Here is a 52,920-nt window from a genome sequence, read left to right as displayed (position 1 = left end):
CGGCTTCGGGCTCGGCCTGTCGATCGCGCGCGCGATCGCGCTCGCCCATGGCGGCGAGCTGTCGCTGCATGACCGCAGCCCCCATGGCCTGATCGTGCGGATGCAATTGCCGCTCTGGCAGCAGCCGCGGCTGGCGGCTTAAACCACCCCTTACGCCGCGAGCGGCGGGTGCTCGACGGCGGCCTTATCGAAGATCGCCACCGCCTCGAAGCGATAGTTGCAGGCGTGGCAGGTCCAGAGATAGGAGACGCGCCCTTCGCCCGGCTCGATCCAGTCGGGCTGCGCGATCGGCGTGCCGCATTGGGCGCAGGGGTTTTGCCTGGGGATGTCGCCGCTATGGGCTTTGACCATGGTTGTTTTTGTCATGGCACCTCTCCCGATTCGCAGGCGCTTCTTACTCGCTTTCGCACCTCCGCGCGAATAGACAGGCGTGCTGTCGCGAGTTGTCGCCTGAGGGAACTCTTGCGCCGGGATTGAGTCGTAACGACGGCTCTGCGCTGCAAAATCGTTAACGGCAGCGTTTGGTCACATCATCGCCGCGTTCGGCAGGCCTAACGGCAACCGGCGCAGGCGGTTCAAGCAGCCATTCAGGGACGTCTGGATATCTCATGAAGATTTTACGCATTGCCGCGCTGCTCGCGGCCGGACTGACATTGCCGCAGGCCGCGTTCGCGGGCGAGGCCGAGTATGCGGAAATGGTGGCGGCCCATGCCCGCGCCAACGGCGTGCCGGAAGCGCTGGTGCATCGCGTGATCATGCGCGAGAGCCGCTATCAGCCGCACCTCGTCGGCCGCGGCGGCACCATCGGGCTGATGCAGATCAAGCTCGCGACCGCGCGCGGCGTCGGCTATACCGGCGATGCCGCGGGCCTGCGCGATCCCAACACCAACCTCACTTATGCCGTGAAATACCTCGCCGGCGCCTATCGCGCCGCCAACGGCGACCACGCCAAAGCCGTGCGTTATTTCGCCGGCGGCTATTACTACGCCGCCAAGCGCCAGCGGCAGGAGATGGTACAGCAGGCCAGCTTTGAGCCGAACGCGCAGGCCTGGCTCGAGCCGAACGGCAATCCGCAGCCGATGTTCGGCAATGCGCCGCATAAAAAGCTGGCCCAGCGCGTCCGCAACGCGCGGGCGCAGGCCTCGCAGTAACCTCGCGTGTCCCGGACGCGCTGCAGCGTGCAACGCTGCTGCGCAGAGCCGGGACCCAGCATTCTACATCAGCATGGGCCCCGGCTCAGCAGCGCACCACTGCGTGATGCGCTGCGTCCGGGGCACGAGCGGTGAGGTTCCCGACCTACCGCGTTGACCACCCCGTCCCGCTGTCCTACATTAGACCCGTTCCGAGGGGTGCTCCGAGGAGGAGCTGAGATACCGCTAAATGGGCAATGCCGATCAACCGGCTTGCCAGGACCGCGGTGACCCTTTGAACCTGATCCGGGTCATGCCGGCGAAGGGACAGGGATGTTGCAAACGACCAAGCGACCGGATTCACCGGTATCCATCATCGGCGCAGGCATTGCGGGCGCCTGGCAGGCCCTGCTGTTCGCGCAGGCCGGCCATGCCGTGACCTTGCACGAGCGCGGTGACGAGGCGATGACGGACGCCACCAGCCATTGGGCCGGCGGCATGCTCGCGCCCTATTGCGAGGCCGAGGTCGCCGAACCCATCATCAGCCGCCTGGGGCTGCGCTCGCTCGAAGTCTGGCGGCGCGAGCTGCCGGATACGCCGTTCAACGGCTCGCTCGTCGTCGCCCATCCGCGCGAGCGCAACGACTTCGAGCGCTTTGCGCGCATGACCGAGGACCACCGCCGGCTCGACGCAGCTAGCCTTGCCGAGCTCGAGCCGTCGCTGGAGGGCCGCTTCCGCGACGCGCTGTTCTTCCCGGCCGAGGGCCATGTCGAGCCGCGCCGCGTGCTGCCCAAGCTGCACGAGCGCATCCGCGCCGCCGGCGGCACCATCAAGTTCTGCAGCGACGTCGCGGCGGGGGATCTCGCAAAGGATCCTGATGCCATCGTGATCGACTGCCGCGGCCTGTCCGCCCGCGACGAGCAGCCGGAGCTGCGGGGCGTCAAGGGCGAGATGATCCTGATCGAGACCGCCGAGGTGCAGCTGGCCCGCCCGGTGCGGCTGATGCATCCGCGCTGGCCGCTCTATGTGATCCCGCGCGAGGACAATCTGTTCATGCTGGGCGCGACCTCGATCGAGGCCGAGGACACCGGCGTCAGCGTCCGCTCCGCGCTGGAGCTGTTGGGTGCGGCCTATACGGTGCATCCGGCGTTCGGCGAAGCCCGCATCGTCGAGTTCGGCTCGGGGCTGCGGCCCGCTTTTCCCGACAACCTGCCCCGCATCGGCATCCGCGGCCGCCGGATCACCGTCAACGGCCTCTACCGCCACGGCTTCCTGATCGCACCCGCGCTCGCCGAGCTGACGCTCGCCTATGTCGAGCGCGGCCAGATCGACAACGAGGTGATGCAATGCGCCTGATCGTCAACGGCGAGCAGCGCGAGGTGAACGCGGCCAGCGTCGATGCGCTGCTCGCCGAGCTCGACTACGAGGGCACCCATTTCGCGATCGCGCTGAACTACGACGTCGTGCCGAAAAGCCGCTGGGCCGAGACGAGCCTGAAGGCCGGCGACGAGATCGAGATCATCACGCCGCGGCAGGGAGGGTGAGGGAGATGAACGACGCGGTCGCCTTCCTTCGCCTCTCCCCGCCTGCGGGGAGAGGCCGGAATTTGCAAAGCAAATTCCGGGTGAGGGGGGCTCTCCACGAGTCCAACTCTCACCTCCTCCGCGGAGAGCCCCCCTCACCCCAACCCTCTCCCCGCAAGCGGGGAGAGGGAGCCAATGCGGAGACACCTTCATCATGGTGACCTTCTACGGCAAGACCTTCGCCTCGCGCCTCCTCATCGGCAGCGCGCTCTATCCTTCGCCTGCGATCATGCAGTCCGCGATCCGCGCCTCCGGTTCCAACATCGTCACGGTGTCGCTGCGCCGCGAATCCGCCGGCGGCAAGACTGGCGATGCATTCTGGAAGCTGATCCGCGAGCTCGACGTCACCGTGCTGCCGAACACCGCCGGCTGCCGCACCGTGCGCGAGGCGGTGACCACCGCCAAGCTCGCCCGCGAATTGTTCGGCACGAGCTGGATCAAGCTCGAGGTCATCGCCGACAACGACACGCTGCAGCCCGACGTCGTCGGCCTGGTCGAAGCCGCCACCATCCTGATCAAGGACGGCTTCGAAGTGTTCCCCTACTGCACCGAGGATCTCTCGGTCGCCAACCGCCTGGTCGATGCCGGCTGCAAGGTGGTGATGCCGTGGGCAGCTCCGATCGGCAGCGCAAAGGGCATCACCAATCGCGATGCGCTGAAGCTGCTGCGCGACCGCCTGCCCGACATCACGCTGGTGGTCGACGCCGGCCTCGGGGCACCCAGCCACGCGGCGCAGGCGCTCGAGCTCGGCTATGACGCCGTGCTGCTCAACACCGCGATCGCAAAAGCCGCCGACCCGGTCGCGATGGCCAAAGCCTTCCGCCTTGGCATCGAGGCCGGACGCACCGCCTTCGAGGCCGGGCTGATGAACGCCCGCGACTTCGCCTCCCCCTCCACCCCTGTCGTTGGGACCCCGTTCTGGCATGCCGTATCCTGATCGCTTCTATCCCGTCGTCGACAGCCTCAAATGGGTCGAGCGGCTCGCCAAGCTCGGCGCCGGCACCATCCAGCTGCGCGCCAAAGAGCTGAACGACGCCGACGCGCTGCAGATCGTCAGCGACGCGCTGGCGATCACCAAGGACACCCAGGCCAAGCTGGTCGTGAACGACTATTGGCGCGCCGCGATCGTCGCAGGGGCAAAATATCTGCATCTCGGCCAGGAGGATCTCGCCGAGGCCGATCTCGGCGCCATCCGCGAAGCCGGCCTCTCGCTCGGCATCTCCACCCATGACGACGCCGAGCTCGAAACTGCGCTCGCCGCAAAGCCCGACTACGTCGCGCTCGGCCCGATCTTCTTCACCACGCTCAAATCGATGCGCTTCGAGCCGCAGGGCATTGCGAAGATCACCGAATGGAAGAAGCGCATCGGCGCCATCCCGCTGGTCGCGATCGGCGGCATCAAGTTCGAGCACGCCGCGGAGATCTTTGCCGCCGGCGCGGATTCGATCGCGGTGGTGTCCGACGTCACCCAGAACGCCGACCCCGATGCGAGGGTGCGGCAATGGCTCGGCCTGAAGGAGGCGGCGTGATGATGCACCTCCCCCTTTCTTCATCCCGTCACCCTGAGGTGGCCGCTTCTTCAGCGGCCCTCGAAGGGCGACGGCCCGGCTCCATCCTTCGAGGCGCGCAAGCGCTCGCACCTCAGGATGACGAACAGCACGCGACGACGCGATAATCATACTCACCGGAGGATTCCCCATGAACATCCGCTCCAATCCCGAAAAAACCGTCCCCGCCGTCACCACCGGCCCGCTGCCCTCCTCGCGAAAGATCTTCGCGACCCCCGACGCCGCGCCCGATCTGCGCGTGCCCTTGCGCGAGATCATCCTGTCCGAAGGCGCGGGCGAGCCGAACCTGCCGGTCTACGATACTTCCGGCCCCTACACCGATCCATCCGTCACCATCGACGTCAACGCCGGCCTTGCCCGCAACCGCAAAACCTGGGTGCTGGAGCGCGGCGGCGTCGAGGAATATGACGGCCGCCAGGTCAAGCCGGAGGACAATGGCAGCGTCTCCACCGACAAGGCCGCGCGCGCCTTCTCGGCCTATCACAGGCCGCTGCGCGGCCTCGATGGCCACAAGATCACCCAGCTCGAATTCGCCCGCGCCGGCATCATCACCAAGGAGATGATCTACGTCGCCGCCCGCGAAAACCTCGGCCGCAAAGAGCAGCTGGAGCGCGCGGAAGCCGCCCTCGCCGATGGCGAAAGCTTCGGCGCCGCGGTGCCCGCCTTCATCACGCCGGAGTTCGTCCGCTCCGAGATCGCGCGCGGCCGCGCCATCATCCCCTGCAACATCAACCATTCCGAGCTCGAGCCGATGATCATCGGCCGCAACTTCCTGACCAAGATCAACGCCAATATCGGCAACTCCGCCGTGACGTCGTCGGTCGAGGAAGAGGTCGAGAAGATGGTGTGGGCGATCCGCTGGGGCGCCGACACCGTGATGGACCTCTCCACGGGCCGCAACATCCACACCACCCGTGAGTGGATCCTGCGCAACTCGCCGGTGCCGATCGGCACCGTTCCCATTTACCAGGCGCTGGAGAAGTGCAACGGCGATCCCGTCAAGCTGACCTGGGAGCTCTACAAGGACACGCTGATCGAGCAGTGCGAGCAGGGCGTCGACTATTTCACCATCCACGCCGGCGTGCGCCTGCAATACATCCACCTCACCGCCAGCCGCGTCACCGGCATCGTCAGCCGCGGCGGCTCGATCATGGCGAAGTGGTGCCTGGCGCATCACAAGGAAAGCTTCCTCTATACGCATTTCGACGAGATCTGCGACCTCATGCGCAAGTATGACGTCTCGTTCTCGCTCGGCGACGGTCTGCGTCCGGGCTCGATCGCCGATGCCAACGACCGTGCGCAGTTCGCCGAACTCGAAACGCTCGGCGAACTCACCAAGATTGCGTGGGACAAGGGCTGCCAGGTCATGATCGAAGGCCCCGGCCACGTGCCGATGCACAAGATCAAGATCAACATGGACAAGCAGCTCAAGGAATGCGGCGAGGCGCCGTTCTACACGCTCGGACCCCTGACCACCGACATCGCACCGGGCTATGACCACATCACCTCGGGCATCGGCGCCGCCATGATCGGCTGGTTCGGCTGCGCCATGCTCTGCTACGTCACGCCGAAGGAGCATCTGGGCCTGCCCGACCGCAACGACGTCAAGACCGGCGTCATCACCTACAAGATCGCCGCCCACGCCGCCGATCTCGCCAAGGGCCACCCCGCCGCGCAACTGCGCGACGACGCCCTCTCCCGCGCCCGTTTCGACTTCCGCTGGAGCGACCAGTTCAACCTCGGCCTCGACCCGGATACGGCGAAAAACTTCCACGACGAGACCCTGCCGAAGGAAGCCCACAAGGTCGCGCATTTCTGCTCGATGTGCGGCCCGAAGTTCTGCTCGATGAAGATCACGCAGGACGTGCGGGATTACGCGGCGACGTTGAACGATCCGGCGGCGGTGGGGATGTCGATGAGCGGCACCGCCGAGGACGGCATGAAGCAGATGAGCGCGAAGTTCAAGGAGATGGGAAGCAGCGTTTATCTGGATGCGGAGAAGGTGAAGGAGAGTAATCGGGTGTTGTGAGGGCAGCATCCACTCCGTTACGGAACGATTGGAAACCGGGCACAGCCCGGTTTCTTTGCAAGCACTTTCGCATTTGCGCTAATATTGCAGCAAATCAATCCATTCGCCCCACCGCGGTGAGCTATCGAGATAATATTCCAATCGCTCGGATTACGTCATGCCCCGCAAAGTTTTAGAATTTCGCATCGTGGTCGCATCCCCTGCTGAGCTATACGACACTCGGCGAGCGGTATTCGACGTTATTCACGAACTCAACAGAACTCTTGAATCTCAAGGGATATCTCTCAGAGGGGTAGGATGGGAAGAATACGCAACGCCAGGAATCGGATCTGAGGTTCAGGAGGTCGTTAGCCAGCAGATCCTGCGCGAATATGACATCTTAATCGCTCTTCTTGCCACACGGCTTGGAACACCGACAGAAAAGCATCGCTCCGGAACTGTCGAAGAGATTGAGCATGCCATCGCGAACACAAATAACCCGATGGGACGATACCGTGTACAGGTCTATTTCAGGGATCGAATCGATAGCGTCTCCAGCATCTCCATAGACGAATTCAGTAAACTTACCGAGTTTAGAAAACAACTGGAGCCAAGGGGAGTCCTATACAGACTTTTCAAGAATGACGATGAGCTTCAGAGGGAGGTTCGCGTAAACATTCAAAGACCAATTCAGGAGTATTTGAAATCCAACGAGATAGATTTTACTCCACATGGGCAGCCTAAGGACTTCGACGTTTCTGTAAAGGACGCACCTGCTGCAACTGAAAGCGCGATCCCTGTTGAAGATTTTGGGATTTTAGATCGAGCTGAAGAGGCAGAGAAAGCGATCGACTCGACTGGAAAATCCCTCACTCGAATTACCGAATTGATGCAAGAAATTGCCTCTGAGACAAATAAACAAGTTGCCACAATTGAAAGTCAGCTAATCTCCAATGCCTCGTCCGCCGAAAAGAGGGCTTTCATAAATCATTTTGCTGACTTTTTGAAATCAAAGGCGATTGCTCTTGATCAAGAAGCCAAGGCCGCGCGCGCGAGTTTCAGTTTATTTGCAAGCTCTATTGTCGCGCTCGCTGGCCTGCAAAAGGAGAGCCAGGAATCGGAAAAATACAGGAGCGAGCTCGCCAACTTTTTAAGTGTTGCAGAATTGATGTTGAATACCGTTATTGAGAATCGAACTTCGATCGCCGGATTCCGAACCGCAGTGGTCAACATTCCGCGAATTACCATCCAGTTTAATCAGGCAAAGAAGCTGCTTCTCGATGCAATAGACGAATGTCAAGTGTTCTTCGATGAAGTCGAACGCGGAATATTTGAAATAACCGCAAAAACGTAGACCCAAGTCTAACCTAATATCCGAGGCAACGTTCTGCGTAGTGGTTGACCTTTAGCCAATCTTCAGAGGGGTTGATTTGCATCAAGCGGACCGCCTCCCCGACCAGCTCCGCCCCAACCTCCGCCTCGTCTTCGTCGGCACCGCCGCCAGCACGCGCTCGGCCGAACTCGGGCACTACTACGCCCATCCCGGCAACCGCTTCTGGCGCGCGATCTATGAGGCCGGGATCACGCCGCGACGCTATCAGCCGAGCGAGTTCGCGGCGCTGATCGAGCTCGGGATCGGCTTCACCGATCTCTCCAAATCGGGCGCGGGGATGGATCACCAGATCGCGGCGGGGACGATCGACGTGCCCGGGTTCAGGGCGAAGATCGAAAAGTATCGGCCGCGGACGATTGCGTTCACGAGCAAGAAGGCGGCGAGCTTGTTCTACGGCCGGCCGTCGGCTGCGATCGCGCTCGGGCGGCAGCCGCGCGATGCGACCTTGCCGGAAATCTTCGTGCTGCCCTCGCCGTCCGGTGCTGCGTCCGGACACTGGACAATCGAGCCGTGGCGGGAGCTGGCGGCGTGGATCGCGGCGTAGGGTGGGTTAGCTGCGCGGCGGCGCGAAGCGCAGTTGCGCGGCTAACCCACCGCTTCTGCCGCCTCGAATGCGAAGGTGGTGGGTTACGCCTTGCAGCGTGCCGTGGTGACGGACTGAGTGCGTAAACGGGTAACCCACCCTGCAAACTGGCGACGCCTCACTCCTCGAACAATTCCTCGAACAGTGTCTTCGCACGTTCGAGCCCCTCTTGCGTGAACACCACCGACTTCACCTTGCCGACGGGATCGTGAATCATCCCTTTGTCATGCAGGCGGCCGAGCACGTCCCAATCAAAACCTTTCCAGGCCCGATACCCGTCGTGCAGGGTGAGATAAAGCAACGCCAGCGCGGCGTCGTCGATCTTGTCTGTGTTGATGGCCATATCGATCTCCTCACGAACGGGTTTGAGGCTATCTTATTTGGCAATCGACAGTCTGCAACGGCGCTGGCGGTTCGCAGGGTGTTTAGCTGCGCGGCAGCGCGAAGCGCGTCGCGCGGCGTAACCCGCCGCCTCTGCCACAGCGGACGCATCAGGCTCGGCGAATATCTTGGGATCGCCGCCTCTGTCGCCCGCGGCGAGGCGCGGCCGGCGTTTCGGCGCGCATTCGAGGCGCAGCTTGCAGTGTTCACCGCGGCATCGCGTGCGTAATTCGTAGGTGGGTTAGCCCTGGGCTGCGCGAAGCGCAGTCCCTTGGCGTCACCCACCAGTTCTGTCAGCCCGGAAAGAGGTGGGTTACGCCCAGCGGATTGCGCTACGCGCATCCGCGGGTCTAACCCACCCTACGGCACCTCCGCTACCGCATCGTGATGGCAAGACCGCTGAGATCCGCGTTGGCCATCAACCCGACCTGCGTGCCCGACAGCTCCAGCACCGCGCCCTTCTGGTTGGTCAGCACGATGGCGCGGGCGCCGGCGCCCACGGCAAGGCCGGCACCGGCGGCACCGTAGACCCCGGCGACGTCGGAGGGACGGTTGATGTTGCTGACGCGGCCGCGCAGCACGGTCTTGGATCCCCCGAAGACGAGGCCGTAGTCGAGCCCACCGGTCGAGAGCGCGTAAGTGCGGCCGCGGAAGTTCAGCACGCCCGAGCCGCCGGAGCCGCCGATGATCCAGCCCGCCTTGTAGATCGTCAGCGTCACGGTGCCGCTGTCGGCCTGCGCCGCGGTCGAGAGTCCGGCCAGCGCGGCGATGGCGACCAGCGCGGCGCGAAAGGTGGAAGCGAGCTTCATGGGAGTCTCCGGGGGCTGTTTTTTGTGGGGAAGAAACGAATCAGACGCGGCGAATGTACCTGATCGATCGGGGCGGCAACATGATGGGATCAGGCAGACGCAACGCGGTGAGCCGCTTTCCTGCCAGGCACGGCAGTCTCGAACGAAGCGGGCGTTTAGGCTCGCCGTGCCTCCACAGCGTCATGGCCGGGCTCGACCCGGCCATCCACGTCTTCCTCGCGGCGCAAGAACGTGGATGCCCGGGACAAGCCCGGGCATGACGGCGGAGTTTGGGGCGCCGGAGGGAGACCGATCTCCACGAGACCATTCCACCACTGTTTTGCCCGACGAAGCAAATACGCGATTTCGGTGATTTCGGCGATTTCGAATTTGAAAACGCGAACGATTCCAGCCTCATGGCTACTGTGCATGGGGTTGTTTTCGCGTTTTTTGTTTGGAGCTCGCCTCGCCTGCCGCTACGCTTCCGGCGTCAGCGACCGTCTTCGAGGTGATCCCATGCCGATCCAGCATTTCGCGCCCCCGCCGAACCTCAAGGCGCCGCCGCTGTCCTTTGCCACGCGCGTCGGCGATCTCCTGTTCGTCTCGGGCATTCCCGGCTTCGATGCCAAGGGTGCGCTGCCCGATGGTTTCGAGGCGCAGTTCGCCAATGTCGTCGTCAACATCAGGCGGGTGCTGGACGAGGCCGGCGCCACCTTCCGCGACCTCGCCAAGGTCAACGTGCTCCTGACCCGCGCCTCCGACGTCGCCGCCATGAATGCGCTCTATGCCGGCGCCTTCGGCCCGCCGCCCTACCCTGCGCGCACCACCTGCGTGGTGCAGGCCCTGCCCGATCCGAAGATGCTGATCGAGATCGAGGCGGTGGCCTCGCTGGCGAGGTGAGCCGCCCGGCGTGTGGCTTGTCGGGCACGCGGCCAAACCAAATGCCTTGGGAACAGCTGACATGTCCGTGAACGGCAGCCGACCTGCTTGCAAAGGACCTGCTTTTACCGCACGAATTTTCAGGTTCACGTTCCCATCAGGAGATATTTCATGCGTCGCGTTCTCGCGCTCTGTGCCGTTGCCGGCATCGCTTCTTCCGTCTTCGCCGTGCCGGCCTCGGCCAAGGTCGGCTATTACGTGATCCGCTGGGACAACACCGGCATCTGCCAAGTCTGGAATGAGGACCTGAAGTACAAGCCGCTCCAGATCGGGGTGTCGACCTACAAGGTCGTCAGCAAGCCGCTCCCGACCTTCCAGGCCGCCTCCGACCTGCAGATCAAGCTCCGCTCCGAGCGCCGCTGCACGCTCTAGGCCTGAGGCGACAAGACCGGATTCCAAGGGCGGATCGCGCGAGCGGTCCGCCCTCTTCTTTTGCGCCGCGTCCGCGCGCTTTGAACCTGATCAGCACGCGGAACTACTCACATCTTGTCCGGCGCGCATCCCATAGCGTCCGGCACCAGCCCTCCCCGTCATTGCCGGGAGGCGCATCACATCATTCATTTCGAGGAGCCGATCATGCGTCGTATTTCCCTGCTGTGCGCTGCCGCCGGTCTTGCCGTCACTGCGTTCATGGCTGCGAGCCCTGCCGAGGCCAGCTATCACCTGATCCGCTGGCAGGACACCGGCTTCTGCCAGATCTGGGACGAGAGCATCCCGACCACGCCGTGGCCGGCCGGCTATCATCGCGCCAGCGCCAGCATGCCGACCTTCCTCGACGCCCTCGCGGCGAAGGATGCCGCGCTCAAGAACGGTCACTGCACCTGGTAGGATCTCGATCGGCGGACGAAGGACGGGCAAGGACGATGGTCTCGTCCTTGCCCGTTCGTTTTTCGAGAACTGAAATCCTCACGCGTCCTTGTGCGCGCCGGGATGGATCAGGACGTCGCGCGCGGCGGCGAGGTCGATGAAGGCCTGCGCGCTGCCGCCGTGGTCGGGATGCATGCCCTTGGCCGCGCGGCGATAGGCCTGGTTGATGTCCTCGCAGGTGAGCTGCACCGAAAGCGGCAGGCCGAGCAGCTTGCGGGCGCGATCCTCGGTGGAGAGCTGTTTCGGCATGGCGTTGCGGCGGCCGAAGCGCGGCGCGGTCAGGTCGTGGACGACCTCGAGCACCACGGCGAGACGACGCTGGGCCGCCAGCGTGACGCCGTGATCATGATTGTCGACCGCCTGGCGCAGCACCGGCAGCGCCTGCTCGGCGGCCTGGCGCAGCATCGTATCCGTGCTCATCCGCGCGATCTCGGCCACGAGCCGGCCCGCCTCGGCGAAGTCGGCCGACTGCGCCGAGCGGAGGCGTTCGAGGGCGAGTTTCCAGGAGTCGAGCCGGATGTCGAGCCGTTCCATCATGCGCGCAACGTTTAGCAACGAGGATCAGTATGCCAAGGCTGCCGTTTCCGCCCCCTTAATTTCGAGTTAGCGTTTCGTGAAACTTCGAAATGAAATCGGGAGGAAAATGTCATGGCATTGCTTGCAAACCACATCGCCGTCGTCACCGGGGCGGGTTCCGGCATCGGCCGCGCGATCGCCGCCGGCTATGCCCGCGAGGGCGCGCGAGTGGTGCTGCTCGACGTCAACGCCGGCACCGTCGCGGAGGCCGCCGAGGAGATCCGAAAAGCGGGCGGCAAGGCGGAGAGCTTCGCGCTCGACGTGACCCAGCGTGAGGATTGCTTCGCGCTCGCAAAGCAGGTCGAAGACAAGGTCGGGCAGGTCTCGATCCTCGTCAACAATGCCGGCATCACCCGCCGCAACGCCTTCACGGCGGACACCGAGACGGTGGCGAAGGACTGGAACGACATCATCTCGCTCAACCTCAACGGCGTCTTCAACGTGACGCAGGCCTTCCTCGCGCCCTTGCGCGCGAGCAAAGGCCGCATCGTCAATATCGGCTCGATCCAGTCTTTCGTGCATCTGCGCACGCCGAGCTCGGCGGCCTACACCACCTCGAAGCACGGCGTGCTCGGCTTCACCAAGGCGCTCGCGGTCGAGCTCGGCAAGGAGGGCGTGCGCGTCAACGCGATCGGGCCGGGCTTCATCGAGACCAACATCAACGCCAATGTGCGCGCGACCAATCCGGCGCTGGTGCAGGCTTTCGTCGACCACACCCCGCTGGCGCGCACCGGCAAGCCCGAGGACATCGTCGGACCCGCGATCTTCCTGGCCTCGGATCTGTCGGCTTACGTCACCGGAACGATCGTGATGGTCGACGGCGGGTACAGGACGGTGTGAGCGAGCGAGATAGGGCCGCATCGCGATGCATCTCGCGCCAATCGCGGCGGCTTCGCGGCTTTCCCGAGGTCATCTGGTGCGGCGCCCCGCAATTAACCTTTCGTTAACCAAACCCGCCCACCGTAGATCTACGGCTTGGGGGTCGTTTGTTCTCGATCCGCTTCCAACGATGGAGGCGGGCGTTGATCGGGGAGTGTGTTGATGACCACTGTTCATGTCGCCGCGTCCGAACCGGGCGCACAGTTTCTTGCCCCCAACCAGATCGTTCCGCTTCTGATCGGCGCCACCGTCGACGAGGTCGAGCGCGAGCTCGTGCTGCAGACGCTCGCGCGCTGCGACGGCAATCGCACGCGCGCCTCGCGCGTGCTCGGCCTGTCCGTGCGCACGCTGCGCAACAAGATCAAGCTCTATGCCGCCTCGGGCATCGAGGTGCCCGCCTATCAGGATTAGCGCGAGAGCACGCACCGCCGGATCAGTCCGCCGGCGATGACCGCGAGCGCGATCATTGCGACCGAGCCGGCGATCAGTTCGATCGCACGGATGAAGAAGGCCGTCATGACAGCCCATGACGGTTGCGGCTCCTCGGCGAATGCGACCGGCACGATGTGCGGCACCAGCAGGTGAGCGAGGCCGATCGCTGCCACAAGGACGGCGGCGAACAGGCAAAAGACTTTCCACGCTGCGCGCATCGGTCGCTCCTCGCATGAGGTGGGGCGGTGCGCGAGCGATGGCACGGCGCCTCGCGCTGCGGATTGATGTTGATCAAGCCTGGCGCGCTGCGCGGGTGGAATTGCTGCTGTCGTCAAACGCCGCTAAGTAGCTTGCTTCCGGTCAAGGGAGCAGTGGCGTGGCAGACGATCAGGGACGACGGCAGGGACCTCAGGGACCGCGCGGGCGGCAGGGCGAGCCGGGACGGCCGGGACCGCAGGGTCATCCGGGCCGGCGCGGCCCCGACGGCGCGCGCGGCAAGCCTGGCCCGCAGGGCAAGCCGGGGCCGATCGGAAAGGCGGGACCTCAGGGCAAGGCCGGTCCGCAAGGCAAGCAGGGCGAGGCCGGCCCGCGCGGCCCAACTGGCGCGCAGGGACCTGCCGGCCCGCAGGGGCCGGTGGGACCGCAAGGTCCACGCGGCGAAGCCGGGCCGCCCGGTCAGCTGCCGTCGATCGAACAGGTGCTGCCGTGGCTCGATCAACTCTTCGACGCCTGGGACGAGCGCCGCCGCCAACGCGAGCGTGAAGCCGCCGAGCGCGAAGCTCTGGCAGCCGCGGTGCAGGAGCCCGATGCGGCCGTCCTCGACGACGAAAGCGACGACGGCGAAGGCGACGAACACAAGAAAAAGAAGAAAAAGAAGAAGCACGACCGCAACGATTAGCGCCGTGCTGGTATTCCGGCCGCAGCGCGGCAATGTCGCGCTGCGGAGCCGGGGTCAATCACACCGGAAGACCCACTCCCGATTTCCAGGTCCCGGCGCTGCGGAGCGGCACTTCGCGCCGCACCGCGTCCGGGACACGAGCCAGTCAAGACGCGCCGGAAGCATCATCCTTGCCCGGCAGCATGCCCATTCGCTCGAACTGCCAGCGCATGGCGCGATACCAGAGATAGCCGACCGCGGCGCCGCACAGGGCGAGGATGATGACGTTCGCGCTCGAGAACGAGCCGCTCCACCACATCATCCACGCGGTCCATAGCAGCGTGAAGACGATGGCACCTGCTTTCAGAGGAAGAAGGGGGCGGCTCATGGTCCTGCTCCGGGCTGTCAAAACCCCGGCGGACATCATTGCAAAATGAGGCGCCCCATACCGTGAGCCGGATCACGGAACGAGTTGCCGGAGCCCACTACCCGAAGCGGAGCCGCGAGCGCTCCTTCGCCCTTTCCGCCTCGATCTCGCGGTCGCGCGCGGGCGCATGGGTGTGCAGCGAGGTCAGGAGTTTTCGCGCGGCATCCGACACTTCCGCGACGGCACGATCGAAGGCCGCCTCATTGGCCTGCGACGGCTTGTTGAAGCCGGACAATTTTCGCACGAACTGCAGCGCGCTGGCGTGGATCTCATCCTCCGTCGCCGGCGGCTCGAAGTTGAACAGCGTCTTGATGTTGCGGCACATGCTGGGTCTCTCTCCGGCGGTTTCCTCAAGGACGATCGGCGAAACCAAAATCCTACATCCTTCTTCGCACTTCTGCTAAGTTCCCTCCCAGCGCGGCCGCCGAACATGAGCCGCAGGGGGGGAACGAACATGAAAGCTTGTTGCGCAGCACTGGCGGCCGTCCTGCTGTCCATCGCAATGCCGGCCGTCTCCACACCCGTATCGGCCGCCGACTATCCGGCCCCCAAGCAGGGCGACTGGATCGCCAGGGATTTCAAGTTCCACACCGGCGAGACCATGCCGGAGTTGAAGCTGCACTACACCACGATCGGCGAGCCGACCGGTCAACCGGTGCTGGTGCTGCACGGCACCGGAGGCTCGGGCGCCAGCATGCTGGGGCCGTCCTTCGGCGGCGAATTGTTCGGCGCAGGGCAGCCGCTCGATGCGTCCAAATATTACATCATCCTCCCCGACGGGATCGGCCACGGCAAATCGTCGAAACCGTCCGACGGCTTGAAGACGAGCTTCCCGAAATACGATTACGAGGACATGGTCGAGGCGCAATATCGCCTGGTGACGGAGGGCCTCGGCATCAAGCATCTGCGGCTCGTCATCGGCAATTCGATGGGCGGCATGCACACCTGGCTGTGGGGCGAGAAATATCCGGCCGCGATGGACGCGCTGATCCCGATGGCCTCGCAGCCGACCGAGATGGCCTCGCGCAACTGGATGATGCGGCGGATCATGCTCGACACCATCCGCAACGATCCCGACTACAACGGCGGCAACTACACCAGTCAGCCGCGCATGATGAAATATGCAGTCACTGCCTACGGCATTGCCAGCATCGGCGGAACGCTGGCCTATCAGGCGCAGGCGCCGACCGCGGCCAAGGCCGACAAGATCGTCGACGACCGGCTGGCGACACCGATCACGGCCGACGCCAACGACTTCGTCTACCAGTGGGAGTCCTCGCACGACTACAATGCCGGCGAGAAGCTGGAGGCCATCGAAGCCTCGCTGCTGCTGATCAATTCCGCCGACGACGAGCGCAACCCGCCCGAGACCGGCATCACCGACGCTGCGATGAAGCGGGTCAAGAATGGCAGGCTATATTTGATCCCTGCGAGCACCGAGACGCGCGGCCACGGCACCACGGGCAATGCAAAGTTCTACAGCGAGCAGGTCAGGCAATTGCTGCAAGCCGCGCCGCAGCGAGCGATGTAGGATCAGCAGCAAGACGACATGTCGAAAGCCCGCTTTCGCAAGGCGGCACTCGCGCTTCCCGGCGTTATCGAGGGCGCGCATCACGGCCATGCCGATTTCCGCGTCGGCAAGCGCGTGTTCGCGACGATGGGCTATCCCGATGAAACATGGGGTATGGTGAAGCTGACGCCGGACCAGCAGGCCATGCTCGTCGATGCTGAGCCGGCGATGTTTCGCCCCGTGCCCGGCGCCTGGGGCAAGAACGGCAGCACGAATGTGAAGCTGGCGAAGGTCGATCGGGTGACATTGCGAAGCGCGCTCGATATGGCCTGGCGCAACGTCGCGCCAAAATCGCTGCTCGCCTCGATCGAGACGCCATAGCGAAGATCATGCCGCAACGCATCATGCGCCGCATCTCGCGCGCGCATATTATTTGAGCATGCAATGCGCCGACAGCTCGGGCTTAATCGCATCAACGATACGAATCGGAATGCGGCGGAGGATCGCATGCGAAGGCTCGCTCTGTGCGTTTGGCTGGTCGCGATGACGGCGCTGACGAGCGCGGCGTTCGCGTTCGACAACGGGCAATATGATCACGTCCCGCCCGACATCCGCGCCTGGTTCAAGAGCGTGATCGCGCCGAACGGCGTGCCCTGCTGCGACATCTCCGACGGCCATCGCACCGACTACGACGTGCGCGCGGGCAGCTATTGGGTGCCGATCGAGGGGCAATGGATGGAGGTGCCCGAGCGCGCCATCATCCGCGATCGCGGCAATCCGGTCGGCCAGGCCGTTGTGTGGTACGTCCACCATCGCGGGGCCATCATCATCAGCTGCTTCGTGCCGGCGGATGCCGTGTAACGCGTCTTTATCGATTCCATTGGCTGGCGGCAGCCCGATCGGATAGGTTGAGGCCGAGCCGATGAGGAGGCACGCCGTTGACCGATCTTTGCGCCGAAGACCTCGCCACCATCTATGCCAAGCCGAGCCCGCGCGTGATCGCGAAAGCGCGTCCGGCGATCGACGCGCATGCGAAGAAGTTCATCGAAATGTCGCCGTTCTGCGTGCTCGCGACATCGGGTGCGGACGGCAGCGTCGACGCCTCGCCGCGCGGCGGCGGCATCGGCTTCGTCCACGTCACAGGTCCCAACCAGCTGTTGATGCCCGACCGCTCCGGCAACAACCGGATCGACAGTTTTCGCAACGTCGTCGAAGGCTCCGGCTTCGTGCAGCTGCTGTTCTTCGTCCCCGGCATCGACGAGACGCTGCGCGTCGGCGGACGCGGCACGCTGTCGGCCGATCCTGATCTGCTCGCCGCGATGGTGGAATTCGGCAAGCCGCCGCGCGCGGTGCTGAACCTCGCAGTCAGCGAAGTCTATTTCCACTGCGGCAAGGCTCTGATGCGCTCGAAGCTATGGTCGTCGGAAAAGGTGCAGCGCTCGGTGATGCCGAGCATCGTCACGGTCATTCACGACCAGACCGGCCTCGGCGAGCCGGCAAGCCAGGAGACCGTGGAAGAGATCTACAAGACACAGTTGTAGATGGGGGTGGGGCTGTAGCCGGCGCGTCAATCACGCTGTCGTCCCGGACGAGCGAAGCGAAGATCCGGGATCCATAGCCACAGGGAGAAGTTTGGCGAAGGCTCGGAGTTACCAGCCGCGCGCCATACTCCTCCCCGGGGCTATGGATCCCCGCGCCCGTGCGCAATTGCGCACTAGGCGGGGATGACAGGGAGTATGCGGTGACAGCCGGGCCTTAGTGCCCCTCGCCCTCGAGCCCGCCGACGTGCTTCTGGGTGTAGAGCTCGAGGCCGATGCGGCCGATCAAGTCGAGCTGGGTTTCGAGGAAGTCGATGTGATGCTCCTCGTCGCTCATCAGCTTCTCGAACAGGTCACGCGTGACGTAGTCCTTGGCGCCGTGGCAGTAGGTCGCCGCTTCCTGGTAGAGCGCCCGCGCGCTCATCTCGGCAGCGAGGTCGCACTCGATGATCTCCTTGACGTTCTGGCCGATACGCAAGGGATCGAGCACCTGCATGTTCGGGAAGCCGTCGAGGAACAGGATGCGCGCGGTGAGCTTGTCGGCATGCTCCATCTCCTCGATGGACTCCTTGCGCCAGACCTTGGCCATGTCGAGGAGACCCCAATTGTCGAGGAAGCGGTAGTGCAGCCAGTACTGGTTGATCGCAGTCAGTTCGTGACGCAGCGCCTTGTTGAGATAGTCGATAACTTTTGCGTCGCCCTGCATGATTCACTCCAGTTCTTGCAGTCCAAATCGGCCCTAACCGAGTTTAGAACGCTTCTAAGTCAGTTTACGAATGAGGGCAACTGGCTACCGAGACGCAGCCGGGGGAAAAGCTCAGCCAGGCAGGCGGAAGATGTCAGCAGGCCGCGAGGGCGAACTGGGCAGGCTCGGCCGCCTCGTCATTGGCGGCCACGGTGTGGCTGTGCGGGCAGCCCGAGCAGCAGGACTGGGCGCAGGGGCCGAGGGCTTCGTCGATGATGGTCTTGATCGTCCGGGCGCAGCGGCCGCATTCGGCGCTGCAACCGAGGCATCCGTAGACCTGCTTGGCATGGCGCACGGCGTCGTCGGACTCGGCGACGGCGGCGCGGATGTCGTCATCGCTCAGCACGTTACAGGAACAAACGATCATGGAAGCGGCAGGCCCTTCGGTGATGCGTCATCATCGATATTTAACGGGCCGCCCGGATGCAAAAGGAAAAAGCGGTATTTGAAGCTATTCCAAACTGGCCCAAAAACAGCCTAGAACGGCCCTAAATTTCAGCGTTGCGCTGGATCAAGATTTGAGGGGATCTAATCGCCGCCGCCCCCTCCACCGCCGTCGCCGCCGCCTCCGCAATCGCCGCCGCTGCTGCCGCTATCGGTGCTGGAACAACTGCCACCGTCGCTCGAGCTGCCGGAACTGTCGCTGGAAAACCAGCTCCCCAGCGAGAAGCCGTCACTCGTCCCGCTGCCGGTGTCGCTGCTGCTTCCGCCGTCCCCGCGCGCCCCGGCGCGCGAGCGCCGACCGCGGTTCTGGAGGTGGGTAATCCAGCCGTAACCGATCGCGGACACGACCCCGGCGGCAATCAATGCATTGATCATGGCGTTGCCCATCATCGCCTCCCTGGCTGAGCTACGGTCCCTATCGATTGGTCGCGCCCGGCAAAAGTGCCGTTCATTGATCATTCAAGCGAAGTATGGAACTCTGTTCCCAAAGAGTTCCCGCGTGTTTGTACGAAAGGTCAAGCCAATGAAGAAACTGCTCCTGACGGTCACCGCCGTCGCTGCCCTGGCCGTTGCGGCCGGAACGCCGGCTCATGCGCAGCGCGGCGTCGCGGCAGGCGTAGCGGCCGGAATCATCGGCGGCGCCATCGTGGGCGGCGCGCTAGCCTCTCCGTATTATTACGGACCTGGCCCGGGCTATTACGAACCCGGCTATTACCCGCCGCGCTACTACGCGCCGGCTCCCGGCTATGTCGCTGACGACTATTACGGCGGCGGCTGCGTCTGGCAGAAGCAGCGCTTCTGGGACGGCTATGGCTGGCGCGTCCGCCGCGTCAGAGTCTGTGGCTGAGGCGCCTCGAACCGGTTCAACGCGACCGTTTGAGTTGGACCGGTTCACTACGGACCCGCCGTTCATCCTAGGGCCCGAAAAAGACCGCTTTTTCTCGTCACAGCTCCGTGTGCGTTTACCGTGGGTTGACCAATTGCGCGCTTCCTAGCTGCACGGCCAATTCCATCAGCGTGTGCGTGAACCTTTGAAACCCGGGCGCCTCTAACAAGAGGAACCCATCTCCCAGGAGAGCCCTGAGCATGAAGAAGACTCTAGTTGCCGCCCTCACGGTGGCGACGGTCGCCGGTTCGCTGGTGACCGCTACTCCGTCCGCGAAGGCCCATGACGGCGTCGGCGCCGGCATCGCGGCCGGCCTGATCGGCGGCGCCATCGTCGGCGGCGCGATCGCGTCGAGCCGTCCGGCCTATGGCGGCCCGGTTTACGTTGCCGAGCCCCCGCCGCCCGCGCCCTGCTACTGGCAGCGCCAGCGTTACTGGGACGGCTATGGCTGGGTCGTTCGCCCGGTTCGCGTCTGCTACTGATCTGATCGCATGGCGCACGCAAGCGCCGCGATCGAAGCCCGGCCGAGACCCTCGGCCGGGCTTTTTCTTTTGCCTCTGCGCTAGCGCGCCGCCTGGATCGAGCGCAGCACCTCTTCGCTCGGCCAGCAATCGACCTTGAGGCCGGCCGACTTCTGGTAAGCGCCGAGCGCCGCCCGCGTCTGCATACCGGCCTTGCCGTCGATCTTGTCCTTGTAGAGCCCGACGCGCGTGAGCCCGCGTTGCATGGTCTCGACATCCTTGGTGCGCAGCTGCTTCGAGGCCGCCCACGGCGTTGCGAACGGCAGCGGGCTCGTCATGCGGTCGGCGAGGTGGCCGACGAACAGCACGTAGAGGTCGGAGAAGTTATACTCCTTGATGACGAAGTAGTTCTTCGTCGTCAGGAACGACGGTCCGTAGATGCCCTCCGGCTGCAGCAGCGAAGCCGGCTGCGCCTGCTCGGCGGCGCTGAGCTTCTGGCCACGCACCGGCACAAAGCCTTCGCGCAGCCACTGGCCGATCGGCTTCGTCACCTCGGGCACGCCAACGGTGCAATCGACTTTCGCCGGCGACTGCACCTCGTAGGCCCAGCGCACGCCGCTCTGCCAGCCCTTGTTGACGAGCTGCTGCGCGGCTGATGCCAGTGCATCCGGCACCGAGCGCCAGATGTCGATGCGGCCATCGCCATCGAAATCGACGCCATGCTTGTAATATTCGGACGGCAGGAACTGCGTGAGCCCCGTCGCGCCCGCCCAGGAAGAGCGCATGTCCTTGCGCGTCACCACGCCCTCGCCGAGGATCTTCAGCGCCAGGATGAACTCGGTGCGGTATTGATCCTTGCGCCGCCCGACATAGGCCTGCGTCGCCAGCACGCGGACGAGATCGTAAGGCAGCGTGTAGCGGCCGTAATCGGTCTCGCGGCCCCAGATCGCGAGCATCACCGTTGCCGGCACGCCGGACCGCTTTTCGATCTCGCTCAGCGCGGCGCGATATTTCTGCAGCAGCCGCTGTCCCTCGCCCGCCAGCCGCGCGATCGAGGCTTCCTTGACGTAGTCCGCAGGCACCTGCACGAACTCGGCCTGCGACGGCGCACCAGTCGCGGGCCGTCCGGGCAGGATCAAATCGGGCAGCTTGTAGTCAGGCTCGAGGCCGCGCGTCTGTTGCTCGAACGTCGCGCGCGAGACGCCAGCCTCTTGCGCTTCCGGCCAGAGCGAGGCGATGAATTGCGTGAAGGCGGCGTCTGCGGCGCGGGCGGGATTCGGCAGCAAAATGGCGACAAGTGCGAGCGCCATCAATGCCGATTTGAACTGTTGCTGCATTCAGTGATTCATTAAAGCATGGACGATTGCATCTGCGAGATCACGGTCAGACGATCCCGAAGCCGCGGCGAGACTCACACTACGCGGAGACGCCGCCGTTCGTCCATCTGGCTCGTAGATCAGCAGTCGAAATCCATCTCCAGTGCGCAACCAACCTGCTTCAGCCGAGGAAGCTCCGTCGGGTTCCGGGAACGCTCATTTGGATGAGGTAACGACGAACGGATTGAAGTTGGTATCCCGATCGTAATAATCAATCTTTTCGATCGCCTTCAATCTGCGCACGACAACGTACGTGATGGGCAACATCACAAACTCAACCAGCGTCTTGATGAACCATCCAACCGCCATGCCTTGAATGAGCAGGCTACCCGGAAGAATCCCATAGAGCCCGATCAGATAGAAGACCACTGTATTGACGAACTGACCGCCGATCGTTGATCCGATGAGCCTCGCCCAAAGATGGCGACCGTTCGACCAGACCTTCAATTTCGCGAGAATGAAGTCGTTCGTTATGTCGCCGAGAAAGACAGCTATCCAGCCGCCCAGCAGGATACGAGGGACCGTGAAGAAAACCGTACGGTAGGCCTCGTCCGCCGTAAAAAAGGAGGCTGGCGGGAAGATCGCCACCACCTGGTAGCTGATGCCGGCAATCACGGATGCGAGCAGCGTCAACCAAACCACCTGCCGCGCACGGGAATATCCGTACACCTCGGTGAGGATATCGCCCATGATGTAGGTCGCCGGAAAATACAGGACCGTGATCGAAACTCCGATACCTGCCACGGATATGATCTTGCCGGCCGTCACATCGGAGATCAGCTGGAAGGTGACATTGAGAACTGTCAGAAGCGTCAGAAACTTGAAGTTTCGCTTCGACGAATCATCGCTTGGCAAGGCCGTCTGACTTGTCATGCTGAGACCTCAATGTCGATTCAGGGCCACCACGTTCGTGCTCGAAAGTTCACCAGGCATGGCGCCTCTGAACTCTCTCGAGCTCGCTGCACACAATGAAATGATGGTCATCGCCTCTTGCAGGCTGACGCGCTCATACGACTGCGAGATTCCGCTACCCAGGTCCTGGCCGCGATAGGCATAGACGATCTCTTCGTTATCCACGTCACTTACGTGGAAGACGTAGGGCGATCCACGCCATGCGATAGGCAGAACCTTGACGGAGAACAGATCCTCGAACTTGAACGACTGATCCGAATAGGTGCTGACCGAGTTGAAGAGCGACCTAAACCAAGTTGAGTATTTCTCAATCTGATCCTGATCCTCCATGCCTTTCCCGATGAAGAACTCGTATCTGATACCTTGGGAGAAATTGTCTATAACCGCTCTGGCAAGACTGCTCGTCGGATTTTCAATTTGAGAGGAGATCACCACCACGCGCGAAACGCCGGAAAGTCGTTGCTCACAATCTGCGAACGTCCTGAGCGACAGATAACGCCCGCTGCGTGACAGGCCAAATCGATCGAAGTGCTTTCTGAACTTCTTCTGTTGTTCTGACGAGGTGAGAAACTCGACGTACAAGAACACAGCAAAGCCGAATGCGACAATCGCAAGGACAAGATACCTTAGCAGGTCCATTCGCCCTCCCAATCCAGCTCAATATGATCTTTTTCTAATGGTTGGATTCCAGTCGATAAGGAAGGCCGTGTTGTCGCCTCCCGCGCTCACAGGCCACGAAAGAAAGAATGGACGCCAGCACTGACGCGCTCGCAACCGCGAGCTGTCTCTTGTATGCGGCCGCCGCCGATTCATGCGCCTCCACCATGGGACGCAGCACGTTCATGTAATCGATGATGAAAAAAAGTATGATGACCCCCGCGATGACCTGCAGAATGCGTAGCCATGGCTTGACCGCGAGAATGTCGGGATGGTGTGCAATGCGAAAGAGCGTTTCGACTGCGAGAATAAACGCGTAAATGTAAAGGAGCGCCTCCGCAAAGGGGCGAACGAGCAGCGCATCTTTCGAACCGACCCAGCCGCCCCAAAAAAGCAAAATGATATCGATTGGAGCGGCCAAGCAAATGAAGCCGCAATATAATACTGCGCGCCAAAACATACGTCTGCCCCCGACCGTACCGGGGAACTATAGTCCTGGAGTGTGGAACTTGTCACGCTCTATTTACGGTAGATGCGCTTAGGCGGGCTATCGTGGGCAGCGCACGAGAGGGGGCGGGCTGCTCGGCGCAACCCGCATAGCGATAATCGCACCAGGCAATCGCGCGACGCTTGATCGCGCGACTGCCGATCACGTTCACCGCGTCAGCTTCTTGTACTTCACGCGATGCGGAATGATGCTGTCCTGGCCGAGCCGGCGCATCTTGTCCTTCTCGTAATCCTGGAAGTTGCCTTCGAACCATTCGACGTGGCTGTCGCCCTCGAAGGCCAGGATGTGGGTCGCGATGCGGTCGAGGAACCAGCGATCATGGCTGATGATGACGGCGCAGCCGGCAAAATCCTCCAGCGCCTCTTCGAGCGCGCGCAGCGTGTCGACGTCGAGGTCGTTGGTCGGTTCGTCGAGCAGCAGCACATTCGCGCCGGACTTCAGCATCTTGGCCAGATGCACGCGGTTGCGTTCACCGCCCGAGAGCGCGCCGACCTTCTTCTGCTGGTCCGCGCCCTTGAAGTTGAACGACGAGCAATAGCCGCGCGAGTTCACTTCCTTCTTGCCGAGCAGGATCAGCTCGTTGCCGCCGGAGATCTCCTCCCACACGGTCTTCTTGCCGTCGAGCGCATCGCGCGACTGGTCGACATAGCCGAGATGCACGGTCTCGCCGACGGTGATGGTGCCCTTGTCCGGCTTCTCCTGGCCCGTGATCATCCTGAACAGCGTGGTCTTGCCGGCGCCGTTGGGGCCGATCACGCCGACGATGCCGCCCGGCGGCAGCTTGAAGGTGAGATTGTCGATCAGGAGACGATCGCCGAAGCCTTTGCTGAGCCCATCGAAATCGACCACGTTGGCGCCGAGCCGCTCGGCGACCGGAATGATGATCTGCGCGGTCTGGCTTTGCTTCTCGCTCGCCTGCTTGAGCAGCTCCTCATAGCGCTGATAGCGCGCCTTGGACTTGGCCTGACGGGCTTTCGGCGAGGAGGCGACCCATTCCTGCTCGCGGGCGAGCGTCTTCTGGTGCGCGGCGTCCTCGCGCCCCTCCTGCTCCAGGCGCTTCTGCTTCTGCACCAGCCAGGAGGAGTAGTTGCCCTCGTACGGAATGCCCTTGCCGCGGTCGAGCTCGAGGATCCAGCTCGTGACGTTGTCGAGGAAGTAGCGGTCGTGGGTGACGATCAGGATCGCGCCGGGATAGTTGCGCAGATGCCCTTCCAGCCACGACACGGATTCGGCGTCGAGATGGTTGGTCGGCTCGTCCAGCAGCAGCAGGTCGGGCTGGTCGAGCAGCAACTTGCAGAGCGCGACGCGACGGCGCTCGCCACCGGAGAGTTTGGTCACGTCGGCATCATCAGGTGGACAGCGCAGCGCGTCCATGGCCTGGTCGACCTTGCTGTCGAGATCCCAGAGGCCCTGGGCCTCGATCTCGTCCTGCAGCTTGGTCATCTCGTCGGCCGTCTCCTCCGAATAATTGACGGCGAGCTCGTTGTAGCGGTCGAGGATCGCCTTCTGCTTGGCGACGCCCTGCATGACGTTCTCGCGCACCGAGAGCTTGGGGTCGAGCTGGGGCTCCTGCTCGAGATAGCCGACGCGGGCGCCCTCGGCGACCCAGGCCTCGCCCGAATACTCCTTGTCGAGGCCCGCCATGATCTTGAGCAGGGTCGACTTGCCCGAGCCGTTGACGCCGAGCACGCCGATCTTGGCGTCCGGGTAGAACGACAGATGGATGTTATCGAGCACCTTCCGGGTCGGGTAGCTCTTGGTCAGGCCCTGCATGAAATAGATGAACTGGCGCGCCATGGGTCCCGTGACACCTTCAATTTGAGGAGATTTGCTGCCGCCGATGTAGCGATCCCGCCCCCAAAGGGCAATGTTTTCCGTCCGTTCACCACGGATGAATACGGAACGGACACCATCCGGGCCAGATCCGGACAATTGAAACCATCTTTTAATCAATCAGGCCGAATGCTCGGTCTCGCGCGGCAACAGCGCCGCCCGCTCAGAACAAGCGGGAGCACAGCGAGACAGCGTCATGGCTCTGATCGAGACCCATTCCCATCCTGTTCCGGCAGAAGCCGGCGGCACCTCCGCGCTCCTCTCGGAGATCAAGGGCTTCTGGAAGGGCTTCTTCGCCACCGCCTTCAACCCCTACCGGCCCGAGCTGCACTACATGCGCGGCCCCGGCCCCGCTTGGCGCGCCAAGCACGGCATGGATGCGCCGATCCGGCTGAAGCCCCGCGATCTCTGAGCCCTTCCCGGCTATCGGATTTTTGAAGACGCGAGCTGCTTGCGCGCTGGCGCGATTGCGCGCAACCATGGCTCAGGTTCCGACGATGGCGCTCGCCTGGCGCCCGTACCTCTCGCCATGGATGAATGCCGATGAGCCGCCTTCGCTGTGCAATTCTCGACGACTATTTCAACCTCGCGCTCGACGTCGCCGATTGGCAGAAACTGTCCGACCGCGTCGACGTCAGCGTGTTCAGCCATCCCTTTGCCTCGGAGCAGGCCGCGGCCAGCGCGCTCGCCGACTTCGAGATCATCTGCGCGATGCGCGAACGCACGGCATTCCCGAGGAGCCTGTTCGAGAGCTTGCCGAAGCTGAAGCTGCTCTTGACCTCCGGCATGCGCAATGCCGCGATCGACATGGAGGCCGCGAAGGCGCGCGGCGTCACCGTTGCAGGCACGCAATATTCGCGCGATCCCACCGCGCCCCTGACCATGGGCCTGATCCTGGAGCTGACCCGCGGCATCGGCCGCGAGAACGCGCGGATGCATGCCGGCGAGCCCTGGCAGACCTTTGCCGGCGTCGAGATCGAAGGGCTCACGCTCGGCATCCTCGGGCTCGGCAAGCTCGGCAGCAGGATGGCCGGGATCGCGAAAGCGTTCGGCATGAACGTAATCGCCTGGAGCCCGAACCTCACGCCGGAGAAGTGCCAGGCCGCCGGCGTCGGCTACGCCACCAAGGAGGAGCTGTTCGCCAAGGCCGACATCGTCACCATCCATGTGGTGCTGAGCGAGCGCTCGCGCGGGCTGGTTGGCGCTGCCGATCTGGCGCGGATGAAGCCGACGGCGTTCCTCGTCAACACCGCGCGTGGGCCGATCGTGGACGAGCAGGCGCTGCTGGAGGCCTTGCGGCAGCGCAGAATCGCGGGCGCCGGCATCGACGTGTTCGCGGTCGAGCCGCTGCCGGTCGACCATCCCTTCCGCAAGCTCGACAATCTCGTGCTGACGCCGCATCTCGGCTACGCCACCAGGGACGGCCTTCGCATCCATTACAGCCAGATGGTCGAGGCGATCGATGCCTTCACCAAGGGCGGCGAGCTGCCGCGCAAGCTGGCCTGAAACGAAAAGGGCGTGCCGACGGCACGCCCTTCGCAATTTGATCAGACTCGAAGCGCTGGTTCGAAGGGCTTAGCGCACGGTGACCGGTGCGGGCAGCGGCGGCACCACGGTCGGCTGCGTGCCCGGAACCGGGCCAGCCTGGGCGGCCATCGGAGCCGGACCTGCGGCAGGACCGGGCGCGGGCGCCGCGGAGGCGGTCGCAGTTCCCGGCGGCGGGCCACCGGGCATCACGACCACGCGGGTGCCGACCTTGACGCGGTCGAACAGGTCGGAGACGTCCTCGTTCAGCATGCCGATGCAGCCCGACGAGACGAACTTGCCGATCGTCGAGGGCTGGTTGGTGCCGTGTATGCGGTACACGGTCGAACCGAGATACATCGCGCGGGCGCCGAGCGGATTGCCGGGGCCGCCGGCCATGAAGCGCGGCAGATAGGGCTGGCGCTCGATCATCTCGGTCGGCGGATGCCAATCCGGCCACTCGGCCTTGCGGGTGATCTTCTGCACGCCGGTCCAGGTAAAGCCGTCGCGGCCGACGCGGACGCCGTAGCGGATCGCACGGCCGCCACCGAGCACGTAATAGAGATAGGTGTTGGGCGTATCGACCACGAGGGTGCCGGCGGGCTCCTTGGTCTGGAACGAGACTTCCTGACGGCGCAGGTTCGGCGGCAATTGCGCCGGAGCGGCATCGGGCTGCTCCTCGGGCGGAAGCGAGGCGATCGTCATCGGACGGCCATCGGCGCCGACGGGCGGCTGGCCGGCCTGGACCGTACCGGTCGCGGCGGGACCACCGACAGCCTCCGGGGGACGCATGCCGTCACCGGCGGGGGCCTGCCCCTGCTGGCCCGGACGATTGGCATAGATCACCGGCGGCGGGCCGGCGGGACGGCCGTAGCGAGGATCGTCGGGCGACATCACCGGCCCTTGCGGCGGCGCGGCCGAATAGACCGGCGGAGCGCCTGCGGGGCGGCCATAACGCGGGTCATCCGGCGACATCACCGGGCCCTGGGGCGGGGCAGCCGAGTAAACCGGGGGCGCGCCGACGGGGCGGCCATAGCGCGGATCGTCGGCCGGGCCGGGCGGCGGCAGCGAGGCCTGCGGCATCGCGTCGTCGTCATCCTCCAGCGCGTCGAAATTCGGCGTGCGGTCGCCGGGGCGATATTCGGCCGGCGCGCCATAGCTCGGCGCCTGCTGGACCGGATAGCTCTGGGCCTGTGCGAGCGAGGTTCCCGCCGCAGCGACTGTTGCGGCAGCGCATATCGTCAGAAAATGTTTGATCATCATCGCTCTTGTATAGTCCCCGGGCCCGTCAGGACCGTTAACGGCCAGATGGCCGAAGATAGCGGCACATTCAAGACATATCAGGCTTATTTGCGCCGGATTTGCCGATTTGTGATCCGCAAGACTACCGTTGCCCCGTTGCATCACGGGGCGGAAATCGCACGGCACCGTGAATTGCCCGGCACATCGGCCCCGAATTTAAGGGAACGGGGCGGAATCGTTGCGGTATGTTCGAATCAGCCTGATTCGCCGCAGCCTTGAGCTTCAATCTCCGCGTGGCGAACGCGGCAACAGTACCGTCACCGCGTTCAGATGGCTCATGGGCCCTGGCACCCCACGCCGCCGGGGCGGAAATTCGCAATCCCTCGATGCTTCCCGGCTTTCGCTTCCTGTTTGCCGCGATCCTGCTGTCAACCTCCATCCTGGTGTTCGGCCTCGGCGCCGCCGCGCTGCTGCGGGCGAGCCATGAGCAGTATGTCAGCAACCCCTCCTGGCGGAACGGCCCGCAGGAGCAGATGTTCGCGCAGGCTCCCGAGCCTGCCCCGCCGGTGCTCGCGGTCCTTCGCGCCGAGCCGGAAGCCGCGGCCGAGCCCGAACCGTCGCTGCGCGACCAGGTCCCGACCATCGGATTGCCGGCAACCGAGCCCGAGCAGCTCGCCGCGCTGACGACCGAGACGTTTCAGCCGCAGGTCGCGGCACCCGCGACCGACGCCGTGGCCGCCGAACCGGCCAAGGTCGAGGCGGCGACGGAGGCCATCGCGCCGGCGCCCGCCGACACGCTCACTTCAGCCGACACCACGGCCTCGATTCCGGAGACTAAGCCCGACTTGAAGCCCGCCGCTGTCGCAGCCGCCGCCGAGCCGGCGCCGGCTGATCAGGCCCTCGCCGCCTCGGCGCTCGATGTCGCCGCGACCAGGCTGGCCGCTCTGAACGAGCCGGCGACGACGGCCGTGAAGGATGCGCCGGCGAAGGCCAAGGTCGATGGCAAATCCGAGAGCAAGCCCGACGACAAGGCAACCAAGCGCAAGGCGAAGGCCAAGAAGCGGCACCGCGTGGTGCGGCGTCCGCCGCCGCAGCAATTGCAGCAGCAGCTCGATCCGTTCGGGCAGCAGCAGACATTTGCGACGACGACCACGCGGACGCGGTGATCATTTTGCCTCTCCCCGCAAGCGGGGCGAGGGAGCGCACCGTTATCGTGGCGTCACGCCGGCCCGGTCGCGATGGCCGGGCCGTTGTCCTGGCCCCATTCCGACCACGAGCCGTCATAGAGCGCGGTGTCGGTGACGCCTAAGCGATACAGCGCGAGCGTCAGCACGCCGGCCGACACGCCCGAGCCGCAGCTCGTCACGATCGGCGCATCCAGCTTGACGCCGGCATTGGTGAAGGCGGCGCGGAGATCGTCGAGCGGCTTCATCTCGCCGGTCGCAGCGTCGAACAGGAGATTGTAGGGCACGTTGCGGGCGCCGGGGATGTGGCCGGAGCGGATGCCCGCCCGCGGCTCGGGCGCGCGGCCCTCGAAGCGGTCGGCAGCGCGGGCGTCGATCACCTGCTCCTTCATGCTTTCGACATTGGCGATGAGCTGCTGCATGCTGCGCACGCGCTTCGCGTCGAAGCTGGCCTTGAACGTCGCAGCCTTCGGCTTCACCTCGCCGCTCTCCACGGCGCGCCCCTCGGCGCGCCACTTCTTCAAGCCGCCATTGAGGATGCGCACATTGCCGTGGCCGAAGGCCAGGAACATCCACCACGCCCGGGGCGCGGCAACCCAGCCGCCGGAATCGTAGAGCACGACGGTGTCGGCGTTGGAGATGCCGAGACCGCCGACGTCACGGCCGAACTGCTCGGCGCTCGGATACATATGCGGCAGCGGGTTGGAATGGTCCGACACCGCATCGACGTCGAAGAACGCAGCGCCCGGCAGATGCGCGGCGAGATAATCGTCCTTCGGCAGCGGCAGCACGCCGGGGAGCTTGAAGCTGGCGTCGAGCACCTTGACGTTGGCGTCATTGATGTGGGCGGCGAGCCATTCGGTGGAGACGAGAGGGTCGGTGGCCATGCTTCTTTACTCTCCAGTCGTCATGGCCGGGCTTGACCCGGCCATCCATCCTTCTTGAAATGATGGACACGCGGGTCAAGCCCGCGTGTGACAGGTTAACCCTTCTTCTTCGGCTCCCACTTCTCCACCGGCCCGCCGGCATCGCGCCAGGCGGCGTAGCCGCCGGCGATGTGGGCGACGGGCCTCAATCCCATGTCCTGCGCGGTCTTGGCGGCGAGCGCGGAGCGCAGGCCGCCGGCGCAGTGGAACACGAACTTCTTGTCCTCCTGAAAGATCGGCTTCGCATACGGGCTCTGCGGATCGATCCAGAATTCCAGCATGCCGCGGGTGCAGGCGAACGCGCCCGGGATGCGGCCGTCGCGCTCGATCTCGCGGGGATCGCGGATGTCGACGATGACGACGTCGCCGTTCTTGGAGATCTCGATGGCGTCCTTGGCGGTGAGCGTCTCGATCTCGGCATTGGCCTCGTCGATCAGCGCCTTGATGCCGCGGGTGATGGTCTGGGGCATTGGGTCTTCCCTTCTCTTTCGTCATTCCGGGGCGCGACGAAGTCGCGAGTCCGGAATCCATTCCTCCACTGACACTGGCGCCCGATGGATTCCGAGTTCTCGCTTCGCGAGCCCCGGAATGACGACGGTGAGAGTCAGTGCGTCAATTCCTTCATCGCGCCTTCCAGACCCTCGATCGTGATCGGGTACATGCGATTGGCGAAGATGCGTTTGATGATGGTGGTCGATTCCGAATAGTCCCAGTGCTTCTGAGCGACCGGATTCAGCCACACCGCATGCGGATAGGTGCGGATGATGCGGTCGAGCCAGACCGAGCCGGGCTCCTCGTTGACGTGCTCGACCGAACCGCCGGGCACCATGATCTCGTAAGGCGACATCGAGGCGTCGCCGACGAACACGATCTTGTAGTCGTGCGGATATTTGTGCAGCACGTCCCAGGTCGGGGTGCGGTCGGTGAAGCGGCGCTTGTTCTGCTTCCACACGCCTTCATAGAGGCAGTTGTGGAAGTAGAAATACTCCATGTGCTTGAACTCGCTCTTCGCCGCCGAGAACAGCTCCTCGACCTGCTCGATATGCGCGTCCATGGAGCCGCCGATGTCGAAGAACACCAAAAGCTTCACCGCATTGCGTCGCTCGGGGCGCATGTGGACGTCGAGATAGCCGTGATTGGCGGTCTCGCGGATGGTGGTGTCGAGATCGAGTTCGTCGGGCGCCCCGGTGCGCGCGAACTTGCGCAGGCGGCGCAGCGCCACCTTGATGTTGCGGATGCCGAGCTCGACATTGCCGTCGAGATCCTTGAACTCGCGCTTGTCCCACACCTTCACGGCGCGGTTGTTGCGGTTCTTCTCCTGGCCGATGCGAACGCCTTCGGGATTGTAGCCATGGGCGCCGAACGGCGAGGTGCCGGCGGTGCCGATCCATTTGCTGCCGCCCTGGTGGCGGCCCTTCTGCTCCTCGAGGCGCTTCTTCAAGGTCTCCATGAGCTTGTCCCAGCCCATGGCCTCGATCTGCTTCTTCTCCTCCTCGCTGAGATACTTCTCGGCGAGCTTCTTCAGCCACTCCTCGGGGATCTCCGCCTTCTCCATGGCGTCGAGCAGGTTTTCCAGCCCCTTGAACACCGTGCCGAAGACGCGGTCGAACTTGTCGAGGTTGCGCTCGTCCTTCACCAGCGAGGTGCGGGACAGATAGTAGAAATTCTCGACCGAATAGTCGCTGAGGTCGGCGTCGAGCGCCTCCATCAGCGTGAGGTATTCGCGCAGCGTCACGGGGACCTGCGCGTCGCGCAGAGAGGTGAAGAATTGCAGGAACATGGCTGACAGATTGCCCGTCGGGGGACGAACGTCAAGGGGCGGAGATCGACCTTGGGCGCTGGACCGGGAGGCTTTTTGCTCTAGAATTGACCGCCTCAAGGGGTTGTTTTGGGGACGTTTGCAATGGGAATTGTCGCAGCACTCATCATCGGCGCGATCGCAGGCTGGCTCGCGGGCAAGATTGTCCACGGGGCGGGATTTGGACTGATCGGCAACATCGTTGTCGGCATCATCGGCGCGCTGGTGGCAAGCTGGGTATTGCCGCAGCTGCACATCCAGCTGGCAACGGGCACGTTCGGCGCCATCGTGGACGCCACGATCGGCGCGGTGATTGTGCTGGTCATCCTTTCGCTGATAAAACGGGTCTGAAAGCCTGACCGAACCAGGAACGGCCGCCGCGAGCGGCCGTTCGCTTGTCGCGACGGGACTTAACGCCTCTCGCCGACGATGACCCAAGGACACGCGATGAAATTTACCGGCACCAAGGACTATGTTGCGACCGACGATCTCAAGGTCGCCGTCAATGCCTCGATCGTGCTCGAGCGCCCGCTCCTCATCAAGGGCGAGCCCGGCACCGGCAAGACGGTGCTGGCCGAGGAAGTGGCCAAAGCGCTGAACGCGCCGCTTTTGACCTGGCACATCAAGTCCACCACCAAGGCGCAGCAGGGCCTCTACGAATACGACGCGGTGTCGCGCCTGCGCGACAGCCAGCTCGGCGATGCGCGCGTGTCGGACATCAAGAACTACATCAAGCGCGGCAAGCTGTGGGAGGCCTTCACGGCCGAGCAGCGCCCGGTGCTCCTGATCGACGAGATCGACAAGGCCGACATCGAATTCCCGAATGACCTCTTGCTCGAGCTCGACCGCATGGAATTCCATGTCTACGAGACCGGCGAGACGATCAAGGCCAAGCAGCGGCCGATCATGATGATCACCTCCAACAACGAGAAGGAGCTGCCGGACGCGTTCCTGCGCCGCTGCTTCTTCCACTACATCAAGTTCCCCGACGCCGACACGATGGGCCGCATCGTCGACGTCCACTTCCCCGGCATCAAGAAGCGACTGGTCGAGGAAGCGCTGCGCATCTTCTTCGAGGTGCGCGAGGTGCCCGGGCTGAAGAAGAAGCCCTCCACGTCGGAGCTGCTCGACTGGCTCAAGCTGCTGCTCAACGAGGACATGAGCGTCGAGCAGCTGAGGGAAAGAGATCCGCGAAAACTGATCCCGCCGCTGCACGGCGCGCTGCTGAAGAACGAGCAGGATGTGCACCTGTTCGAGCGGCTGGCGTTTTTGAGCAGAAGGGAAGTCTAGGTTTCGTGTCCCGGACGCGCTGCAGCGTGCAACGCTGCGGCGCAGAGCCGGGACCCAGGGCGGCACGGATTGCTCGGAGACATGGGCCCCGGCTCTGCAGCGCACCGCAAGGGCGCTGCGCTGCGTCCGGGGCACGAGAGCGGAGTTCGTGCGCGCCCCTCTCCACGTCATTGCGAGCGCAGCGAAGCAATCCAGAATCCCTCCGCGGCGGCAGGCTGGATTGCTTCATCGCAAGGGCTCCTCGCAATGACGGAGCAAGCGGCAACGGCCGCGGCTCTTCAGCACACACCCTAATCCCAGACACGCCTTCGCAGCCTCGCGGCGCATCTCACCCGAGCTTTGCTTCATCTCTCGCTCCCTCTTCAGTCAGAGGGCGCAGGGAAGGCCGGGCGCCGACTGGCACCCGCGGTCTGCCGCGCGAAATGCACACGCGAAAAAGACCGCACAGCAGCATACAGGTGTCGCCGAACGCTCGGCCTTCCCTGCGCGATGGTCGGACGGCTTATGCCGTGATCTCCCGGGAGCCGAACTTTCCTTCTGGCCTCCCTCACCCCGCGAATTGGATGATGCAGTCTGCCCGGTTGGGCTCGCTCGCACCTTCGCTAGACTTGACCGTGGCAACGACGGTCAGGACCACACGGTTTTGCCGTACGCGCGTTCGCTGGTCACCACATTATCTCCCGGGCTTGTCGACGTTGCCGGAAGAATGTGGCGAGACGAACTGAACAACGCCGCTCGTCCGCACGAAGCCTCGGGCTCACAGGGACTACCCGCCCTGCCCGCGCCTCTCGCGCACGACGCTGCCGCGTCCACCGCAACCCGGCCCGCGTTTCGAACGACTCGCGAACCGCCCCTCTTCGTGGGCCGGGCTGCTTCGATGTATGCCGCAATTCCGAATTTCGGTAAAGTGGAATATTTTTGCGAGAAGGGGTTGACGGGGTTGGCGGGTGTTTTGCCCGACGGGTCCGGCGCGGGATCGGTGCGAAGGCCAACGCCATCCTGCGGACTACTCCCTCACTGGCGCTTCGGCCCAACCCAAGAAAATCGAAAGCACCTCACGAAGCCGACTGGGAGGACAATAGCCAACGAATTGCCGATCCCTGACCTCACAATGGAAGAAATCCGTGTGGTCGTCACTTTGCGCCTCCTTGATCTTCTCAAAACTGCGACCAAGAAGATATGTATCGGTAAGGTCAACCTTGAATGACCACCCAGGATTATCGAGAGTATCGAGCTTAATGCCGTAAGTGTGCTCCCAATCTCCGTTGCATTGAGCCGCGTACCAGCGTTCCAGTCGCTCAAGCACGTCGTCTGCGTCCTGCATCGGATTTCTGTCCGTTGGGATGACCGTAGAATGGGTTAGGGATAGCGTAACCCACCTCTTTCATCTCCGCATCAAGAGAAGTGGTGGTTTACACTATCGCTAACCCACCCCACGGGACGCTTCTTCTTGGCTAGTCCGCGAGCTACGCTAAATCGCTTGCGGCTTTTGTCCGCCAATGTTCCAGGGATTCGAGAATGATTGTTGTGGGCCAGCTTGGATGAGCCTCCTTCTTGCCGGACCACGTCAAGTGAACTTCGGCTACTCTTCCATCGTCCAGTGAGACAAGAACGTCGTCACGGTCATCTCGCCTGGCATCCACCTTGACCTCCAAACCGGCAAGCGGGTGCCGATCACCGATCTCCCTCCTCAACTCCTCTTCGAGAAGAAGGCGTTCCCGTTCATCGATGATCTGACGCCAGGGCTCAATCACCTTACGCCACCGCGGTGTCCGGAATCCTTGCCGCTTCCATCGGCGCCTTGCCGCGGATCAGGTCCGAGGCGCGGTCGGCGATCATCATGGTGGAGGCGTTGAGGTTGGCCGAGATCATGCGCGGCATGACCGAGGCGTCGATGACGCGGAGGCCTTCGAGGCCGTGGACGCGGAGCTGGTCGTCGACGACGGCCCAGTTCGAATCCGCCGGGCCCATGCGGCAGGTGCAGCCGGGGTGGAAGGTGGTGGTGCCGCGTTCAGTGGCGGCGGCGAGGAACTCGTCGTCGGTGTTGATGTTGGGGCCGGGGAAATCCTCGTAGGCGTAATAGGGCGACAGCGGCGCGGACTTCAAAAGCCTGCGCGCGAGCTTCATGCCGCCGACGATGACGCGGCGGTCGAGCTCGGCGTCGAGATAGTTGGTCTGGATGATCGGCGGCGCGAACGGGTCGTTCGAGCGGATGCGGACATAGCCGCGGCTTTCCGGGCGCTGCTGCCAGGACGCCACCGTCATGCCGGGCTCGTCCTCGAGCTGGCCCTGCACGCCTTCCTTGTAGGACGCGGGCGTGAAGGTGAGCTGGAGGTCGGAGGAGTCGGCGCTCTCACCGGAATGCCAGAAGCAATAGACCATGGTCGGCGACAGCGAGAGCAGGCCGCGGCGCGCGGTGGCCCATTTCAGCGCCTCGATCCACAGCGAGACACCGCGGCGAAGCTCGTTGATGGTCTTGATGTCCTTGACGCGCGCCACCGTGCGCGGGGCGTAATGGTCCTGCAGGCCCTCGCCGACCGGCAGCGCGTGACGCACGGCGATACCGTGTTGCTGCAGCAGATCGGGCGAGCCGATGCCGGAGAGCTGCAGCAGCTGCGGCGAATTATAGGTGCCGCCGGACAGGATCACCTCCTTGTTGGCGCGCACTTCGATCGGCGTGCCGCCGCGGCCGCCCTTGGTATAGCGCACGCCGACGGCGCGCTTGCCCTCGAAGATGATCTCGGTCGCGTGCGCATGGGTGTGCACATGCACGTTCGGCCGCTTCATCGCGGGCTTGAGGAACGCGGTCGAGCCGGAGACGCGCAAGCCCTTGTCGATGGTGCGCTGGCAGTAGGAGACGCCTTCCTGTATGGCGCCGTTGTAATCGGGGTTGCGGGGAATGCCGAGCGAGACCGCGCCTTCCATGAACGCTTCGCAGAGCGGATCGCGCCAGTCCATCGTGGTGACGGTGAGATTGCCGTCGCGGCCGCGAAACGTGTTGTCGCCCTCGCCGACCCGCTTCTCCAGCCGCTTGAAATAGGGCAGCACGTCGGCATAGCCCCAGCCGCGATTGCCCATCTGCGCCCAGGTGTCGAAATCCATGCGCTGGCCGCGATTGTAGATGTGGCCGTTGATCGAGGATGAGCCACCGAGCGTCTTGCCGCGCGGCGCGTAGATGCTGCGCCCGCCGGTCCAGGGCCCCGGCTCCTGCTGGTAGGCCCAGTTGATGCTCTTCATGTGGAAGGTCTTGATGAAGCCCGCCGGCAGATGGATGTAGGGATGCCAGTCGGAAGGACCCGCTTCCAGCACGCAGACGCTGGTGTTCGGATCTTCGCTCAGCCGGCTGGTGAGCACGCAACCGGCGGAGCCTGCGCCGATGATCACATAGTCAAATCTATCCATGGTGCCCCGGCCGCCTTCAGCGCGGCTTTTCGTTGAGTTGATAGTTGAGATGCGCCTTCACCGTCGGCCATTCGGCGGCGGTGATGCTGTAGACGACGGTGTCGCGCAGCGTGCCGTTCGGCGCGATCTGGTGACTGCGCAGGATGCCGTCCTGCTTGGCGCCGAGGCGCTCGATGGCGCGGCGGCTCTGGTGGTTGAAGAAATGCGTGCGGAATTCGACCGCGATGCAGTTCAAGGTCTCGAAGGCGTGGCCGAGCAGCAGCAACTTGCACTGGGTGTTGAGCGGGCCGCGCTGCGCGCTCTTCGCATACCAGGTCGAGCCGATCTCGACGCGGCGGTTGGCGGCATCGATGTTCATGTAGGTGGTCTGTCCGACGATCTTGCCGCTCGCATCGAACACGGTGAAGGGCAGCATCGAGCCTGCGGCCTGCAACCCCAAGCGGCGGTCGATCTCCTTGGCGACGTTGTCCGGCGTCGGGATCGCGGTGTACCAGATGGTGTAGAGATCGCCGTCCTTCACGGCCTCCACCAGCCCCTCGCGGTGCTCCTTCGACAGCGGCTCGAGACGGGCGTGCTGTCCACGCAGGGTGATGGGATCAGGCCAGGGCATTTGAGGTCTCTCCTACGTCATTCCGGGATGGTCCGAAGGACCAGACCCGGAATCTCGAGATTCCGGGTTCGATGCTTCGCATCGCCCCGGAATGACGATAGCGCAAGCGCAATCGTCACTTGTTCAAAAAGTTCAACGGCAAACCGCCGCGCGGCCAGTCCATGGCGACGAGCTCGCCCTTGCCGGACAGGGTGATATAGGCGGTCTTCAGCTCGGGGCCGCCGAAGGCGATGTTGGTGGTGACGCGGTCGCCGGTCGGGACCTGCTCGACCAGCGTGCCGTCGGGCGCGATGACCGAGATGCAGCCGGAGACGAGGGTGGCGACGCAGACATTGCCGCCGGCTTCCACCGCGAGCGAGTCGAACATCTGGTAGCCGCCGAGGCCGCAGATCGGCTTGCCCCGCTCACCGCGATAGATCACGTCCCGCGGCTTCAAGGTGCCCGGCGCCGAGAGCTCGTAGGCCCAGAGGCGGCCGGTCGGCGTCTCCGCGATGTAGACGGTATTTTCATCCGGCGACAGGCCGATGCCGTTGGCCGGCAGGATGCCGTGCACGATCTCGACGAGCTCGGTCATGCCGGGCTTGAGGTAGTACATGCCGCCGACATCCATCTCGCGCGCACGGCGCTTGCCGAGATCGGAGAACCAGAGCCCGCCCTGCTTGTCGAACACCAGATCGTTCGGTCCGCGCAGATCGTGCTCGTCGCATTTCGTCACGACGGTCTCGACCTTGCCCGACTGCAAATCGACGCGCTGGATCGAGCCACCGAGATAATCGTCGGGCTGCGGACCCGGCATGATCATGTTGCGGGTCGGGATCCAGGAGAAGCCGCCATTGTTGCAGACGTAGATCTTGCCGTCGGGTCCGAGCGCGGCGCCGTTCGGGCCGCCCGGAATCTTCGCCACGATCTCCTTGCGGCCATCGGGATAGACGCGCGTCAGGCGCTGACCGCGGATTTCCACCAGCACCACCGAGCCGTCCGGCATCACGACCGGCCCTTCGGGAAATTCGAGGTCGGTGGCGAGAACGCGGACATCAGACATGTGAGACCCTCCCGGCTGCTTGTTCTGACTTGCACGGGATGTCCGGCTCGGCCCCACACGCAAGATTTGCCCGAGGTTATGGCAAAGTCGCCTCGGCTTGCCAAGCAAGCGGGATGGTATGCCAGCGTTGCGCTTACTCCTTCACCGGCACCCAGATCTGAAAGCCGCCATTGCCGGTTGCGGGATCGAACGTCACGTCGTAGCGCTCGAAATTCGGTGCGTCCGCGGCCTGCAAACCCGAGCCGGGCAGCCATCGATTCCAGATCGTGTTGACGGTGCGGCGGATCGAGGCGACGTGGTCGGTGTGCGTGAACACCGCATAGCGCTGCTCGGGGATGCGGATGCGGGCGAAGCGTCGCGGCAGGTCCGAGAAATCGGCGACCTCGACGCCGGCGATGTAGTCGAAATTGCCGGCATCGTCGCCGTTGCAGCAGACGCCGTAGGCGACCTGTCCGACCCTCGCGGGAATGTCGGCGACCTCCTGATGGAAGCGGTGCCAGAGGCCGGGAATGACGGCGCCGTTGTCGCAGGAGATGCGCTCGGCAGGACCGGCGACCAGGAAGGCCTTCATGGTTTCAAAACGCGGCGGGGCGAGATGGTCGAGCATGGTGGAGTCCATGAGGATCGGCTCCTGAAGCTTGAGCTGGTTGACGCACATTGCCGCCCTCACCGCTTCGGGCGTGGCGCCGAACTGGTCGCGGAACGCGCGGGTGAACGCTTCGTGCGAGCCGTAATCGGCCTCCAGCGCGACGCTGAGGATATCAGGCGCGCCTTTCGCAAGAAGACGCGCAGCCTCCGTCAGCCGCCGCGCGCGCACGTAGCGCATCACCGGCAAGCCGGTGGCCGCGGCAAACGCGCGCACGATGTGGAACCGTGACACGCCCGAGATCGAGGCGATCTCGTCGAGCGCCATCGGCTCGGCCAGATGGCTCTCGATGTACCAGAGCGCGCGCTGCGCTGGGTTCATGGTGACTACTCTCGTTCGAAGCGCGGAGATGATGGGCTGCCGCCACCGGCTTCGCTTGATCCGCATTGCTGTCCGCGCACAAGGATAGTCCGGGAATGGCCACTGGCAACGCCCTGGCATTCGCAGCTACACTCTCCAGAACCGCTCACGAGAAAGAGGAACCCGCGTCATGGAAATCACCGATGTGCGAGCGCACCATATCCGCATCCCCTATGACGCCGGCGTTGCGAGCTTTCGCCAGGGCGCGTCCGCAATCACCGCCCTCGACATGGTGCTCATCGAGGTCTTGACCGATGCCGGACTGACCGGCTGGGGCGATGCCTTCGCCTATGTCTGCCCGCGCACCACGCGCAGCGCGGTGGAGGAGATGATCGCGCCGCAGGCCCGCGGAATGAAGGTGCCCGATGCCGCCGGCATCCCCGCCGCGATGGAGCAGATCCAGCGCAACCTGCACCTGTTCGGCCGCTACGGCATCACCATGTTCGCGATCTCGGGGCTCGACATCGCGCTGTGGGACTTGGCGGCGAAGGTGCAGGGCGTGCCGCTACATCGCCTGCTCGGCGAAACCAGGCGCACCGCCATTCCGGCCTATGCGAGCCTGTTGCGGATCGGCGCACCCGACGACATCGCGGCCGAATGCAGGAAGGCGCTCGCGCTCGGCTATGGTGCGATCAAGCTGCACGAGACCACGACGCCTGCGGTGCTTGCCGCGCGCGAGGCGATCGGGCCAGGCATTCCGCTGATGGTCGACATGAACTGCCCGCTCACGGCCGAGCAGGCGATCGCGTTCGCTGCGTCATGCCGCGACGCGCGACCGATGTTTCTGGAGGAGCCGGTCTGGCCGCCGGAAGACTTTGCCGCGCTCGCCGAGGTCCGCAGCAAGGGCGGGCTCGGCATCGCCGCGGGCGAGAATGCCTGCACGGAATATCAATTCCGCCAGATGATGGAAGCGGGTGCGGTGAGCCACGCCCAACCGTCGGTGACCAAGGTCGGCGGCATCACGGAATTTCTGAAGATCGTGGCGCTGGCAGATCGGCTCGGCGTCAAGGTCGTCCCACACTCCCCGTATTTCGGGCCGGGCCTGCTGGCAACGTTGCACCTGCTCGCAACGCGCGAGGACGGGCTGGTCGAGATGTTCTATCTGAAGCGCGAGGCCTGCCTCTGGGGCGGCCGCGCGGATAGCGATGCCACCGGCCATGTCGCGGTGCCGACAGGACCGGGGCTCGGCCATGAGCCGGACCGGGGCGTGATGGAGCACTATCGCGTGGCGTGATGGCCGCCTCTATTTCGCGGCGTCCTTGGGCGGCGCGTCCTGCTTCTTTTTCAGATCGTCCGCCTGCTTCGCTTGCGCCGTCTGGAGATCGCCGATCGTCTTCTGCAAGCCTGCGAGCGTCACCTTCAGCGCGTCGATCTGACGGTTGGCTGCGTCCAGCTTCTGCTGATGGTCGAGCGTGAGCTTGGTGATCGTCTTCTGCAGGAAGTCGACATTGCTCTGCAGGCAGCTGGTGCGCCGCTCCATGGTCTTCTCGACCGTGCAGATCTCGATGCCGGGCACGTCCTGCGCGTGCACCGGCGCATCCGCCAGCGTTGCGAGCAGCAATATCGCGAAACAAAGCCCGGCGTTTCGAAGCAGCATGCAGGTTCCTCGTCCATTCGATCACGGCAATGTGCGCTGTTTGCGCGCAGCCGCCAGAGGCTACCACACTGGTACCGCATTCTCGCGTTGAGCTTGCATCCGTTCCCTCGGACGGGGAACGATGATCCGCACGCGGAAGAAGTGGGCGCTCTTTCCGCGGCTTTGATTAGGGGAGATTTTTGGAATGGCAACGCGCGATAGACGATTGGCGGAATTCGACGGCGCCGGAGAACCACCGCCGGGCCTGGCGCTCGAGGTGCTGTGCGAGGACCACAGCGGGACGTACCAACTGCCGTTCGCCTGCCGCTATGTCGAGGGACGCTGGCAGAACCATGAGGCGGGCATTGCGGTCGAAGCGACCGTCATCGGCTGGCGCCTGCCGCGCGTGAAGCAGCGCGGGGCCGCCTGAAGCCTCCATGGCTGTTCCAAAATGCAACGGCGCCGCGCTCCGCCTTAACCTTCGGAACGCGGCCCGAACGAATCACGTCCGAATCAGCCGAACGACCGTGTACGCACCTGTTCACGGCTAGATGTCGGTGCGGCTGTGCAGATGCGTACAACATCTGTGCGGCGGGGCGAACGGCAGCGACCCGAAACGGGCGCCAAAGGTTAATCCGGACAAGGGCATAGCTCGCCCAGACCGCCGCGACCGGTCCCGCCCCCGAAACAGGCAAGGCCGCGTCAGGACTGCCTAATATTCGACCTCGAGCTCCTCGATCTCGGCCGGCTCCTCCCGCGCGGCCGCGATCCATTCGGCCATTTCGGGCATCGCCATGATGGTGTCGGCATAGGCCTTCAGCCGCGGCTCCAGCTTGACGTCATAGGTGACGAAGCGGGTCACCACGGGCGCGTACATCGCGTCCGCCATGGTGCGCCTCCCCCCGAACAGGAACGGGCCGCCCGACCTCTCAAGGCAGTCACGCCAGATCGACCAGACGCGGTCGATGTCGGCCTGGGCACGCGACCAGATCTTGAAGCCGGGAAAATGCCCTTTCAGATTCACCGGCAGCGAGGCCCGCAGCGTGGTGAAGCCGGAATGGATTTCGCCCGAGATCGCGCGGCAATGGGCGCGCTGCACGCGGTCATCAGGCAACAGGCCGGCGGCCGGCATCACCTCGTTGAGATATTCGGCAATCGCCAGCGTATCCCAGACCACCGCGCCCTCGTGCCGCAGGCACGGCACCAGGATCGACGACGACAGCAGCAGGATTTCCGCGCGCGCCGACGGATCGTCCGGCGCGGTGACGATTTCCTCGAAATCGAGCCCGGAGAATTTCGCCAGCAGCCAGCCACGCAGCGACCAGGACGAATAATTCTTGCTGCTGATGGTCAGTGTCGCCTTTGCCATGTGGCTCTTCCCTTAACGCCTGATCGCGGGCGCCGCGCCGCCGCGCGGGCCAGCCGGTGTCCTGTGCTTCCCGCCCAGAGAGCAGCAAGCGACGTGCCAATTTTCCGGGCGGTCCGGCTCCGGTCTGGCTTCGATATTGCATCACGACATGAGAGAGGTAGGCGTTTCAGCATGATGTCGATGTATTATCAGGCCTTTCAGAACCACATGGACCTGACCGCGCCGTGGCGCGCCGGGGCTTCGTCCGCACTCAAATTCCTCAATCTGGTGCCGCAGGGCATGTCGGATCAGGTGGTCGGCCGGCTGTCGGCGGCGCTGGAGCTGATCTCGCGCTCCACCCTGACCTACCACCGTCCCGCCTACGGCATCGACAGCGTCAGGGTGGGCAATCGCGAAGTCGCCGTCACCGAGGAGATCGCCTACGCGACGCCGTTCGGCTCGCTGCTGCACTTCAGGAAGGAGGGCGTGGGCGAGCAGCCGCGCATGCTGCTGGTGGCGCCGATGTCCGGCCATTTCGCGACGCTGTTGCGCGGCACCGTGCAGACGCTGCTCCAGGACCACGACGTCTACATCACCGACTGGCACAATCCGCGCGACATCCCGCGCAGCGAGGGCCGTTTCGGGCTCGACGACTACACCGAGCATCTCATCGACTTCCTGGGCCAGCTCGGCCCACGCCCGCACATGGTCGCGATCTGCCAGCCGTCGGTGTCGGCGCTCGCGGCCGCCGCGATCATGTGCGAGGACAACCATCCCTCGCGCCCGGCGACGCTGACGCTGATGGCAGGCCCCATCGACACCCGCATCCAGCCGACCAGGGTCAACGACTTCGCCAAGAGCAAGCCGATCGAATGGTTCGAGCAGAACCTGATCAACTACGTGCCGGTGCAATGCCGCGGCGCGTTGCGAAAAGTCTATCCCGGCTTCGTGCAGCTCACCGCCTTCGTCTCGATGAATCTCGAGCGCCACATCAAGCAGCACATGGACCTCGCCAACCACATCGCCAAGGGCGAGAAGGAAAAGGCCGCGACCATCAAGACCTTCTACGACGAATATTTCGCCGTGATGGACTTACCCGCAGAGTTCTACATAGAGACCGTGCGCGACGTGTTCCAGGAGCATCTGCTGCCGCAGGGCAAGTTGATGCATCGCGGCCGTCCCGTGAACACAAAAGCCGTCAGCCGGATGGGGCTGATGACGGTCGAGGGCGAGAAGGACGACATCTGCTCGATCGGCCAGACGCTCGCCGCGCAGGACCTCTGCACCGGCGTGCGCGCCTACCGCAGGGTGCACCACATGCAGGCCGGCGTCGGCCATTACGGCGTGTTCTCAGGCCGACGCTGGAACAACGAGATCTATCCGCTGCTGCGGGACTTCGTGCACGTGAACTCGTGAGGCATTTGCGCCGTTCGTCAGGGCGATCGAACGACGCTATCAGTTTGGAAAGATGAGGCACGTCGTTGTGCCATGCGCGAGCAGACGTCCATGGGCATCGACGACCCGTCCTTCGGCAGTGCCGATACGGCGGCCGCAGTTCAGTACCTTCCCTTCCGCCGTGATCAGGCCGGTCTGCGGGGTGATCGGTCGCAGCAGCGAGATCTTGAACTCCAGCGTCGTCTGCGAGATGCCCTTGTCGAGCATCGTCTGAACCGCCAGCCCCATGCAACTATCCAGCAGCGTCGCCGTCAATCCACCGTGCACGGTGCCCGCCGGATTGAGGTGATCGTCAGTCGGCTGCATCGAGACGACGACACGACCGCTCTCCGCGTGAGCCACATCGTAACCGAGTGTCCGGGCAATCGTATTGAGAGGAAGCTCGCCTGTCGCCAGTCCGCGGACGAACTCCAAACCACTCAATTGTCTTTGCTGCTCCGCGCTCACCGTCCCATAATTCTTGTCGATCACCACATTCTCCCCTTCGTTCGTTCAGCCTCGGCATTTGGCGACATTCTCTTTCGCAGCGCCGACGGCGGCCGGCCATAGAGCCGCGCAAACGCAGCATTGAGTCGCCTGGGGCTCGAAAAGCCAGCGCGCTCGGCGACCAACCGGATCGAAAGGTCGGTATTGTCGAGCAGCCGCTTCGCTCGGCGAACGCGCAGCGACAGCGCAACCTGCAACGGAGAGGCATCAAGATGTTCGGCAAAGAGGCGCGAAAGGTGACGCCCTCCCACACCAAGGCGCTGCGCAAGCCGATCGACCGTGTCTCGGTCGAGCGCTCCCTGTTCGATCAGCGCCAGCGCACGCTCGACTGTCGTCCTGGTACCCCTCCAAGCCGGACAGAACGGAGCCGTTTCCGGTCGACATCGCAGGCACGGCCTGAAGCCGGCGCGCTCTGCAGATGCGGCGCTTCGATGGAATGAAACGTTGCGCGGCAACGGCGTTCGCACCCGGCACACTGGACGGCAATAGACGCCGGTGGTCTTGACCGCGACGAAAACGATTCCGTCCCAAGCCGGGTCGCGGCGTTTGAAGGCCTCGTACTGGGCGGCGAAATCGAGCATTCCGCAACATAACGACCGCGCTCTCGCAAGGCGACCCGAATAAGAAGATCACGTCCGAAAACGACACCGCCCGCGCGTCAATTCGTGATGCGCTTCACGCCGACCACTCCTCGCCCCAGACCTGCACGACGTGGCCGGGCGAGACTTCGCGATACTGCCGCACCGGCGGCTTATAGTCCGGCGCGCGCACCGGGCTCCTGATCTCGTCGTTGGCCACCTCGCGCCGGGTGCCGCGACGTGACGGATCTGGAACCGGCACGGCGGCCATCAGCTTCTTGGTATAGGGGTGCTGCGGATTGCCGAACACATCGGCGCGCGGACCGATCTCCACGATCTCGCCGAGATACATGACGGCGACGCGATGGCTCATGCGTTCGACCACCGCGATGTCGTGGGAGATGAAGAGATAAGCGAGGCCCATGCTGGCCTGCAGGTCGAGCATCAGGTTCACGACCTGGGCCTTGACCGAGACGTCGAGCGCCGAGACCGCCTCGTCCGCAACGATCAGCTTCGGCCCGAGCGCGAGCGCGCGCGCGATGCAGATGCGCTGGCGCTGGCCGCCGGAGAATTCATGCGGAAAGCGCGCGGCCATGTCGGCGGAAAGGCCGACACGCACGAGAAGGTCGGCGACCTCATCGCGCGCCTGCGACGCCGTCGCGAGCCCGTTGGCGAGCAGGGGCGCAGCGATCGCCGTTCCCACCGACATGCGCGGATTGAGGCTCGCGAAAGGATCCTGAAAGATGATCTGCATCTGCTTGCGGAAATCGCGCAAAGCCCGGCCGCTCATCGCAAGCACGTCCTGGCCGTCGATCAGAACCGTGCCGCTGTCGGGCTCGGTCAGCTTCAGGATCGAACGGCCCGTCGTCGACTTGCCGCAACCGGATTCGCCGACCAGCGCCAGCGTCTCGCCGGCGCGCAAGGTGAAGGAGACGTTCTCGACCGCGTGGACGCGGCCCGAGACTTTACCGAACAGGCCCGAGCGGATCGGAAAGCGCGTGGTGAGCCCTGCGACTTCGAGCAGCGGCCGCTCGGCCGTCGAGACGGTGTCGGGCGTCTCCACCGGATCGTCCGAGGTGCCGGTCACCTTGTCGACGATCGGAAAGCGCATCGGCCGCGCACGTCCATCCATCGAACCAAGGCGTGGCACCGCTGCGAGCAGAGCGCGGGTGTAGGGATGCGAGGGCGCTTCGAAGATGCGCGCGGTGGCATCCGTCTCCACCGCCTGCCCGCCATACATCACCACGGTGCGGTCCGCGATCTCGGCGACCACGCCCATGTCGTGGGTGATGAAGAGGATCGACATCCCCTCCTCCCGCTGGAGCTCCTTCAGGAGCTCCAGGATCTGGGCCTGGATGGTGACGTCAAGCGCGGTGGTCGGCTCGTCCGCGATCAACAGCTTCGGCTTGCAGGCCAGCGCCATCGCGATCATCACGCGCTGGCGCATGCCGCCGGAGAAACGATGCGGATGCTCGTGGAAGCGCGACTTGGCCGCGGGGATTCGGACGCGATCGAGCAGGCGGATGGTCTCGGCCTCCGCCGCCGCGCGCGACAGGCCGCGATGCTGGATCAGCGCTTCCGCGATCTGGAAGCCGATGGTGAGCACCGGATTGAGGCTCGTCATCGGCTCCTGGAAGATCATGGCGACGTCATTGCCGCGAATGTCTGTCATGCTGGCTTCCGGCAACGCCAGCAGATCGCGGCCGGCGAGCATGACGCGGCCCTCGACGAGGCCAATGTCCTTCGGAATGAGTCGCATGATCGACAGCGCAGTGACGCTCTTGCCCGACCCGGACTCGCCGACGATCGCAACGGTTTCACGGGGCGCAACGTCAAAGGAGACGTTGCGGACGACGGGAATCCATCGTCGCTCGAGTATGAAGGAGGTGGTGAGGCCGGAGACGGACAGCACGGGGGACTGTGCTTGGGAGACGAGTGGGGCTGGTGCGTTTGCGCCGGTGCTCATGCGAGTGTCCTAATAGCCGCGCGTGCGATCGACACGCCCCGGCAATTCCTCGCCACGGCGGTGACGGCCGATGACATCGAGCACGAAATCGACGGCCGTATCCGGCGCGGTCATGGCTGCATTGTGCGGTGTCAGCAGGATGCGCGGATGGCTCCAGAACGGATGTGCCTCAGGCAGCGGCTCGGGTTCGGTGACGTCGAGCACCGCACCCGACATTGCACCGCTATCAAGGGCGGCGAGAAGATCGGCCTCGACGAGGTGCAGGCCACGCCCGACGTTCACCAGGGACGCGCCGCGCGGCAGGCGCGCGAACAGATCGGCATTGAGGATGCCGCGTGTCTCGTCGGTCAGCGGCAGCAGGCAAATGAGGATGTCGCTCTGCGCAAGGAAGCCTGGCAGCGCGTCGGCACCGGCATAACAGGTGACGCCATCGATCTCGCGCGGCGAGCGATTCCAGCCTGACAGCGGAAAGCCAAACGCCTTGAGGCGATCGAGCACCGCCTGCCCGAGCTGGCCGAGCCCCATCACGCCGACGCGTCGGCGCCTGGCCGGCGTGATCCGGATCTCGCGCCAGACCTGCTCTCTCTGCTGGCTGATGAAATCGAGGAGGTCGCGATGCAAGGCCAGCACGGCCATGGTGACATATTCAACCATGGTCTCGGCAATCCCGGGCTCCAGCATGCGGACCAGCGGAATATGTGCCGGGACCTTCGTGGCATCGAACTGGTCGACGCCCGCGCCGACCGAGAACACCAGCTCGATGTTGGGGAACGTCGCCGCGATGTCGTCGGGCGGCACCCAGGCCACGAGGTAGCGGACGTCGGCGGGATCGCCGATGTCAGGCCAGAGTCGGAACGGCAGATCGGGCGCGCGCTCGGCGAAAAAGCGCGCCCACTCCGCACCGCGAACCATGTTGGCCTTGTAGAGAACCGTCATGCGGCCCTCAGAACGGGCTGACCGGCGCCAGCCGGCGGCCGTCGATCATGCGCTTGTGGCTGTAGGGCTCGGGATCGACCAGCGGCGTGGTGCCGGTGACGATGTCGGCGGCGAGCTTGCCGGCGGCGGGGCCGATGCCGAAGCCGTGGCCGGAGAAGCCGGTGGCGAGGAAGAAGCCGGGCAGCGCATCGACCGGCGAGATCACCGGGATCGTGTCGGGCGTGCAGTCGATGGTGCCGCCCCAGGCTTCCGCGATCTCGATGTCCTTCAGATCGGGGTTGGCCTTGATCAGCGCCGCGAGCGCCGAATTGACCAGCGACATGTCGGGCGCGGGATCGCGCACCCGCTCGGTCTCGAACGGCGACGGCTTGTCGAAGCTCCAACTGGTGCCGCGCATGAGCTGGTCGAAGAACGACTTGCCGAACGACAGTTTCAACCCGTTCTTGCGATGCAGATAGGTCGGCCAGAAGGTCCAGGCGTAGCGGAGCAGGTCCGGCGACAATTCGACGGTGCCGCGATTGCGCAGCGCCAGCGTGTAGCCGCCGTCGAGGCGGCGGCGGATGCAATAGAAGTCAGTGCCGAGTGCGCCCGCGGTGATCTCCGGTCCCGGAGCGGTGCGGCACGCGGTGGCGTTGACGAGACCGATCGGCAGCTCGATGCCGTGACGGCGGCAGAACAGCGACGACCACGCGCCGCCCGACAGCAGCACGGATTGCGTGCGGATGGTGCCCTTCTCGGTGACGACGGCGCTGACGCGCCCGCCCGTCGTCTCCAGCCCGCGCGCCGCACAGCCCTGATGGATGGTGACGCCGTGTTTTCGCGCGGCAGTGGCGAGCGCGGGCACGGCCATCGACGGCTCGGCGCGGCCGTCACTCGGCGTGTGCAGGCCGCCGACCCAGGTGTCGGTATTGCCCGGCATGCGCTCGGCGACCTCGGCCGGCGTCAGCACGGTCGAGTGAACCTGCATCTCGCGCGCAACGGCGGCCCATCGCTCCCAGCTCGCGAGCTCGTCCTTGCTCTTGGTCAGGAACAAGACGCCGGTGCGGCGGAAGCCGGCATCGACGCCGGCGTCGTTCTGCATGTCCTCCCACAGCCGCAGCGCCTCGCGGGCCAGCGGGATCTCCTCCCGCGCGCGGCCCTGCTGGCGGCACCAGCCCCAATTGCGGCTCGACTGCTCGCCGCCGACATGGCCCTTCTCGACCAGCGCGACCGAGTGACCCTTCTTCGCCAGATGATAGGCCGCGGAGACGCCGATCACGCCGCCGCCGATGACGACGACGTCCACCTGCGCCGGCAGGCGATCGTCGCTATTGATACGGTTGAGCGGCGGGGACATGGGGCACTCCTGGAAGCTGGTTCGATCGAGTCTTACGTGTCATGGGATGTTCATGCGCGGATCGAGCGCGTCGCGCAGGCCGTCGCCGAGGAAGTTGAAGCTGGTCACCGCCAGCGTGATGGCAACGCCCGGCGCAATCGCGAGCCACGGCGCGCTGGTGAGATAGATCTGCGCGTTGTTGAGCATGTTGCCCAGGCTCGCAGCCGGCGGCTGGACGCCGTAGCCGAGATAGCTGAGATAGGATTCCAGCAGGATCGCCTTGGCGACGTTCAGCGTCGCCGCGACCACGATCGGTGCGATCGCGTTGGGCACGAGCTCGCGGAACATGATCCGCAGATTCGACGAGCCGAATGCGAGCGCGGCGACCGCAAACTCACGTTCCCGCAGCGAGCGGACCTGGGCCTCGACGACGCGGGCCACCCACATCCAGGCGGTCGCCGCGATCAGCACGGTGGTGGTGACGAGACCCGGCTCGGTGAGCGCCGCCAGCGCAAGCAGCAGGAAGATGGTCGGAAAGCACAGCACCGCATCGACGAGCCGCATCAGCACCGCGCCGACCACGCCGCCATAGAAGCCGGCAAAGGCACCGACGACGATGCCGACGGCCATGGCGATCACCATCGCGACGATGCCGATCGTGAGCGAGACGCGGCCGCCCATCATCAGCCGCGCCAGCACGTCGCGGCCGAGCTCGTCGGTGCCGAGGATATGCGCGCCGGACAGCGGCGGCGCGAACCGCTTCATGATGTCGATATAGGTGTCGTCGAACGGCAGCAGATAAGGACCGATCGCCGAGCCGAGCACGAGCACCAGAATGATGACGGCACCGGCGAGCGCCAGGCGATGCCGGCGGAAGCGCCGCCATGCGGCCTGGCCGGGCGCGAGCTGTGCCGAGGTGAGGGTTGCAGCCGTCATCGCCTAGCCCACCCGGATGCGCGGATCGACGACGGCATAGAGGATGTCGGCGAGCAGCGAGCCGATCAGCACCATCGTCGCAGAGAACATCAGGATGCCCATCACCACGGGATAATCACGGTAGCCGATGGAATCGAGGAACAGCCGCCCCATGCCGGGCCAGGTGAACACGGTCTCGGCCACCAGCGCGCCGCCGAGCAGCGTCGGAAACTGCAGGCCCGCCACCGTGATCATCGGCAGCAGCGCGTTGCGCAGCGCATGCACGGTGAGGATGCGCCATTCCGGCATGCCCTTGGCCCGCGCGGTGCGGATGTAGTCCTGGTTGATCACCTCCAGCATCGAAGAGCGCATGAAGCGGCCCCACATCGCGGTCTCCACCAGCGCCAGCACCATCGCCGGCGCGATCAGATGGTGCAACAGGTCGAGAAAGGAGCCGTCGCCGACAGTCTGCCGGTTGCCGGCTGGCAGCCAGCCGAGCTTGACGGAGAACACGTAGATGGTGACGAGGCCGAACCAGAAGGTCGGGATCGACAGCGCGATCATGGCGCCGACGGTGGCCAGCGTGTCGAACAGCGAGTATCGCCGCAGCGCGCCAAGGATGCCGATCCAGCAGCCGAGCAGCACCGCGATGATCGTCGCCGTCGCCATCAGCTCCAGCGTGGCGCCAAGATGCGAGGAGACCACCGACAGCACCGCCTCGCCGTCGCGATACGACTTGCCCCAGTCGCCCCGCACCATACGGCCGAACCAGTCGAGATACTGGATCGGCAGCGGCCGATCGAGCCCGAGCTGTTTCGTGACGCGGTCGAGATCCTCCTGCGTCATCTGCGCGGAGGCCGCGAACTGAGAGAGCGGACCGCCCGGCGCCAGATGCAGGATGGCAAAGCCGATCGCGGAGACGATCACCAGCAGCATGATCGACTGCGCCAGGCGGTTGACGACGTATCGGGCCATCTCAGGCTGCCCAGCGAACCCTGTGCATCAGGCCCAGTACCATTCGCGCATGTTCCAGCTGTTGATCGACATGTTGATGTTGGGACGGAAGCCCTGCAGTCCTTCCTTCACGCCCTCGGCGATGAAGCCCTGGAACAGCGGCAGGATCGCGAGATCGTTGCGGATCAGCTTCTGCAGCTCGCCATAGGTCGCCTTGCGCTGCGCCAGGTCGAACTGCTTGGCGCCTTGCGCCAGCAGCCGGTCGGCCTCCGCGCTCTGATATTGATAGGTGTTGTAGCCGCGACCGCCTTTGGCGGGAATGGCGCCGGAGCCGAAGCGCGGCGTCACGTCGGGGTCGCTGCCCAGCATGAAGTTCACGCCGACGATCACCGAATTGAACTTCGATTGCTGCCAGAAGTCGCCCCAGATCACGGCCGCCGGCATGTTGTTGACGCGCATCGCCGCGCCGATCGCCCGCCAGTCCTGGATCAGGAGCTGCTGGCACTGTTCGCGCACGGCACTGCCCGCCGTCGTCGAGTTGGCGAACTCGAGCTTGACGCCGCCCTTCTCGCGAATGCCGCTGGAGCCGCGAACCCAGCCCGCGGCGTCGAGCAGCGCGTTGGCCTTTGCCGGATCGTATTTGTGCTGCGGCAAGCCCTGCTGAAACGACCAGGCCTGCTGCGGCACGAAGCTCTCGGTTTGCGTCGGCAGGCCGTAATAGAGCGCGTCGATGATCGCCTGCTTGTTGATGCCGAGATAGAGCGCCTCGCGCACGGCACGATCGGTGAAGGGGCCAAAATCCAGATTCGGCGCGATATGCTCGACCGAGGACGTCGAAGAGACGAAGATCTTGCGGCCCTTCAGCGTCTTCGCTTCCTGCACGAAGTTCGGCAAAATGCCCTGCAAGCCGGTGTAGTCGACCTGCCCGGTGCGGAACTGGGTGTAGAGCACGGTGAGATCAGGGATGTATTTGAAGACGACGCGTTCGACGTACGGCCCCTTGCCATGATAGCCGGCGTGGGCGTTCAACTGGATGTGGTCGCCGGGCACGCGCTCGCCCCAGCGAAACGGGCCGGTCCCGACAGGCGCGTTGTGGAACGGCGAGGCATTCGGATCGGACACCTTCTCCAGGATGTGCTTGGGCACGATGAAGGTGAACGACGCCAGGATCGACATATAGGGCGAATAGGGCGCTTCCATCCGCCAATGAATCTCGTCGGGCGCCACGACGGTGATGTCCTTGACGAGGCTGTGGCCGACCCGGCTGCGCGCGCGGAAAGCGGGATTGTTGATCAGCTCGATGGAGAACTTGACGTCCTCGGCCGTGAACGGCGTGCCGTCGTGCCATTTCACGTCGCTGCGCAGCTTGATCTTCCAGGTCAGGCCGTCCGCCGACAGGCCGCCATTCTCGATCGTCGGCACCTCCCGCGCGAGGTCGGGGACGAACTTGCCGTCGGGCTCGATGAACCAGAGCGGCGAGAACACCTGCCACCAGATGCCCTGGTCGACCTCGATGCCGGGCATCAGCGGATGAAAGACGGTCGGCTCCTGCGACAGCGCCGCAATCACCTGCCCGCGCGGCTTGTCCGGAGGATTGGTCGGGCGTTCGGTCTGCGCAAAGGCGTTACCTGACAGCGTCCATCCCGCCGCAGCGCCCGCGCCAAGCTGAAAGAACTGACGGCGATTCGGAATGCCGAGATGCAGTGCCGGGGCGCCGAGCTTGCCGGTGTCGTCTGCCATGACCCACTCTCCGTTTCCGCACGCGGCACCGTCTCCCGCGCCCCCGAGACCCCGGCAAAGGGACAGGAGTGGGCTTTAGTGCTTCTAAATTTTTCTCACAAAATTTCATCACGACTAAATACAGCTGTCAATCACATTGCTAGTATGCGCGACCTTTTCATTCCGACTGAAGCTTCGGACGCGATGGCCCGGGCTGAGATGATGCATGGGAGAGCGACATGGATGGTCGCGGCGATATGAACGGCACGAAAGAAGCTGCGGCGACCGAGACGGACGATGCGGTCGACCAGCGCCTCGGCGAGACTGTGCGGCTGCTGCGTCAGCGC

General features: G+C 64.3%; 65 protein-coding genes, 1 pseudogene and 1 riboswitch (2 of these 67 running past the window's edge). Of the genes and pseudogenes, 31 read left to right on the top strand and 35 right to left on the bottom strand.

Annotated features, from left to right (window positions below; all coding sequences use genetic code 11):
* Positions 1–142 carry the end of an ATP-binding protein gene (locus tag TSA1_RS23700; RefSeq protein ID WP_100178436.1) on the top strand. The gene continues 1,181 nt to the left of window position 1, outside the view, so 142 of the gene's 1,323 nt are visible here — the last part of the coding sequence; its start codon lies off the left edge, out of view; it ends in the stop codon at positions 140–142.
* A gap of 8 nt (positions 143–150) precedes the next feature.
* On the opposite strand, the gene TSA1_RS23695 is transcribed toward TSA1_RS23700, so the two are convergent.
* A complete protein-coding gene (locus TSA1_RS23695; RefSeq protein WP_100178435.1) occupies positions 151–366 on the bottom strand; it encodes a hypothetical protein in 216 nt (71 codons plus the stop codon).
* Positions 367–608: 242 nt separating this feature from the next.
* On the opposite strand from TSA1_RS23695, the gene TSA1_RS23690 reads away from it, so the two are divergent.
* The 8 genes from TSA1_RS23690 to TSA1_RS23655 all read left to right on the top strand — a co-directional run bounded on the left by TSA1_RS23690 (position 609) and on the right by TSA1_RS23655 (position 8,226).
* Positions 609–1,151, top strand: coding sequence for a lytic transglycosylase domain-containing protein (locus tag TSA1_RS23690; protein WP_100178434.1), 543 nt, complete (start codon positions 609–611; stop codon positions 1,149–1,151).
* Positions 1,152–1,335: 184 nt separating this feature from the next.
* Positions 1,336–1,476, top strand: a riboswitch (TPP riboswitch).
* Complete coding sequence (locus TSA1_RS23685; RefSeq protein WP_100178433.1) at positions 1,464–2,486, top strand: FAD-dependent oxidoreductase; 1,023 nt, start codon at positions 1,464–1,466, stop codon at positions 2,484–2,486. (Overlaps the previous riboswitch by 13 nt.)
* The gene (gene thiS, locus TSA1_RS23680; protein WP_100178432.1) at positions 2,477–2,674 is read left to right on the top strand and encodes a sulfur carrier protein ThiS; all 198 of its coding nucleotides are present in this window, start codon (positions 2,477–2,479) and stop codon (positions 2,672–2,674) included. Before TSA1_RS23685 ends, thiS begins: the two co-directional genes overlap by 10 nt.
* A gap of 193 nt (positions 2,675–2,867) precedes the next feature.
* On the top strand, positions 2,868–3,650 hold the full coding sequence (locus tag TSA1_RS23675) for a thiazole synthase (RefSeq protein ID WP_100178431.1): 783 nt from the start codon (positions 2,868–2,870) through the stop codon (positions 3,648–3,650).
* Positions 3,637–4,242, top strand: coding sequence for a thiamine phosphate synthase (locus tag TSA1_RS23670; protein WP_100178430.1), 606 nt, complete (start codon positions 3,637–3,639; stop codon positions 4,240–4,242). The genes TSA1_RS23675 and TSA1_RS23670 overlap by 14 nt, the downstream gene beginning before the upstream one ends.
* Before the next feature lie 169 nt (positions 4,243–4,411).
* Positions 4,412–6,310 carry a phosphomethylpyrimidine synthase ThiC gene (gene thiC / locus TSA1_RS23665; RefSeq protein WP_100178429.1) on the top strand — a complete coding sequence of 633 codons (1,899 nt, stop codon included), beginning with the start codon at positions 4,412–4,414 and terminating at the stop codon, positions 6,308–6,310.
* A gap of 157 nt (positions 6,311–6,467) precedes the next feature.
* Entirely contained in the window at positions 6,468–7,643 is a 1,176-nt protein-coding gene (locus TSA1_RS23660; RefSeq protein ID WP_145984362.1) for a DUF4062 domain-containing protein, read from the top strand.
* 76 nt (positions 7,644–7,719) lie between these two features.
* A complete protein-coding gene (locus tag TSA1_RS23655; protein WP_100178427.1) occupies positions 7,720–8,226 on the top strand; it encodes a mismatch-specific DNA-glycosylase in 507 nt (168 codons plus the stop codon).
* A gap of 157 nt (positions 8,227–8,383) precedes the next feature.
* Here the strand turns inward: TSA1_RS23655 and TSA1_RS23650 are convergent, their stop codons facing one another.
* The gene (locus TSA1_RS23650; protein WP_100178426.1) at positions 8,384–8,608 is read right to left on the bottom strand and encodes a DUF6429 family protein; all 225 of its coding nucleotides are present in this window, start codon (positions 8,606–8,608) and stop codon (positions 8,384–8,386) included.
* A 117-nt stretch (positions 8,609–8,725) separates the two neighbouring features.
* On the opposite strand from TSA1_RS23650, the pseudogene TSA1_RS40710 reads away from it, so the two are divergent.
* Positions 8,726–8,875, top strand: a pseudogene (locus TSA1_RS40710) (glutathione S-transferase family protein); the annotation flags it as partial.
* A gap of 145 nt (positions 8,876–9,020) precedes the next feature.
* On the opposite strand, the gene TSA1_RS23640 reads toward TSA1_RS40710, so the two are convergent.
* The gene (locus TSA1_RS23640) at positions 9,021–9,455 is read right to left on the bottom strand and encodes a hypothetical protein (RefSeq protein WP_100178425.1); all 435 of its coding nucleotides are present in this window, start codon (positions 9,453–9,455) and stop codon (positions 9,021–9,023) included.
* Positions 9,456–9,950: 495 nt separating this feature from the next.
* On the opposite strand from TSA1_RS23640, the gene TSA1_RS23630 reads away from it, so the two are divergent.
* From TSA1_RS23630 to TSA1_RS23620, 3 genes are all read left to right on the top strand, one after another.
* A complete protein-coding gene (locus tag TSA1_RS23630) occupies positions 9,951–10,334 on the top strand; it encodes a RidA family protein (protein WP_100178423.1) in 384 nt (127 codons plus the stop codon).
* A 150-nt stretch (positions 10,335–10,484) separates the two neighbouring features.
* Positions 10,485–10,745 carry a hypothetical protein gene (locus TSA1_RS39835; RefSeq protein ID WP_174719042.1) on the top strand — a complete coding sequence of 87 codons (261 nt, stop codon included), beginning with the start codon at positions 10,485–10,487 and terminating at the stop codon, positions 10,743–10,745.
* A gap of 204 nt (positions 10,746–10,949) precedes the next feature.
* Complete coding sequence (locus TSA1_RS23620) at positions 10,950–11,201, top strand: hypothetical protein (protein WP_100178422.1); 252 nt, start codon at positions 10,950–10,952, stop codon at positions 11,199–11,201.
* Positions 11,202–11,279: 78 nt separating this feature from the next.
* Here the strand turns inward: TSA1_RS23620 and TSA1_RS23615 are convergent, their stop codons facing one another.
* Positions 11,280–11,777, bottom strand: a complete 498-nt coding sequence (locus TSA1_RS23615) for a molecular chaperone DnaJ (RefSeq protein ID WP_100178421.1) — start codon at positions 11,775–11,777, stop codon at positions 11,280–11,282.
* Positions 11,778–11,888: 111 nt separating this feature from the next.
* Here TSA1_RS23615 and TSA1_RS23610 point away from each other — a divergent pair, with 111 nt between their 5' ends.
* Both TSA1_RS23610 and TSA1_RS23605 read left to right on the top strand, forming a co-directional pair.
* Positions 11,889–12,656 carry an SDR family NAD(P)-dependent oxidoreductase gene (locus TSA1_RS23610; RefSeq protein ID WP_100178420.1) on the top strand — a complete coding sequence of 256 codons (768 nt, stop codon included), beginning with the start codon at positions 11,889–11,891 and terminating at the stop codon, positions 12,654–12,656.
* Positions 12,657–12,857: 201 nt separating this feature from the next.
* A complete protein-coding gene (locus TSA1_RS23605) occupies positions 12,858–13,106 on the top strand; it encodes a helix-turn-helix domain-containing protein (RefSeq protein ID WP_028138133.1) in 249 nt (82 codons plus the stop codon).
* On the opposite strand, the gene TSA1_RS23600 is transcribed toward TSA1_RS23605, so the two are convergent.
* Positions 13,103–13,345: a hypothetical protein gene (locus TSA1_RS23600; RefSeq protein ID WP_100178419.1), complete on the bottom strand. Its 243-nt coding sequence runs from the start codon at positions 13,343–13,345 to the stop codon at positions 13,103–13,105. The two genes, TSA1_RS23605 and TSA1_RS23600, sit on opposite strands and share 4 nt — an antisense overlap.
* Positions 13,346–13,503: 158 nt before the next feature.
* Here TSA1_RS23600 and TSA1_RS23595 point away from each other — a divergent pair, with 158 nt between their 5' ends.
* Positions 13,504–14,025: a collagen-like domain-containing protein gene (locus TSA1_RS23595; RefSeq protein ID WP_100178418.1), complete on the top strand. Its 522-nt coding sequence runs from the start codon at positions 13,504–13,506 to the stop codon at positions 14,023–14,025.
* Between the two features lie 145 nt (positions 14,026–14,170).
* Here the strand turns inward: TSA1_RS23595 and TSA1_RS23590 are convergent, their stop codons facing one another.
* Both TSA1_RS23590 and TSA1_RS23585 read right to left on the bottom strand, forming a co-directional pair.
* Positions 14,171–14,392, bottom strand: a complete 222-nt coding sequence (locus TSA1_RS23590) for a hypothetical protein (protein WP_100181304.1) — start codon at positions 14,390–14,392, stop codon at positions 14,171–14,173.
* 97 nt (positions 14,393–14,489) lie between these two features.
* Positions 14,490–14,756 (bottom strand): DUF2277 domain-containing protein, encoded by a 267-nt coding sequence (locus TSA1_RS23585; RefSeq protein WP_100178417.1) that lies wholly within the window; start codon positions 14,754–14,756, stop codon positions 14,490–14,492.
* 129 nt (positions 14,757–14,885) lie between these two features.
* Between TSA1_RS23585 and TSA1_RS23580 the strand changes: the two genes are divergently transcribed.
* From TSA1_RS23580 to TSA1_RS23565, 4 genes are all read left to right on the top strand, one after another.
* Positions 14,886–15,962 carry an alpha/beta fold hydrolase gene (locus TSA1_RS23580; RefSeq protein WP_100178416.1) on the top strand — a complete coding sequence of 359 codons (1,077 nt, stop codon included), beginning with the start codon at positions 14,886–14,888 and terminating at the stop codon, positions 15,960–15,962.
* An 18-nt stretch (positions 15,963–15,980) separates the two neighbouring features.
* Entirely contained in the window at positions 15,981–16,322 is a 342-nt protein-coding gene (locus tag TSA1_RS23575) for an MmcQ/YjbR family DNA-binding protein (protein WP_100178415.1), read from the top strand.
* Between the two features lie 126 nt (positions 16,323–16,448).
* Positions 16,449–16,802 carry a hypothetical protein gene (locus TSA1_RS23570; RefSeq protein ID WP_100181303.1) on the top strand — a complete coding sequence of 118 codons (354 nt, stop codon included), beginning with the start codon at positions 16,449–16,451 and terminating at the stop codon, positions 16,800–16,802.
* 77 nt (positions 16,803–16,879) lie between these two features.
* Positions 16,880–17,482 carry an MSMEG_1061 family FMN-dependent PPOX-type flavoprotein gene (locus TSA1_RS23565; protein WP_100178414.1) on the top strand — a complete coding sequence of 201 codons (603 nt, stop codon included), beginning with the start codon at positions 16,880–16,882 and terminating at the stop codon, positions 17,480–17,482.
* Between the two features lie 214 nt (positions 17,483–17,696).
* On the opposite strand, the gene bfr is transcribed toward TSA1_RS23565, so the two are convergent.
* The 3 genes from bfr to TSA1_RS23550 all read right to left on the bottom strand — a co-directional run bounded on the left by bfr (position 17,697) and on the right by TSA1_RS23550 (position 19,058).
* On the bottom strand, positions 17,697–18,185 hold the full coding sequence (bfr, locus tag TSA1_RS23560; RefSeq protein WP_024339472.1) for a bacterioferritin: 489 nt from the start codon (positions 18,183–18,185) through the stop codon (positions 17,697–17,699).
* Between the two features lie 133 nt (positions 18,186–18,318).
* A complete protein-coding gene (locus tag TSA1_RS23555) occupies positions 18,319–18,591 on the bottom strand; it encodes a (2Fe-2S)-binding protein (protein ID WP_100178413.1) in 273 nt (90 codons plus the stop codon).
* A gap of 161 nt (positions 18,592–18,752) precedes the next feature.
* On the bottom strand, positions 18,753–19,058 hold the full coding sequence (locus TSA1_RS23550; protein WP_100178412.1) for a hypothetical protein: 306 nt from the start codon (positions 19,056–19,058) through the stop codon (positions 18,753–18,755).
* A gap of 133 nt (positions 19,059–19,191) precedes the next feature.
* Between TSA1_RS23550 and TSA1_RS23545 the strand changes: the two genes are divergently transcribed.
* Both TSA1_RS23545 and TSA1_RS23540 read left to right on the top strand, forming a co-directional pair.
* Positions 19,192–19,515 carry a hypothetical protein gene (locus TSA1_RS23545; protein WP_100178411.1) on the top strand — a complete coding sequence of 108 codons (324 nt, stop codon included), beginning with the start codon at positions 19,192–19,194 and terminating at the stop codon, positions 19,513–19,515.
* Positions 19,516–19,754: 239 nt separating this feature from the next.
* On the top strand, positions 19,755–20,036 hold the full coding sequence (locus TSA1_RS23540) for a hypothetical protein (RefSeq protein WP_063201912.1): 282 nt from the start codon (positions 19,755–19,757) through the stop codon (positions 20,034–20,036).
* A gap of 80 nt (positions 20,037–20,116) precedes the next feature.
* On the opposite strand, the gene TSA1_RS23535 is transcribed toward TSA1_RS23540, so the two are convergent.
* The 5 genes from TSA1_RS23535 to ettA all read right to left on the bottom strand — a co-directional run bounded on the left by TSA1_RS23535 (position 20,117) and on the right by ettA (position 25,265).
* On the bottom strand, positions 20,117–21,352 hold the full coding sequence (locus TSA1_RS23535) for a lytic murein transglycosylase (RefSeq protein WP_430649772.1): 1,236 nt from the start codon (positions 21,350–21,352) through the stop codon (positions 20,117–20,119).
* 195 nt (positions 21,353–21,547) lie between these two features.
* Positions 21,548–22,264 carry a queuosine precursor transporter gene (locus TSA1_RS23530; RefSeq protein ID WP_100178410.1) on the bottom strand — a complete coding sequence of 239 codons (717 nt, stop codon included), beginning with the start codon at positions 22,262–22,264 and terminating at the stop codon, positions 21,548–21,550.
* Between the two features lie 9 nt (positions 22,265–22,273).
* Positions 22,274–22,942 (bottom strand): hypothetical protein, encoded by a 669-nt coding sequence (locus TSA1_RS23525; RefSeq protein WP_100178409.1) that lies wholly within the window; start codon positions 22,940–22,942, stop codon positions 22,274–22,276.
* Between the two features lie 34 nt (positions 22,943–22,976).
* Positions 22,977–23,381, bottom strand: a complete 405-nt coding sequence (locus tag TSA1_RS23520) for a hypothetical protein (RefSeq protein WP_100178408.1) — start codon at positions 23,379–23,381, stop codon at positions 22,977–22,979.
* 234 nt (positions 23,382–23,615) lie between these two features.
* Positions 23,616–25,265, bottom strand: coding sequence for an energy-dependent translational throttle protein EttA (ettA, locus tag TSA1_RS23515; RefSeq protein WP_100178407.1), 1,650 nt, complete (start codon positions 25,263–25,265; stop codon positions 23,616–23,618).
* A 232-nt stretch (positions 25,266–25,497) separates the two neighbouring features.
* On the opposite strand from ettA, the gene TSA1_RS23510 reads away from it, so the two are divergent.
* Both TSA1_RS23510 and TSA1_RS23505 read left to right on the top strand, forming a co-directional pair.
* A complete protein-coding gene (locus TSA1_RS23510) occupies positions 25,498–25,713 on the top strand; it encodes a hypothetical protein (protein WP_100178406.1) in 216 nt (71 codons plus the stop codon).
* 131 nt (positions 25,714–25,844) lie between these two features.
* Positions 25,845–26,807, top strand: coding sequence for a D-2-hydroxyacid dehydrogenase family protein (locus TSA1_RS23505; RefSeq protein WP_100178405.1), 963 nt, complete (start codon positions 25,845–25,847; stop codon positions 26,805–26,807).
* A gap of 69 nt (positions 26,808–26,876) precedes the next feature.
* Here the strand turns inward: TSA1_RS23505 and TSA1_RS23500 are convergent, their stop codons facing one another.
* Entirely contained in the window at positions 26,877–28,085 is a 1,209-nt protein-coding gene (locus TSA1_RS23500; RefSeq protein ID WP_174719041.1) for a L,D-transpeptidase, read from the bottom strand.
* Positions 28,086–28,453: 368 nt separating this feature from the next.
* Between TSA1_RS23500 and TSA1_RS23495 the strand changes: the two genes are divergently transcribed.
* Complete coding sequence (locus tag TSA1_RS23495) at positions 28,454–29,233, top strand: hypothetical protein (protein ID WP_100178403.1); 780 nt, start codon at positions 28,454–28,456, stop codon at positions 29,231–29,233.
* Between the two features lie 53 nt (positions 29,234–29,286).
* Here the strand turns inward: TSA1_RS23495 and sseA are convergent, their stop codons facing one another.
* The 3 genes from sseA to TSA1_RS23480 form a co-directional block, all read right to left on the bottom strand.
* Positions 29,287–30,138, bottom strand: coding sequence for a 3-mercaptopyruvate sulfurtransferase (gene sseA, locus TSA1_RS23490; protein WP_100178402.1), 852 nt, complete (start codon positions 30,136–30,138; stop codon positions 29,287–29,289).
* A gap of 95 nt (positions 30,139–30,233) precedes the next feature.
* Complete coding sequence (locus TSA1_RS23485; protein WP_100178401.1) at positions 30,234–30,647, bottom strand: rhodanese-like domain-containing protein; 414 nt, start codon at positions 30,645–30,647, stop codon at positions 30,234–30,236.
* A 134-nt stretch (positions 30,648–30,781) separates the two neighbouring features.
* Positions 30,782–31,957 carry a vWA domain-containing protein gene (locus TSA1_RS23480; protein ID WP_100178400.1) on the bottom strand — a complete coding sequence of 392 codons (1,176 nt, stop codon included), beginning with the start codon at positions 31,955–31,957 and terminating at the stop codon, positions 30,782–30,784.
* Positions 31,958–32,080: 123 nt separating this feature from the next.
* On the opposite strand from TSA1_RS23480, the gene TSA1_RS23475 reads away from it, so the two are divergent.
* Together TSA1_RS23475 and TSA1_RS23470 are read left to right on the top strand one after the other, a co-directional pair.
* Positions 32,081–32,326: a GlsB/YeaQ/YmgE family stress response membrane protein gene (locus tag TSA1_RS23475; RefSeq protein ID WP_063201887.1), complete on the top strand. Its 246-nt coding sequence runs from the start codon at positions 32,081–32,083 to the stop codon at positions 32,324–32,326.
* 96 nt (positions 32,327–32,422) lie between these two features.
* Positions 32,423–33,265, top strand: a complete 843-nt coding sequence (locus TSA1_RS23470) for an AAA family ATPase (protein WP_008140272.1) — start codon at positions 32,423–32,425, stop codon at positions 33,263–33,265.
* A 1,006-nt stretch (positions 33,266–34,271) separates the two neighbouring features.
* On the opposite strand, the gene TSA1_RS23455 is transcribed toward TSA1_RS23470, so the two are convergent.
* From TSA1_RS23455 to TSA1_RS23430, 6 genes are all read right to left on the bottom strand, one after another.
* Entirely contained in the window at positions 34,272–34,589 is a 318-nt protein-coding gene (locus TSA1_RS23455; protein WP_100178399.1) for an immunity 53 family protein, read from the bottom strand.
* Between the two features lie 142 nt (positions 34,590–34,731).
* Entirely contained in the window at positions 34,732–35,019 is a 288-nt protein-coding gene (locus TSA1_RS23450; RefSeq protein ID WP_100178398.1) for a hypothetical protein, read from the bottom strand.
* Position 35,020: 1 nt separating this feature from the next.
* Complete coding sequence (locus TSA1_RS23445) at positions 35,021–36,667, bottom strand: GMC family oxidoreductase (protein WP_100178397.1); 1,647 nt, start codon at positions 36,665–36,667, stop codon at positions 35,021–35,023.
* Positions 36,668–36,683: 16 nt separating this feature from the next.
* The gene (locus TSA1_RS23440) at positions 36,684–37,277 is read right to left on the bottom strand and encodes a GNAT family N-acetyltransferase (protein WP_100178396.1); all 594 of its coding nucleotides are present in this window, start codon (positions 37,275–37,277) and stop codon (positions 36,684–36,686) included.
* A gap of 115 nt (positions 37,278–37,392) precedes the next feature.
* A complete protein-coding gene (locus TSA1_RS23435) occupies positions 37,393–38,319 on the bottom strand; it encodes an SMP-30/gluconolactonase/LRE family protein (RefSeq protein ID WP_100178395.1) in 927 nt (308 codons plus the stop codon).
* A gap of 133 nt (positions 38,320–38,452) precedes the next feature.
* Positions 38,453–39,286 carry an AraC family transcriptional regulator gene (locus TSA1_RS23430; protein WP_174719040.1) on the bottom strand — a complete coding sequence of 278 codons (834 nt, stop codon included), beginning with the start codon at positions 39,284–39,286 and terminating at the stop codon, positions 38,453–38,455.
* A 169-nt stretch (positions 39,287–39,455) separates the two neighbouring features.
* Here TSA1_RS23430 and TSA1_RS23425 point away from each other — a divergent pair, with 169 nt between their 5' ends.
* Positions 39,456–40,559, top strand: a complete 1,104-nt coding sequence (locus TSA1_RS23425) for a mandelate racemase/muconate lactonizing enzyme family protein (protein WP_100178394.1) — start codon at positions 39,456–39,458, stop codon at positions 40,557–40,559.
* Between the two features lie 9 nt (positions 40,560–40,568).
* Here TSA1_RS23425 and TSA1_RS23420 read toward each other — a convergent pair whose 3' ends face one another.
* Positions 40,569–40,922: a hypothetical protein gene (locus TSA1_RS23420; RefSeq protein WP_100178393.1), complete on the bottom strand. Its 354-nt coding sequence runs from the start codon at positions 40,920–40,922 to the stop codon at positions 40,569–40,571.
* A 184-nt stretch (positions 40,923–41,106) separates the two neighbouring features.
* Between TSA1_RS23420 and TSA1_RS23415 the strand changes: the two genes are divergently transcribed.
* A complete protein-coding gene (locus TSA1_RS23415; protein WP_028138161.1) occupies positions 41,107–41,331 on the top strand; it encodes a hypothetical protein in 225 nt (74 codons plus the stop codon).
* Between the two features lie 282 nt (positions 41,332–41,613).
* On the opposite strand, the gene TSA1_RS23410 is transcribed toward TSA1_RS23415, so the two are convergent.
* Positions 41,614–42,270 (bottom strand): glutathione S-transferase family protein, encoded by a 657-nt coding sequence (locus TSA1_RS23410; RefSeq protein ID WP_100178392.1) that lies wholly within the window; start codon positions 42,268–42,270, stop codon positions 41,614–41,616.
* A 171-nt stretch (positions 42,271–42,441) separates the two neighbouring features.
* On the opposite strand from TSA1_RS23410, the gene TSA1_RS23405 reads away from it, so the two are divergent.
* Entirely contained in the window at positions 42,442–43,665 is a 1,224-nt protein-coding gene (locus tag TSA1_RS23405; RefSeq protein WP_100178391.1) for a polyhydroxyalkanoate depolymerase, read from the top strand.
* A gap of 39 nt (positions 43,666–43,704) precedes the next feature.
* Here TSA1_RS23405 and TSA1_RS23400 read toward each other — a convergent pair whose 3' ends face one another.
* The 8 genes from TSA1_RS23400 to TSA1_RS23365 all read right to left on the bottom strand — a co-directional run bounded on the left by TSA1_RS23400 (position 43,705) and on the right by TSA1_RS23365 (position 52,594).
* Positions 43,705–44,172, bottom strand: a complete 468-nt coding sequence (locus tag TSA1_RS23400; RefSeq protein WP_430649802.1) for a PaaI family thioesterase — start codon at positions 44,170–44,172, stop codon at positions 43,705–43,707.
* Entirely contained in the window at positions 44,172–44,771 is a 600-nt protein-coding gene (locus TSA1_RS23395; protein WP_100178390.1) for a bifunctional transcriptional activator/DNA repair enzyme AdaA, read from the bottom strand. The genes TSA1_RS23400 and TSA1_RS23395 overlap by 1 nt, the downstream gene beginning before the upstream one ends.
* Before the next feature lie 94 nt (positions 44,772–44,865).
* On the bottom strand, positions 44,866–46,734 hold the full coding sequence (locus TSA1_RS23390) for an ABC transporter ATP-binding protein (protein ID WP_100178389.1): 1,869 nt from the start codon (positions 46,732–46,734) through the stop codon (positions 44,866–44,868).
* 9 nt (positions 46,735–46,743) lie between these two features.
* On the bottom strand, positions 46,744–47,670 hold the full coding sequence (locus TSA1_RS23385; RefSeq protein ID WP_100178388.1) for a 2-hydroxyacid dehydrogenase: 927 nt from the start codon (positions 47,668–47,670) through the stop codon (positions 46,744–46,746).
* A 7-nt stretch (positions 47,671–47,677) separates the two neighbouring features.
* Complete coding sequence (locus tag TSA1_RS23380; protein WP_100178387.1) at positions 47,678–49,006, bottom strand: NAD(P)/FAD-dependent oxidoreductase; 1,329 nt, start codon at positions 49,004–49,006, stop codon at positions 47,678–47,680.
* 39 nt (positions 49,007–49,045) lie between these two features.
* The gene (locus tag TSA1_RS23375; RefSeq protein WP_100178386.1) at positions 49,046–49,921 is read right to left on the bottom strand and encodes an ABC transporter permease; all 876 of its coding nucleotides are present in this window, start codon (positions 49,919–49,921) and stop codon (positions 49,046–49,048) included.
* Between the two features lie 3 nt (positions 49,922–49,924).
* Entirely contained in the window at positions 49,925–50,875 is a 951-nt protein-coding gene (locus TSA1_RS23370; RefSeq protein ID WP_100178385.1) for an ABC transporter permease, read from the bottom strand.
* A gap of 27 nt (positions 50,876–50,902) precedes the next feature.
* A complete protein-coding gene (locus tag TSA1_RS23365) occupies positions 50,903–52,594 on the bottom strand; it encodes a peptide ABC transporter substrate-binding protein (protein WP_100178384.1) in 1,692 nt (563 codons plus the stop codon).
* Between the two features lie 218 nt (positions 52,595–52,812).
* Here TSA1_RS23365 and TSA1_RS23360 point away from each other — a divergent pair, with 218 nt between their 5' ends.
* Positions 52,813–52,920, top strand: partial view of a cupin domain-containing protein gene (locus TSA1_RS23360; RefSeq protein ID WP_100178383.1) — the 5' end (the start) only. The gene runs 525 nt beyond the window's last position; 108 of the gene's 633 nt are visible here — the first part of the coding sequence; it begins with the start codon at positions 52,813–52,815; the stop codon falls past the right edge of the window.

The sequence above is a fragment of the Bradyrhizobium nitroreducens genome (genome assembly GCF_002776695.1).
Lineage (GTDB): Bacteria > Pseudomonadota > Alphaproteobacteria > Rhizobiales > Xanthobacteraceae > Bradyrhizobium > Bradyrhizobium nitroreducens.
This window is presented reverse-complemented; position numbering and strand designations above follow the sequence as displayed.

Coding starts and splice junctions, on each gene's coding strand:
- TSA1_RS23420 (WP_100178393.1), bottom strand. CDS start 40,922: ATGCTGCTTCGAAACGCCGGGCTTTGTTTCGCGATATTGCTGCTCGCA.
- TSA1_RS23405 (WP_100178391.1), top strand. CDS start 42,442: ATGATGTCGATGTATTATCAGGCCTTTCAGAACCACATGGACCTGACC.
- TSA1_RS23510 (WP_100178406.1), top strand. CDS start 25,498: ATGGCTCTGATCGAGACCCATTCCCATCCTGTTCCGGCAGAAGCCGGC.
- TSA1_RS23615 (WP_100178421.1), bottom strand. CDS start 11,777: ATGATGGAACGGCTCGACATCCGGCTCGACTCCTGGAAACTCGCCCTC.
- TSA1_RS23505 (WP_100178405.1), top strand. CDS start 25,845: ATGAGCCGCCTTCGCTGTGCAATTCTCGACGACTATTTCAACCTCGCG.
- TSA1_RS23675 (WP_100178431.1), top strand. CDS start 2,868: ATGGTGACCTTCTACGGCAAGACCTTCGCCTCGCGCCTCCTCATCGGC.
- TSA1_RS23530 (WP_100178410.1), bottom strand. CDS start 22,264: ATGACAAGTCAGACGGCCTTGCCAAGCGATGATTCGTCGAAGCGAAAC.
- TSA1_RS23485 (WP_100178401.1), bottom strand. CDS start 30,647: ATGCCCCAGACCATCACCCGCGGCATCAAGGCGCTGATCGACGAGGCC.
- TSA1_RS23640 (WP_100178425.1), bottom strand. CDS start 9,455: ATGAAGCTCGCTTCCACCTTTCGCGCCGCGCTGGTCGCCATCGCCGCG.
- TSA1_RS23370 (WP_100178385.1), bottom strand. CDS start 50,875: ATGGCCCGATACGTCGTCAACCGCCTGGCGCAGTCGATCATGCTGCTG.
- ettA (WP_100178407.1), bottom strand. CDS start 25,265: ATGGCGCGCCAGTTCATCTATTTCATGCAGGGCCTGACCAAGAGCTAC.
- TSA1_RS23475 (WP_063201887.1), top strand. CDS start 32,081: ATGGGAATTGTCGCAGCACTCATCATCGGCGCGATCGCAGGCTGGCTC.
- TSA1_RS23385 (WP_100178388.1), bottom strand. CDS start 47,670: ATGACGGTTCTCTACAAGGCCAACATGGTTCGCGGTGCGGAGTGGGCG.
- TSA1_RS23430 (WP_174719040.1), bottom strand. CDS start 39,286: ATGAACCCAGCGCAGCGCGCGCTCTGGTACATCGAGAGCCATCTGGCC.
- TSA1_RS23660 (WP_145984362.1), top strand. CDS start 6,468: ATGCCCCGCAAAGTTTTAGAATTTCGCATCGTGGTCGCATCCCCTGCT.
- TSA1_RS23585 (WP_100178417.1), bottom strand. CDS start 14,756: ATGTGCCGCAACATCAAGACGCTGTTCAACTTCGAGCCGCCGGCGACG.
- TSA1_RS23435 (WP_100178395.1), bottom strand. CDS start 38,319: ATGTCTGATGTCCGCGTTCTCGCCACCGACCTCGAATTTCCCGAAGGG.
- TSA1_RS23685 (WP_100178433.1), top strand. CDS start 1,464: ATGTTGCAAACGACCAAGCGACCGGATTCACCGGTATCCATCATCGGC.
- TSA1_RS23525 (WP_100178409.1), bottom strand. CDS start 22,942: ATGGACCTGCTAAGGTATCTTGTCCTTGCGATTGTCGCATTCGGCTTT.
- TSA1_RS23600 (WP_100178419.1), bottom strand. CDS start 13,345: ATGCGCGCAGCGTGGAAAGTCTTTTGCCTGTTCGCCGCCGTCCTTGTG.
- TSA1_RS23535 (WP_430649772.1), bottom strand. CDS start 21,352: ATGCAGCAACAGTTCAAATCGGCATTGATGGCGCTCGCACTTGTCGCC.
- TSA1_RS23410 (WP_100178392.1), bottom strand. CDS start 42,270: ATGGCAAAGGCGACACTGACCATCAGCAGCAAGAATTATTCGTCCTGG.
- TSA1_RS23380 (WP_100178387.1), bottom strand. CDS start 49,006: ATGTCCCCGCCGCTCAACCGTATCAATAGCGACGATCGCCTGCCGGCG.
- TSA1_RS23545 (WP_100178411.1), top strand. CDS start 19,192: ATGAAGAAACTGCTCCTGACGGTCACCGCCGTCGCTGCCCTGGCCGTT.
- TSA1_RS23480 (WP_100178400.1), bottom strand. CDS start 31,957: ATGTTCCTGCAATTCTTCACCTCTCTGCGCGACGCGCAGGTCCCCGTG.
- TSA1_RS23620 (WP_100178422.1), top strand. CDS start 10,950: ATGCGTCGTATTTCCCTGCTGTGCGCTGCCGCCGGTCTTGCCGTCACT.
- TSA1_RS23650 (WP_100178426.1), bottom strand. CDS start 8,608: ATGGCCATCAACACAGACAAGATCGACGACGCCGCGCTGGCGTTGCTT.
- TSA1_RS23365 (WP_100178384.1), bottom strand. CDS start 52,594: ATGGCAGACGACACCGGCAAGCTCGGCGCCCCGGCACTGCATCTCGGC.
- thiC (WP_100178429.1), top strand. CDS start 4,412: ATGAACATCCGCTCCAATCCCGAAAAAACCGTCCCCGCCGTCACCACC.
- TSA1_RS23500 (WP_174719041.1), bottom strand. CDS start 28,085: ATGATCAAACATTTTCTGACGATATGCGCTGCCGCAACAGTCGCTGCG.
- TSA1_RS39835 (WP_174719042.1), top strand. CDS start 10,485: ATGCGTCGCGTTCTCGCGCTCTGTGCCGTTGCCGGCATCGCTTCTTCC.
- TSA1_RS23415 (WP_028138161.1), top strand. CDS start 41,107: ATGGCAACGCGCGATAGACGATTGGCGGAATTCGACGGCGCCGGAGAA.
- TSA1_RS23425 (WP_100178394.1), top strand. CDS start 39,456: ATGGAAATCACCGATGTGCGAGCGCACCATATCCGCATCCCCTATGAC.
- TSA1_RS23590 (WP_100181304.1), bottom strand. CDS start 14,392: ATGAGCCGCCCCCTTCTTCCTCTGAAAGCAGGTGCCATCGTCTTCACG.
- TSA1_RS23670 (WP_100178430.1), top strand. CDS start 3,637: ATGCCGTATCCTGATCGCTTCTATCCCGTCGTCGACAGCCTCAAATGG.
- TSA1_RS23575 (WP_100178415.1), top strand. CDS start 15,981: ATGTCGAAAGCCCGCTTTCGCAAGGCGGCACTCGCGCTTCCCGGCGTT.
- TSA1_RS23550 (WP_100178412.1), bottom strand. CDS start 19,058: ATGATGGGCAACGCCATGATCAATGCATTGATTGCCGCCGGGGTCGTG.
- TSA1_RS23630 (WP_100178423.1), top strand. CDS start 9,951: ATGCCGATCCAGCATTTCGCGCCCCCGCCGAACCTCAAGGCGCCGCCG.
- TSA1_RS23695 (WP_100178435.1), bottom strand. CDS start 366: ATGACAAAAACAACCATGGTCAAAGCCCATAGCGGCGACATCCCCAGG.
- TSA1_RS23445 (WP_100178397.1), bottom strand. CDS start 36,667: ATGGATAGATTTGACTATGTGATCATCGGCGCAGGCTCCGCCGGTTGC.
- TSA1_RS23580 (WP_100178416.1), top strand. CDS start 14,886: ATGAAAGCTTGTTGCGCAGCACTGGCGGCCGTCCTGCTGTCCATCGCA.
- TSA1_RS23570 (WP_100181303.1), top strand. CDS start 16,449: ATGCGAAGGCTCGCTCTGTGCGTTTGGCTGGTCGCGATGACGGCGCTG.
- TSA1_RS23555 (WP_100178413.1), bottom strand. CDS start 18,591: ATGATCGTTTGTTCCTGTAACGTGCTGAGCGATGACGACATCCGCGCC.
- TSA1_RS23470 (WP_008140272.1), top strand. CDS start 32,423: ATGAAATTTACCGGCACCAAGGACTATGTTGCGACCGACGATCTCAAG.
- bfr (WP_024339472.1), bottom strand. CDS start 18,185: ATGCAGGGCGACGCAAAAGTTATCGACTATCTCAACAAGGCGCTGCGT.
- TSA1_RS23440 (WP_100178396.1), bottom strand. CDS start 37,277: ATGCCCTGGCCTGATCCCATCACCCTGCGTGGACAGCACGCCCGTCTC.
- TSA1_RS23455 (WP_100178399.1), bottom strand. CDS start 34,589: ATGCAGGACGCAGACGACGTGCTTGAGCGACTGGAACGCTGGTACGCG.
- TSA1_RS23605 (WP_028138133.1), top strand. CDS start 12,858: ATGACCACTGTTCATGTCGCCGCGTCCGAACCGGGCGCACAGTTTCTT.
- TSA1_RS23540 (WP_063201912.1), top strand. CDS start 19,755: ATGAAGAAGACTCTAGTTGCCGCCCTCACGGTGGCGACGGTCGCCGGT.
- TSA1_RS23690 (WP_100178434.1), top strand. CDS start 609: ATGAAGATTTTACGCATTGCCGCGCTGCTCGCGGCCGGACTGACATTG.
- TSA1_RS23495 (WP_100178403.1), top strand. CDS start 28,454: ATGCTTCCCGGCTTTCGCTTCCTGTTTGCCGCGATCCTGCTGTCAACC.
- TSA1_RS23390 (WP_100178389.1), bottom strand. CDS start 46,734: ATGAGCACCGGCGCAAACGCACCAGCCCCACTCGTCTCCCAAGCACAG.
- sseA (WP_100178402.1), bottom strand. CDS start 30,138: ATGGCCACCGACCCTCTCGTCTCCACCGAATGGCTCGCCGCCCACATC.
- TSA1_RS23395 (WP_100178390.1), bottom strand. CDS start 44,771: ATGCTCGATTTCGCCGCCCAGTACGAGGCCTTCAAACGCCGCGACCCG.
- TSA1_RS23375 (WP_100178386.1), bottom strand. CDS start 49,921: ATGACGGCTGCAACCCTCACCTCGGCACAGCTCGCGCCCGGCCAGGCC.
- TSA1_RS23610 (WP_100178420.1), top strand. CDS start 11,889: ATGGCATTGCTTGCAAACCACATCGCCGTCGTCACCGGGGCGGGTTCC.
- thiS (WP_100178432.1), top strand. CDS start 2,477: ATGCGCCTGATCGTCAACGGCGAGCAGCGCGAGGTGAACGCGGCCAGC.